The sequence below is a fragment of the Microcoleus sp. T2B6 genome (assembly GCF_036700475.1).
Classification (GTDB): Bacteria; Cyanobacteriota; Cyanobacteriia; order Cyanobacteriales; family Microcoleaceae; genus Microcoleus.
The window spans coordinates 13,108-70,778 of sequence record NZ_JAUBOZ010000030.1; the positions used below are offsets into that span (position 1 = coordinate 13,108).

The window sequence follows — 57,671 nt, forward strand, 5'->3', positions numbered from 1 at the left end:
TCAAATTAGCTGTCGATGTTCCGGTATTCAAATTAGCTGTCGATGTTCCGGTATTCAAATTAGCTGTCGATGTTCCGGTATTCAAATTAGCTGTCGATGTTCCGTTACCGCCACTGTTCGACGATGATCCGGTGTCACCACTGCGGGGGGTCAAAGTGACAGTATTGCCAGAAGAAGTGCTGACCTGTAAGCTGTAATCAGCAGAGGAAGCTAATGCAGTTTTACTGCTGACACGGATTCTGTATTCAGTATTTGCTTGGTACGGGACAGAAAGCAGCGCATTCTTACCACCGCCACCGTCATCATTGAAGTCAACAACTTCCCCAGTATTAGCGTTGACAACTTCCACATAAGGGTCAAAGCCATTTGTCGTGCTGCTGAGGGAAATTTTGATCGGTTCGCCCACCGAGGATATTTTTACTTGAAATTCATCCGCAAGTGTGTTGCCAATACTGGGAGCCTTGACCGGAAAAGTAAAGTCTTTGGCGCTCTCCAATTTACCAGCGAAGGTAATAGAGTTGCCCGTTAGAGGGCTGCTGCTGAAGTTGCTACCTCTCGCAACTAAACTAACATTACCATTAGGAACGCTGGCCCGCAAACTGTAGGGATAAGTAGACGACGAGCTGGTAAATGAATTCACGCTGGTGACGCGGACTTTGTACTTGGCGCTGCCGTCAATTGTCAAAGAATTAGGAATTGTCGGATCGTCAACTAAATCAATATTTCCTGCAGGCTGACCGGCTTCAATCAATGAGTTTAGACTCTCTGAAGATCCATCGTCTGAATCAGCAACCACCCGACCCGTATTGACATCTATAACTTGCAGAAACGGATCATATTTGCTGTTTGGATCTGTAGTTGTAAGAGCAAGCTTGAGTGCTTCCCCGATCGCATCTGTATTCAAGTCATATTCATCAGCCCGCGTGAAGCCACTAAGCTCAGGGGGAACTGGAAAAATAATGTCATTGTTATCCAATTGACCAGATTTTATATCAGAAGTAGCCATGGTAGTTTACCTCAAGAATTAAAATTTGTTGAAATGAATGATGTTGGAATTTCTGTAACTCAACATCAATATCGACTAAAGAAACCGGGTTTTTTACTGAATCTGTGGCCTTCAACGAAGTATTTTCGTAAAAAACCAAGTTTCTAGGACTTTATGCGTAAGTCAGATCGAAATTAGTGGGCTAATTTCTCTCAGAGAAGGCCAGAAATCCTTGCAGGGGAATAAATTTTCTGATCTTGACTCAATAGTGATCTTACAATTGACTCAAATAAGGAATTACCTCCCGCATAGAATCCAATAAGGAATGATGCGATGTCAGAGATTTAACAAGCTTACTCATATCCTCCTTGCATTCCTTAGTTTTAAGGAATTCTTCTGCTATCTCAACCAATAAATAGAGATTATCTGGATCGGCACTAAAAGCCTTAACATTCTCTGTCAGAAGCGGTTGAAAGCGGAAGTATTCGCTCTCTCCGTCAAGTAATTCTTTGGCAACATAATCATTGGCATCATTTGAACCATCAAACAATACATCTAGCATCGGGATACCTTTGACTATGCTTACCCAATTCAAGCTACCCCACTCTTTCGCTTCTTCAACTGTAATCCGATTCAAAGCCATACCAGAACCAAAAGAAGCGACTACAGAAGGAAAATCTTTAAATTGTTTGCGTCCTTCGGCGATTGCACAAAGTACAGGGTTATTGGCAACAACACCGCCATCAATTAAAGGGATACCTTCATCCGGGATTTTTATAGTTGTCTCTTTCCCTGCTTTTGTAGCTGTTTTTGCCTTTACTTTAAGAGATTTAAGAAATTCCTTATTCTGGGTAACGTGAGCTGGAAAAGCCATAGGTGCAGCGCACGATGCTCTACAAACCTCCCACACTGGCATTGTTTTATACTCTTCTCGATAGTTCTTGAAGATTACAGCATCGTGATTATAGACATCGTAGCTTGGGATGACTACTAATTTTGGCAATTGACCAAATTCCTGACAGCCAAATACACTTTTGATTACCTCCTCCAGACCTTGGCCATCGGAGAAAGGTTGAAGCATAAATTTCTTGTCATTCTTATCGTCTTGACAAAATAGATGTAAAGGATCTAATTTGCTGAAGTCAATATTTTCCTGAATCACCTCACCCAACCAAACTTTCAAAGTCTCTTTGAAATTAGGAAAAATTTTCATGCCATTTTCTAGGTAAAATCCCTTCAGTTGTTTGGCGGAAAGTCCACTAGCTATTCCGCAAGCAATCAGGCTACCTGTGGAAGTTCCGGCAATGATATCAAAGTAATCTTTTAATTCCTTTTCGGGATTCTTTTCCTGTAGATCTTCTTCTAGCTTTTCTAGCAAAACCGCCGTTAAAAGACCACGAATTACGCCACCGTCAAAAGAAAGAATATTGTATGGAGATTTTGGATGTTTATGGGTGAACATTTCAGTTCCTCTCTGAATGATAGGTTGTTAATTTAGTGACTCGATACTAATTTCCAAAGTTTTCGTGATAAGAGAAGGTGTTACATCGTTGGCAATTTACAGATTTTTTTCATACTTACCTTATGCTCACGAGTCCTTTAGTTCGTAGTTACACAATAACCTTCTCACCTCAGCCCTCACAGTGGGAAAAAGTCAGAAAAGGCCAGAATTTTATATGAAGATTTAATAACTAAAGTAAAAAAAAGTAACAAGAGTCAGAAAAAGTGATAGTCTATAAGAGTAATTACTTAGTCACTGTTTTACAGTCACAGCTAATGACTCTCGAAGAAGCCTTAGCAATTTTAGACACCCTACTCAAACCAGGCCACTTAAACGACGTTCAAGACCTAGTATTCCGCCAATCTTGGCAAGGACAGTCTTATCAAAACATGGCGGATACATCAGGATACGATGCCGACTACTTAAAAGATATCGGTTCCCAATTATGGCGAACAATTTCTCTGGCATTGGGAACTCAAGTCACAAAACGCAATATTCACTCAATCCTTGAATCATGTACACGCCCGTCTCCAGATAAAACACCGAAAACCACATCACCAAATTTGCCCGATTGTTGGGCTAATTGTCACCTTTGGGAAGCTTTGGGCTTAAAACGTTATCCAGAGGAACAAGCGATCGCCTTCCCAAATCCTTCCCTAATAACAAAAACCCACCACAATTTATCAGAGGCGATCGACGTTTCTATTTTCTACGGGCGTACTCAAGAATTAGCTACCCTTAAACATTGGATTTTACAAGATCGTTGCCGCTTAATTACCCTGATCGGTATGGGCGGAATTGGCAAAACTGCTTTATCGGTAAAGTTAGCAGAAGAAATTCAAGGTGAATTTGAATTTGTCATCTGGAAAAGCCTGCAAGATAGTTCACCTTTACCCGAAGAATTAGCTAAAATTATCCAATTTTTATCACAGGATCAAACTACCGATTTACCCCAGGTTGTAGGCGAACGCATCTCTCTTCTTATCAAGTATTTACAGCAGCATCGGTGTCTGATTATCCTTGATGATTTAGACTTCCTTTGCCAGAGTGGTAGCTATGCAGGCACTTACCGCGACGGATTCTCTAACTACAGCCAACTTCTGAGACAAATTGCTGAAACCAATCACCAAAGTTGCGTGCTAATTGTCAGCAGAGAAAAAGCGAGAGAAATTGCATCTTTAACCGGAGCAACTTTACCCGTCCGATTCTTGCAACTGCAAGGTTTAGCACCAGTCGCAGCCAAGGAAATCCTCAAACTTAAGTCTTTAATAGGAACCCCTGCTGAAGAAGCGGAACTAATAAAATGCTACCAAGGTAATCCTATAGCTTTAAAAATAGCAGCGAGTTCCATCCAAGATTTATTTGCGGGGAATATTCGAGATTTCTTAGAACAAGAAGAAACTATTTTTAATGGGATTCGCCTTTGGTTAGATGAACTATTTAATCGCTTATCTCCGATAGAAAAACAAATTTTTTACTGGTTAGCGATTAACCGAGAACCAGTTTTGCCGACAGAACTTCTAAATGATATCGTCCCGCCAGTTTTCCAGGCAGAATTATTAGAAAGCTTAGAATCTCTCCAGTGGCGCTCTCTCATTGAACAAGCCGCAATTCAAGTCCCGGAAAAAAGTATTTTTGGCTTCACTCAGCAGCCATTAATCAGAGATTATATCACAGAAAAAATAATTGAGCAACTCTACCAAGAAATTACTAGAGAAGAGTGCAATAGTTCTACATCCTCTTGTTCCTTGTTTCCTTTTCTTCAAAACTATGCTCTGATTAAAGCTACAGCCGAAGAGTCGGTCAGAAAAAATCAAATTAGCGCCATTGTTACGCCTTTAATTTCCCGACTCCTAGTTACGTACAACACCACCGAAAAGTTAGCGGAAAAACTAAATTACATTTTAATCAAATTAGCAGAGCAGGGTGTAGCACCCGGATATGGGGCTGGTAATATCTTCAATTTATTATGTCAACTTCAACTAGATTTAACGGGCGCTGATTTTTCTGATATCACTATTTGGCAAGCAGATATGAGGGGTATTAATCTGTACCAAGTCAACTTTTCTGGATCTAATTTAGCCAAATCGGTTTTTAGTAGACCAAGAGAAAATAGTCATAATTTAGTTAGAGATGGCCGCGAACAAACGATTGAATGTTCAACGGTTGAAATGCAGAAGTATGGAAAAAATCTCTCCCCTTCAAGAATTTATGAAGGCATGAATATCAAGGGCGTTACAGGTTTAACTCAAGGGCAAAAATCCTTGCTAAAAGCTTTAGGTGCTGTCGAGTAAGCTGTCAAATTATTTAATTTGGCAACTAAAAAGTCCCGATGTTCCGATGTTTATCGTTTAGTTGGTGGGTGATGCTGTGGGGCTAGGCCACCCTAAAGCGCTTGTGACAGTTCCTAAGTCTTGCGGGTTCCTAACAGTCTGTGATGAACCTAGTTAAATCTATAGGATTTAACCTAAAATGATTACAGGTAAAGCCACCGCCAACGCCAAATCGTAAAACGCCCAATCGTAAGCAGTTCTTTACCGAATATGACAGCCAAGACAACATTTTTGTTGAATCATTGAGGCGGATTTTGATTGACCGAGAAAATGGGATGCAAGCCCCGTCCTTTTAGGACGGCTTTATGCTATAGTTTAATTGGTTGAAATCCCCACCTAAGATTGCAGCGATATATACTCATCTTGAGTTGAAACCGGGACTGATCCAGTAATAGGGAAAGACCCAAGGGCAATGGTTAAAATCCAACCTGGAAGCAAAACAAAGTATTGTTAATGTTTTTTAAACAAAACGATACATATAGTCGGGATAGGGCATTGCCACGACTTAAAATGAACATGGAGGCGCTCGTAAGACTACTTCGGTAGGATTGGTCGATGAAGTGTTAAGAATCCTCTCGCCTTTAGGCAGGGGAGTATGTCAAAAAAGTAATTCCCCACTAGGTTGAGGGAATAGGGGGCTTGCCGTTTAGCCTCTGGGTGCTAAATTCACTCAAAATGTCGATCGCTAGCAATCTCTAGTTTTTAACCAGCGGTTTCTCAATCATTTTCATGCTCAGCAATTGCCCTGAGCTCCGAAACCCGGATTCTCTCATACTTGATTGAGAGAGAAACCCGGTTGCTCAATCATTTTCCGGCTTTGAGCAATTGCCCTGAACTCAGAAACCCGGATTCTCTCATACTTGATAGAGAGAGAAACCCGGTTGCTCAATCATTTTCCTGCTTTGAGCGATCGGCCGATCGCTCAGAAACCCGGATTCTCTCATACTTGATGGAGAGAGAAACCCGGTTGCTCAATCATTTTCCTGCTTTGAGCGATCGGCTGATCGCTCCGAAACCCAGTTTATCTATTGCCTTGCCCGTCAGAACTACCAACTTACTCAAAACTTAAAATTCGCTCTTGCTATTGTAAAGATTTCCCTTTATAATCATCATCAGCGGTAAAGAAACGTAAATTATACTCACAATCCACTCATTTTATGCTACAGCAGAGCTATGAGGTGGGAAGTTGTGACTAGAACAACGTCCGTTGTAATTATATCCATTTGGAGATTTCCGTAAATGACAATCGCAGTCGGACGCGCCCAGACCGAAAGAGGCATCTTTGATGTCCTCGACGACTGGCTCAAACGCGATCGCTTCGTCTTCGTAGGCTGGTCTGGCATCCTGCTATTCCCCTGCGCCTACCTAGCCATCGGTGGCTGGTTAACAGGCACCACCTTCGTCACATCTTGGTACACCCACGGTTTGGCAAGCTCCTACCTCGAAGGAGCCAACTTCCTCACCGTAGCAGTCTCCACCCCAGCCAACAGCCTCGGACACTCCCTGCTGTTCCTGTGGGGCCCCGAAGCACAGTGGGACTTCACCCGCTGGTTCCAACTCGGTGGGCTGTGGACATTTGTCGCCCTCCACGGCGCCTTCGCACTGATCGGCTTTTGCCTGCGTCAGATTGAAATCGCCCGTTTAGTCGGCATCCGTCCCTACAACGCCCTAGCATTCACCGGCCCCATCGCCGTGTTTGTTTCGGTGTTCCTGCTTTACCCCTTGGGTCAATCAGGCTGGTTCTTCGCCCCCAGTTTCGGCGTCGCAGCAATTTTCCGCTTTTTGCTATTCCTGCAAGGCTTCCACAACTGGACGCTCAACCCCTTCCACATGATGGGCGTTGCAGGCATCTTGGGCGGTGCGCTGTTGTGCGCTATCCACGGTGCAACCGTAGAAAACACCTTGTTTGAAGACGGCGAAGGCTCAAACACCTTCCGCGCCTTCAACCCAACTCAGTCAGAAGAAACCTACTCGATGGTTACAGCTAACCGCTTTTGGTCGCAAATCTTCGGAATTGCCTTCTCCAACAAGCGCTGGTTGCACTTCTTCATGCTGTTCGTACCTGTCACAGGCTTGTGGATGAGTTCCATTGGCATCGTCGGTTTAGCATTAAACCTGCGCGCCTATGACTTCGTATCACAAGAATTACGCGCTGCTGAAGATCCTGAGTTTGAAACGTTCTACACTAAGAACATTCTGCTTAACGAAGGCATTCGTGCTTGGATGGCTCCGACAGACCAACCTCACGAAAACTTCATCTTCCCTGAAGAAGTTCTGCCTCGCGGTAACGCCCTGTAATCAGCGCGAAATATCAAAAATTCCAACATTTTAAAAGGGTAAGATAAAGCAGTTTAGGCTTTACCCTTAATGCTTAAAAAGCTCCTGCCTGGTGGCGGGAGCTTTTTGTTTGCAGGATTCGATCGAATTAGCGCCCTAAAAAAAATGATTTTGTACAAAAACCAACTCTGCCTGCGGCTAGAACAACTCGTGTCTCTATATCTGGTGAAGTTTCCTAGGATCGTCAATTAAATAATTTCCCTTTTTTCTTGTGGGATGGGCGTCCCGCCCGTCCTTTCTGGGCGGGCGGGACGCCCATCCCACAACAGTCATGAAAAGTGGATTTTATTTAATTCTCATCCCCTATCTGGTAAGAAATCGATCAGCCTTTCCCCGCCGCCAGAGTTGCCATGCACCTGATAACCGCACAGCCCGGATTCTGAAGAACATATGGGCAAATGGCTGAAACTACGATCGCCCGCTTGCTGTAGAGATCGATCAAAGACCTTGCAGCATCACTAATTTCCGCCGATCTTGCAAAATTCTCAATTTGCCTCCCCCACTTCTAATTTCTTGTGTTATTCTGATAATTGTGACTACTGGAATGATACTCAGAACGCAAGTTCTTTCGGTAACGCTGGCAATGGCTAGCGCACAAATCATCACCTTAAATCTTGTATTTAGGTGATGTGCGTTCCAATATTAAGCCATTTAGCTAAACCTGGAGGTGATGCCCATGATAGAAAGTAGTAAACGCATGGGTCATCAGATTGGAAACTACCGGCTGTGCGCCGGGGCCGCTCACTAGCAGTCAGCCGTCGTCTCCAACGGGAAACGACTTCCACGGGGAACCAGGCTGAGCTAGGGATTCTCCCGGCAGTCAGGTTCTAATCTGAAGACCCGCTAGACCGCTCTCACCTCAAATAGTGTTAAATCTTGAGTAGGAAAACTTGAGACTAAACGCTATTGGTGAGAGCGGATAGTTTTTTGGTCCGGGTTTCTACAGGTGGGCAGTTAATCTGCCATTGCTAATCCCAAAGAAAAAAATTATGGCTGAGCTACTTAACAATACTGAAATTCAAGAGCGCGCCAGTCAATTGTCAGGCTGGACGGTTGAAGGCAAACAACTGCGCTCTACCCGTGTATTTAAAGATTTTATAGAAGCGATCGCCTTTGTAAATAAGTTGGTCGCCCCCTCAGAAGCCGCAGCACATCACCCCGATATAGAAATTTCCTATAATAAAGTTACACTTAACTTGACAACTCACGATGCCGGAGGCTTAACTGAGAAAGACTTTGCGCTAGCCCAAGAGATTTCTACGCTAGATTAAAAGAGTGTCCGTTGGCGCAACAACAGGCCCCGCTCGCGGAAAGCTGGCCAATAAAAAATCGACTGGGGGTGAGAATCGGGTGCTAAAAAGTCGAGAGGCCAAACGTTCAATGTATAAAAGGCTATTCCCCATCATCCGACCATGATCGTATTTGAAAAGCCAGAGTTCAAGAACGAGTCTGCTGCGGCAGAAAAAACCCATCTGATAGAAAAGCTTTTAGATATTGGCGCGGCTCTGTCGAGCGCCCAAGATTTGGGCGACTTGTTAAACTTAATTTTATCCAAAAGTAGAGAAATCACCTACAGCGATGCTGGCAGTGTTTACTTAGTAGATAACAGCGACGAAACACCTAAGCTGCTGTTCAAGGTAGCGCAAAACGGTTCTAAACCCAGCCTGTCGTTTAAAGAGTTTGCTCTGCCACTGACAGACAAAAGCTTGGCGGGATACGTGGCAATTACAGGTCAAAGTTTGAACCTGTCTGATGCCTACGACTTACCCCCCGGCGTACCCTACCGGCTAGATACCAGTTTTGACAGGGATATTAATTACCGCACTTGCTCGGTAATGGTACTGCCGATGCAAAACCGACAGGGGGAGACAATAGGTGTACTGCAACTGATCAACCGCAAAACAAAGGCAGATACGGTGCTGACAGCAGACAATGCCTGGGAAGCGACGCAGCAGTATTCGGAGTGGGAAGAAAGGATAGTTCGATCGCTCGCTTCTCAAGCAGCCATCTCGATCGAGCGCAATCAACTTCAAGACAGCATAGAACATTTGTTCGAGGGCTTCGTCAAAGCCTCGGTGCAAGTCATAGAAGCCAGAGACCCCTGTACCTACGGCCATTCAGAACGAGTAGCAGCCCTGACAGTACGCCTTTCAGAAGAAGTAAACACCGTCAGCAGCGGAGGACTGCGCTCTATTTACTTTAACAACCGCCAAATTCAAGAACTTCGCTACGCCGCCCTGCTGCACGATTTTGGCAAAATTGGAGTGCCCGAAGCAGTTTTGACCAAACAGAAAAAGCTCTACCCCGCACAGCTAGAAATCATTCGCCACCGCTTTGGCTTAGCTCAACGGACGATGGAAATGGAATGCGTCCAGTCTAAATATAAATACTTGCTGGAGCATTCAGCCTACCGAAAACACCCAAGCCAGGAGCCAGAGTGCGCTCAATGCCAGGAAATCGAACAGCTAGACACTAAGCTAGCAGAGGCGAAAACCCGATTAGCAGAATACTGGGAAGTGCTGCTAGAGGCAAACGAGCCTCACATTTTGGCAGCAGAACCCCTAGCTCAACTGCGAGAGATTGCTCGACAAACTTACAGAGATATAGATGGGGCAAGGAAACCCCTGCTGAACCCAGACGAGATATTGCAATTGATGGTGTCAAGGGGCAACCTGACGCCGGAAGAACGATCGTCAATAGAATTTCACGTAACTCACACTTACGAGTTTCTGAAACAAATTCCTTGGACAAAGGATTTAAAAAATATTCCAGACATTGCCTACGGACATCACGAAAAACTCGATGGCACAGGCTATCCGCGAGGTTTAAACAAGTCAGAAATTCCAATTCAAGCGCAATTGATGACGATCGCCGATATTTACGATGCCCTGACAGCAGGCGATCGCCCCTACAAGCGAGCTCTGCGAACAGAGGCAGCGATGAAAATTTTGCGGCAAGAAGCAGCTCACAATAAAATCAACGCCGATTTGTTGGAACTATTCGATCACCGCCAAGTCTTTAGCGTTCTAGGACACAGCTTGGATGTTAAAGTCGAATCAGCCTAGACGAGTCGGGCGTGCTGTGCTAAAAAGTAAAGAGGCGATCGGGCGCTATCTAGTGTCAGCAGTCAAATCAATCCACAGCCCAAGCCTGGTATGGTTTTGACGCCGTTGAGTACAGGTAAAAAAACAGGCTCTGTGCAGCCGTCAGTCACATCTATATACTCGGTCAGCCCGAAAGAATCAAAAGAAAAAGTGAATTTTAGGTCTCTTTTTAGAGTATGCTAGTTGAGCAACGACTGACCACATAGAAGACTAAAAAAGTTTCTCTGTAATCGGTGTGAGGATGAGAGTGAATATGTCGAAATTTTTGTGGAGTTACTTACTAATCAGCCCAGCAGTCTTAGGAGCTACCCTAGTAGTTTCTTCGAGCGCGATGGCAGCAGACGCTCAGCAGGCTGCTGATGCGCTCAATCCCGCTGCCGCCAAAGCTGAAACCGCTGAAACCTCCGAAGCGAAACTAAATGCTTTAGCTGCTGTTTCCGAAACAACTGCAGCCTCCGAGCCAGTAGAAGAAATTTCCCAAGTCGCTGGCAGCGAAACCCAGGCAGCGATGGCAGATGTGGCCACGCCTGCAACTGAAAGTGCGCTCGTCGGAGCCAACACAGCCCCTGCTGAGGAAGATCCCCAAGCGGCATCACAACCTACAAGTGAATCTTTAGCCGCAGTTGAGCCAGCAGTCGCTCAACCAGTAGAAAATTCGGCCCCGGCAGCCCAACTAGAAATTCCAGCCCCAGCAGCTACCGCTCTCCCAGAGCAAATCGGTGCAGTTCAATTAGAAACTCCAGCCCCGGCAGTGGCAGAGTCGGCAGAACCAAGTTTGCCAAAACCGGCTGAATCTTTAGCCCAAACTGCAGCACCACAAGAGCAAAACCCAGCCGCCACATTAGAACAGCTCAACCAGTACACCACCGAAGGTGCTGCCGGCAGCGAAACTGAAGGTCAAGTTACCTCAGTATCTCAACTTTCCGACGTGCGGCCCACAGACTGGGCTTTCCAAGCACTCCAATCCCTAGTCGAGCGCTACGGCTGTATTGCCGGTTATCCCGACGGCACATTCCGCGGCAACCGGGCAATGACCCGCTACGAATTCGCAGCCGGTTTAAATGCTTGCTTAGACAAGGTGAGCGAGCTCATTAGAGCAGGCAGTGGCAACTTCGCTACGAGAGATGACTTGGCAGCCCTCCAACGGCTCCAAGAAGAATTTGCAGCGGAACTGGCAACCCTGCGCGGCCGCGTCGATGCTTTGGAAGCTCGGACAGCCGAACTCGAAGCCAACCAATTCTCAACTACTACCAAGCTGACCGGGGAAGCAATTTTTGCCCTCACCGACGACTTTAGGGACTTTAGTGCCTTGACTGGCGGTGTTAACGTTCTGGGCTCAAAGCGCAGAAGAGGCAGCAACAACAACGAAGCTGTCTTCCAACAGCGGGTACGTCTGAATTTAAACACTAGCTTCACCGGCAGAGACTTGCTGCTGACGAGGCTTCAGGTAGGCAACGGTCAACCCTTGAACTTAGGGTTGACCAGCGAAGGCACTCAAACTTGGAATGTCGTCGGCAGAACCGACAACGTTGTTGCCCTCGACACCTTGCTATACAAGTTCCCCGTCGGTCAGCGACTGAACGTTAGCCTGATAGCCAACGCTGGCGTTTGGGACGACATTATGCCGACTGTCAACCCTTACTTTGAAGACTTTGACGGCGGTAACGGGTCATTGAGCGCCTTTGGACAGCGGAACCCGATTTATCGCTTGGGCGGTGGCTCAGGTATCGGCTTTGACTACGCCTTCGGCGGCAGGGGCTTGCTGGGTGGCGTGTTCGGCCCGACTTCTCTGTCCTTCGGTTATTTGGCGTCAAATGCAGCCAATCCTAGCAAGGGTGCAGGCTTGACGAATGGCGACTACGCGGCGATGGGTCAGTTGACTTTTACCCCCGGACGCAACTTGCAAGTTGCTTTCAACTACAACCACGGTTACTTTGGCAGGGGTAACTTTGGGTTTGACAACGGTTCCGGGGCCAGCGTCCCCGGCGGTTTCACCGGTACCAACGAGGCTAATTCTCTCGGCTTTTTGAGTGACGGCTTTACCTACGAGGATGGCACCTCCTTCCGCGCTCGCAAAGTGGTCAGCAACTCCTACGGTGCTCAGGCTTCGTTGCGGCTGAGCCCGAGGTTTATCATTGGCGGCTGGGCTGGTTTAACCCATGCTCGCATTCTCGGCATCGGCGATGCGAAAATTTGGAATTACGCTGTCACCTTGGCTTTGCCAGATTTCGGGAAAGAAGGCAACTTGCTAGGGTTCGTGGTAGGTCGCGAGCCTTACTTGGATAAACTTAAGGTTCCGAGCGATTTGCGGGGCTTCACAAATGACCAGTCGTGGCACTTTGAAGGGTTCTACAAATTCAAGCTCTCGGACAACATTTCTGTTACTCCGGGCGTGATTTGGGTGACGAATCCCGATCAAAATCGCCGTAATGATGACACCATCATTGGTACCCTGAGAACTACTTTCACGTTCTAAGAGCAGATTAGAAGAGGCAGGGCGGTCCAACCCTCTCTGCTGGCAACTTCCAAATTTAGCCCTGCCCCAGGCAGGGCTTTTTTGTGCGACTGACGAATTGGGTGCCGACAATCAATAAAAAAAATTAAAATTATCAGTCGTAGACGGAGAAACCCGGTTTATTGCCGTAAGACCTTATGAATTGAGCAAAGTCGATTAAGTTCAGTGGAAAACCGGGGTATAATAAAAAGTTAGAAGTTAAAATTGTTAACTCAATAGTGAGGAAAATTTTGACATCTGACTTGGGAGTTGAGAATTCTGGTATTTGAAGCAATTATGGTAGAACTCTCCTGTAAAAGCGAATACGCAATCTTAGCTTTGCTGGAGCTTGCCGATTGCTACGAAGAAGGCGAGCCTCTGCAAATTCGCCAGATAGCGGCTCAGCAAAATATTCCCGATCGATATTTGGAACAGTTGCTGGCTACAATGAGACGCAGCGGGCTGATTCGCAGCCAGCGAGGAGCTAAGGGAGGTTATATCTTGGCCAGAGAACCCTGGAAAATTACACTCCTAGAAATTATCAACTGCCTCGAAGGCTCAGAGTTCGATCGAGCTGAAAAAGACTCGCCTGCTCAAACTGTAGAAAGTGCGGTGATTTGGGAAGTTTGGCAAGAAGCTCGATCGATTGCCAACTCAGTGTTGCAAAAATACACGCTACAGGATCTGTGCGAAAAGCGCAATGGCAGACGGCAGCTCGATATCATGTATTACATCTAGTTAAAATATTGCCAACTAGGAATTAAGATTTACTTTCAACCACAAACTGACAAAGATTATGCGTATTGCTGGCGACATTACAGAATTGGTAGGGCGGACGCCCCTGGTGCAACTCAACCGCATTCCCCAAGCCGAAGGCTGCGTGGCTCGGATTGTGGTCAAACTCGAAGGCATGAATCCGGCAGCATCGGTGAAAGACCGCATCGGTGTCAATATGGTCAATCAAGCAGAGGCCGAAGGTCTGATTAGTCCTGGCAAAACGGTTTTAGTAGAACCGACTTCTGGGAATACCGGAATTGCTCTGGCAATGGTGGCTGCGGCTAAGGGCTACCAGTTGATTTTGACCATGCCGGATACGATGAGCACGGAACGCCGATCGATGCTGCGAGCTTACGGGGCCCAACTAGAACTGACTCCCGGAATTGAGGGCATGAGCGGCTGCATCCGCCGCGCTCAAGAGATTGTGGACAAAACTCCCAATGCGTATATGTTGCAGCAGTTTCGGAATCCCGCGAACCCGCAGGTTCACCGTTCGACAACGGCTGAGGAAATTTGGGAAGATACAGACGGCGAGGTGGATTTCCTGATTTCGGGAGTCGGCACGGGCGGTACGATTACGGGTGTCGCAGAGGTGATTAAGTCGCGGAAACCCGAATTTAAGGCGATCGCCGTTGAGCCGGCTAATAGTCAGATACTGTCGGGCGGAAAGCCAGGGCCTCACAAAATTCAAGGTATCGGCGCTGGTTTTGTGCCGCCGGTGCTGAATGTGGATTCGATCGACGAAATTATAGTTGTTACCGATGACGATGCGATCGCCTATGGCCGTCGCTTGGCCAGAGAAGAAGGACTTTTGTCCGGTATTTCCAGCGGCGCGGCACTATGTGCGGCGGTGAAAGTCGGCCAGCGTCCCGAAAATGCAGGGAAATTGATTGTAATGATTCAGCCTAGCTTCGGCGAACGCTATCTCAGCACTCCCTTGTTCCAAGATCCAGAACTCAATCTGGCGATGGCCCTCAACTAGGTCAGCCTCCGACCCAAGCTGCAGAAACTGACAGCAGGGCGTACAGTGTACGCCCTGCTTGGCTTTGCTTTTTAGCTTAAAGAATTGCGATAGATTGTAGCTGCCTCGATCGCGAGCGAGGCCGAATTTCTCAAGGGCTTTTTTTTTGAACGAACCGCTTTCGGCGCGTTAGCCAAGTGGTCGGTAAGCGCTCTTGTCGGGAAGGAAGCAGCTAACAATTGCTGGGAGGATGGCTATATGAGTCCCCAATGTCGATCGGCTTACCACTTCCAAAGCCTCAATCTTTTTCTAAAATAGATTTATGTTGACACTCCCCGGCCTTAAGGCACGGGGATTCTTAAGACATTTCAGTCTTAATATCCCGCGCAAGCGTGGGTTCCCAGGCTGACTACTCTGGGCACAAAAGAGTGCGTAGTCATATCTCCTCAAAAATGTTTTGGGCGTAGACTTTCCCCCAGTCCGGGGGTAGGTTTTTACATCTTGTCTGATTTGGTTATTCTACCATATTCATTTGTTAAGATGGATTTGTTATTTTACTTAACAATGGAAAAAAGCCCTCCTACCAGGACAGGGTTTTTAACCCAATTTTCTGATAAGTTGAAAACTGACGTTTTCAACTTACACTTTTTGGCATTTATATCAGATAAATACCTAATAAATTAGCAAATAATGATATTTTTGTCAAGCTTTTTTTCACAGATAATCCAGATTTCAAGGAAATAACAGCGTGTCTTCCGTTACCAATCACTACAAAACCCTAAAGATTAGCCCAACCGCAACCCAAGCCGAGATTAAACAAGCATACCGCCGTTTAGTCAAATTATTTCATCCAGACAGCCGCAGCGACACAGCGGGTCACGAAGAGATTGTCCGCCTCAATGCAGCCTATGAAATATTAGGAGACGCCCAGCACAGACAATCTTACGATCGCCAACTTTCCGAGCAAACCGAACAGCAATCACCAGTCGCACCAAACGTCAGCCGCCAGCAACAACAAACAGCACGGGACGCTGACGAACTAATGGAACAGTGGCTGATTAAAGTATACAAACCAGTCAATAGAATGCTCAACAGCATCTTGAAGCCACTTAAAAAAGAAATAGACGAATTGTCAGCAGATCCGTTTGATGACGAACTGATAGAAAAGTTTCAACTTTATATCGAAACCAGCCGCGAGTATCTCAAAAAAGCTCATAACTTTTTTACATCAATGCCCAATCCATCTAATGTAGCCGGAGTTGCGGCCCATCTCTACTACAGCATCAATCAAGTCGGAGACGGAATAGAAGAATTGCAGCTATTTACCCTCAATTATGACGATCGCCACTTGCACACCGGTCAAGAACTGTTTAGAATTGCCGCTAGACTGCGGCGGGAAGCACAGGATGAATTAAAATTTAAAAGTTAGTTAGTCAACGAGAGGGGGAGAGGGGAGAGTGAGAGAGTGGGAGAGTGGGAGAGTGGGAGAATTGCTCAATTCCCAATTCCCAATTCCCAATTCCCTCAGCATTCATCCGTTAAATGCGTTAAATCCCGTACACGGCGCGTTGCCGAACTTCCTTTCCGTATCAAATTCCAAAAAGAACTTGAATTCGCTTGCGAATTTTAATAAAAGGAGTTTGTCCCAGAGAGTCGCCATCTAACAATCCCAAATCTCTCAAAGCTTGCTGGCGTTCCGACAATTTTTGAGCAATCTGATCGGCTAAGTTCGGCTGTTCTATTAAAAGTTTTTGCAAGTCGTGGCGTTCCACCACAAACAAAATTGCATCTTCGCTAGTTTTAACAGTCGCAGTTCTCGGAGTTCCCAACAGCAAAGATATTTCCCCAAAAAACTCGCCCTCATGAAGCGTAGCAATATACTGATCGGCTTTTTGAGAAAGAACTTCTACAGTACCCGAAAGAATAATATAAAAAGAATCGCCAGGGTCATTTTCTTTACATACAACCTGTCCCGCTGGAAACAGTTGTCGGTAGCCGTATTCAATTAACTGTCGCAGTTCTAAATCCGTACACTGTTCAAAATAAGTTACTCGCCGCAACAAATCTCGCAGCGTCCAATTATTAGGGGATTTAGGCCCTGAGTTTTTATGATCGGAAACCGTGGAATTAGATTTGACTTCTGTAGAATGTGTGGCATTCTGCGGAAAAAGTTTGCCGTTGGAATTATCGTCTTTGTTATTGTGAAAAAGTTGAGTTAACTCTTGGGGGTTTCGCAGCCACAAATCCCGCTGTGGAAAGGGAATTTCGATATTTCGGTGGCGAAATTCGTAATCTATTAAAAAATAGACTGCACTTTTAATAGCATCGCTTTCCTGTGGCTGGTCAATCCAAACTAAAAGTTCAAAATTTAAAGCGTGATCTCCAAAACCGCAAAACCATACTTTAGGAGAAGGATGGGACAAGACATTCGATTCCATCCGTGCCGCAATTAATAGCGCTTCCGTAACTATTACTGGGTCAGAGCCGTAAGCAACGCCGACGGGGATGTGGATGCGGCATCTGGGGTCTTTGTAACTCCAGTTAATAATGTTAGTTTCGACAAACTTAATGTTGGGTATGATTACAAAGAGACCGTCAATTGTTTTTATAATCGTAGAGCGGATCGAAATGGTTTCTACCGTTCCTAATAACTTGTCTATTTCAATAAAGTCTCCGACTCTAATTTGGTGCTCGAATAGCAGGGTGAGACCGCTGATAAAGTTGCTGGCGAGATTTTGCAAGCCGAAGCCGAAACCAATGCCGACAACGCCAGCTAAGACGGTGAGAGAAGTGAGGTTGATGCCGGCACTTTGCAGGACGAATATACAGCCAAGCGTTGCTAAAATATAGCTAATGATGGTGGAAATTGCTTCTCGACTGCCACGATCCAATCCCATCCGAACTAGCAGGCTGCGCTTGATTCCTTCACTGATAATCTTAGCTAGAATGAAGGCAAATATAGCTAAAACTATCAGTTGGACGATCGCACTGATGGACAGATGAGCGTCCCCGATATAAAAGAGGGGGGTTGTCATCGCACCCGACCAATCTTCAAAAAAGCGATCGGCTCGTGAAGTAATCCAATTCATTAATATTTGGTAAGGGGTAATGGGTGATTAGTTTTGAGCGCAACTGAACCGCCAACTGCTAACTATTGCAGAGCTTAGGCGAAAAACTCGAACTGTGGAGTGCCCTGTGTTGCAAAAAAGGTCGATTCCTTACCGCAACGGGCCCGCTTCGCGAACGGGATAAATCCGCACGCGCGTACTTTCTCAAAGGCTCGTAACTGATGGGTTAGCAATTGATGGCGAGAAACTGTTTTGTAGCGGTATTTTCTGCCGGATATCTGTGTTGTGGCGTAAAATGGGCCCGGCGGCTCGATCGATCGGCGACTTGTTGCCAATATTTGGAAAATTGGTAGAAATTCATTTACAGCACCCTCAAATAATCGAAAAATTCCAGCAAAAATTAGTTTATCCTTAAGAAGCGAGTCCTTTACAGAACTTAACAAGCTTACCCTACTTGACTTTTATGCAGTGCATCATCAATCGTCGGGCACAGTTTTCGGCGAGTCACCGGTACTGGCTGCCGGAGTTAAGCGAAGCCGAGAACTTTGAGCGGTTTGGCCCAACTGCCCGCGCACCGGGACACGGACACAATTACGTCCTTTACGTTTCCATGATAGGAGAACTCGACGAGAACGGCATGGTGCTCAACCTGTCTGATGTCAAGCACGTCATCAAACGGGAAGTTATCAAGGATCTCGATTTTTCCTTTCTCAACGAAGCGTGGCCGGAATTTGAGCAGACTCTGCCAACTACCGAAAACATAGCACGGCAAATTTGGCTGCGCCTAGCCCCTCATTTACCTCTGAGCAAAATTCAATTGTTTGAACATCCCGAACTTTGGGCTGAATATTTAGGAAACGGAATGGAAGCTTATCTAACTTTGTCCACTCATTTTAGCGCGGCCCATCGGTTGGCTCGTCCCGATTTGAGCTTTGAAGAAAACTCGGAAATTTACGGCAAATGTGCTCGTCCCAACGGTCACGGTCACAATTATCATTTAGAGGTGACTGTTAAAGGGGAAATGGATGCGCGGACTGGCATGATTGCTGATTTGGGAGCTTTACAAAAAGCCGTTGACGATTATGTTGTTGAACCGTTCGATCACACTTTTTTAAATAAGGATATTGCTTATTTTGAGAACGTTGTGCCGACTGCGGAGAATATTGCTGTTCGGATCGGGCAATTATTGCGATCGCCCGTTCGGGAATTGGGCGCAGAGTTGCACAAAATTAAGCTGATTGAAAGTCCGAATAATAGCTGTGAAATTTTCGGCGCTGATTTAGAGGAAGTCGTGGCCCAAAGTCAGCAGCCGGAAGCGGTTTTAGCTAAGGTTTAGAGCTAAAAATCGGGTCTGGTTCACCCGGATCTTTGGCTAATTGTGCAGATTGGTGAACCCGGCCCTACCAGCCTAATGATGATTTCGAGGGTTATTCAACCGGATTAGGCGCGAGAATATATTTTTGGACAAAAGTTCCACAGCCAGAATTACTGGCACTTTTCCTGAAAAGTCAGACTCCGCCCGTATTTTGGAGATAGTAAGTCAGCATTCCTCATGTCAGCTATTCTAACTGCTGAGACTATGAGTTCGATCGCCCGATCGCTGACAACCAAGCACTAATTTCTCCTAAATGAGTTGACGTTTATGCGCGTCTCTAATCTAGCTCTCTTGACTCTGGCTGCCCTCGCATCCCACAATTTAACTGCTAATACTAGCGCCAATCCTGCTGCACCTCCTATTTCTCCTGAGACACCGCAAGCTAGCAACGTTGTTGATGCCGTAAATAATACTGAATCGCGTCCGGCTGAGTCAATTAGCGAGCCTGAGACGATCGCCCACGAACAATTTTCCCCAAATATTACCGTATCCCGTCGGGCTGAGCCAATTAGCGAGCCTGAGACGATCGCCCACGAACAATTTTCCCCGCGAATTGCTGTAAAATCGCCGACAGGTTTACTGGTAGCGGCCGCTCAACCCGATGTATCTGCTAGTGCCAAAACCAAGGCGAATACTCCTGCTGCATCCGGCGATGAACTAACAAAATCTTTACAAGAAACCTGGCTGGCTAAATTAATCGAAACCGGGGCTGAAAGCAATCCTCAAGTTCGCGAGGTTTTAGCTTTTATCTCCCCGTCTAGTGGCAGTGCGGAATCTGGATATGGTTTTAATAGTACCATAACTCTGCTCAATATTTTGCTAATTCTTGGTACTGTATTTCCACCTGTGACAATTGCATTTTTTTGGATGATGCGACGGCTGATAATCAAACAGTTGGTGGCTGATGCCAATAAACGATTGCAGGGCATTGGTGTATTGGAATCCGAACTCAGAAATTCTAGCCAACTGACTCAAAAGTTAAAGGATGAATTAGAAGCGCAAATGGGTGCAGCTAAACAATCCCTTGATTTTTTAACTAGAGAAACTGAAGTTTCCAAATCTTCTGTCGAGCAAATTGAGACTCTCAAATCTCAATTTATCATGCACCTGCAAGTTTTGCGGAAAGAAGTTGACGAGAAAAAATATCAAATTGTTCAAGAGATTTCCCAAGTTCCCGCAGTTGTTGCCAAAGAAGCTCTCAAAATCGCACCTCAACCGGCCTTAAACAATTCCCAAAAATCGCAAACTGCACCTGCTAACGACGAAAAATTGATTGCTGACGATTATATCAAGCAAGCCGAAGGGCTTTATTTTCAAGGCAATTATGATGAAGCATTAGTCTGTTTGGAAAAAGCTGTTTTAGCGAATAAATTTTTGAATGAGGCTTGGTATTGGCGCGGAAATGTGTTAGTAAAATTGCAGCGCATGGAAGAAGCACTGGCCTGTTACGACCAAGCAATATTAATTAAACCGGATAACTACGAAGCATGGTATAATAAAGCGAGTTTGCTGGCCAAATTGCAGAAGTACGAAGAGGCGATCGCCTGTTACGAGCGAGCAAGTTCGAGCGAATCCCGAAAATACGGGTGTTGGCACAGTATAGCGGCTTTGTTGGGTCAATTGCAGCATTACGAAGAAGCGATCGCCAGTTACGATCGCGCCCTGGCTATCAAAGCAACCGACAGCGAACTTTGGCACAACCGAGGTGCGATGCTGGCCAAAGTACAACAGTACGCAGCAGCAGTTGATTCTTACGATCGCGCTATTGAGATCAATCCCAACAGATACGAAACTTGGTACAATCGAGGCAATATGCTGTGGAGACGGCTCCGCTACAGCGATGCTATTGATTCTTACGATCGGGCGATCGGCATCCGGCCCGACAAATACGAAGTTTGGTACAATAGAGCTGCTGTGCTCGGAAAATTGCAGCGATATCAAGAATCGATCGAATCCTACGACAAAGCAATAGCGATTAAACCGCAGGATTTTGAAGTGTGGCACAACCGAGGCGTAGCTTTCGACAAACTGTCGCAGCACGAAGCAGCAATTGCATCTTACGAATCAGCAATTACCCTTAATTCCGAGTGTTACGAAGCTTGGTTTTGTAAAGGCGAATCTTTGGCAAAATTGCAGCGCCATGAAGAAGCGATCGCAGCTTATGAGAAAGCGATTGCTATTAAGCCTGACTCCTACGATGCTTGGCGTCATGTGGGGATAGCTTTGTCAGAATTAAAGCGGTATGAGGAAGCAATGGCAGCTTACGATCAAGCTATTGCCATCAAACCAGAAAATGCCGAAGCTTGGCGCGATCGAGGCGCACTTGTATCAGAATTAAAGCAGGATACAGAAGGATTTATTGCCGGGGAAAAAGATACTCAGAAACAGCCACAATCCGATCAATCTTCGGAGAGTTAGTTCGGTATTACCTACACCACTACGTGCACACCCGAAGTTTCTTGTTGGTAATTTTGCGCTGTGATGGGCAATCGCAGAAACCCCGCGATTGCCCATCACAGCGCACCATGATGGATGAAGATACCCGACATTATATCAAGCTGACAGCGACAAGACAGGAGACTCCTGCTGAAGCGGAATCTCAATAGTAAACTCTGTTCCCCCGCCTGGTGCAGAAATACACCCCAAGCTTCCCCGGTGTTTTTCCACTACAATTTGCCAGCTAATCGACAACCCAATCCCTGTGCCCTTACCGGGGGGTTTTGTCGTAAAAAATGGGTTAAATACGTGGCGACGAACCTCTTCCGAGATCCCTGGCCCATTGTCCACAATTCGGACAGCTACGCAATTGCTGCTTGTTACTTCTGTGCTAATCCGAATCACGCTAGGATTCGCTTTAATTTCTTCTAGCGATCTCTGCGTGTTCCACTCGTCAATAGCATCGATCGCATTGGCAAGTATATTCATAAATACCTGATTCATTTCTCCCCCATAACAGTCCACTTCGGGCAGGTTTGGGCAATAGTCCCGCACCACTTCAATCGAGGGGCGCTCTGAGTTAAATTTTAGTCGGCTCTGTAAAATCATCAGCGTGCTGTCCATGCCTTCGTGAATGTTGACCGCTCTCATTTCATATCCTTCTTGCCGTGCGAAGAGGCGCAAAGATAAAACGATTTCGCGGATGCGATCGGCTCCTAAGTACATCGATTTGAACAATTTAGGCAAGTCGTCTTTGAGATAATCTAGCTCGCTGGCTGCGATTTCTGCTTGTATATCTGGAGCCGGATTAGGATAGTGCTTTTCGTAGAGGTCAAGGATAGTGACCAAAGCTTTTGAATATTCCAGAGCATAGGAAAGATTTCCATAAATAAAATTAATTGGATTATTGATTTCATGAGCTACGCCAGCCACGAGTTGGCCTAGCCCGGACATTTTTTCGCTCTGAATGAGCTGGCTTTGCACGTGCTTGAGTTCGTGCAGGGAATTTTCGAGCTGTAGGGCTTTGTGCCGCTCTCGCGCTTCCGATGCTTGCAAAGCTGCTTCTGCAAGCTTGCGTTCAGCAGCCTCCTGCTTGAGGCGTTCATTCGTTTGGGAAAGTTCAGCGGTGCGCTGTTCTACTCGCGTCTCTAGCTCTTGTGCCAAAACTTGTAGGTCGGCTTGCGCTCGCTCGCGCTCGACAATTTGCGCCTGAAGCTTTTTAGTTAGATTTCGCAGATTCAGGTGCGTGATAGCGCGAGCTAAAACTTCTTCGTGTTGAAGGGGCTTAGTGATATAATCAACTCCCCCCACATTAAAGCCTTGGACTTTGCTTTCTGTATCGTCCAGCGCGGTCATAAAAATGACTGGGATATCTTTAGTTAAGTCATTCGCTTTCAGATTTTGACAGGTTTTAAATCCGTCCATTTCTGGCATCAGCACATCCAACAAAATTAAATCCGGCTGGCAATATTGCACTTTTTTGAGAGCGCTCGACCCACTGCGAGCTACCCAAACAGTAAAGCCAGATGCGGTCAAAAAATCCAATACTGAACCCAGATTAGTGGGCGTATCATCCACAATTAAAATGGTGCCTCTGTCTAAAGATTCCCTAGTCATTTTTATTCCTCATCTAAACTGTTGAACAAATTCTACTAATTTGTCTTCTTCAAAGTTTTTGCTTAATTCAAGCAACTGATTGGCAAAAGGTGCATAACGGATATCTATTGCCTTCAGCTTGCTGGCTCGCTGCTCAATACTGAGGAGTTCACCTTTCATGGCTAAATCGAACAGGACTGCAACTTCTTCCGAAGGGGGAGCAATCAGTGGTTGGTCTTGGATTTGGGAAGGGGGATCGGTGAAGATACCTTCTGAACTGAAAGTTGTTCGCTCCTCATAAATCCATTCTAAACCTAAATGGTTTCCCAAGCATTCTAATAACTTTTCTGCCCGAATAGGTTTGAGGAGAAAAGCGTTGCAACCAGCCTGGAAAATGCTTTGGGGATCGCCAGATAAAATGCTAGCAGAAGTTCCGATCGCGATTACATCCTTCAAGGCAGAGATTTTTCTGATCCGCCTCACCGCTTCAAAGCCGTCCATGACTGGCATTACTAAGTCAATTATAATACAGTGCGGTTGAAATAACAGCGCTTTATTCACGCAGTCTTGACCGTCCGTTGCCTCCATTAATTCAAACCCAATGGGAGCTAAAAGATTAACTAGGACAGAGCGATTTTGCCAGCGATCGTCCACGACTAAAATTTTCCGCCGATCGCCTGAGTAACCCCTGATAATTTTTTCAGGTTCTTTTTGATACCCTCCCCAGCTTTCGGTAATAGGCAACTCTAACTCAAACCAGAAAATACTGCCTTTGCCTAAAGAGCTTTGTACTTTCAGTTCGCCGCCCATCATCTCCACTAATTGGCGACTAATTGGCAGCCCTAATCCTGTTCCCTCTATCTGGCGATCTGAACCGCTGGCTTGCTCGAAGGGCAAAAATATTTTTGAGAGTTCGTCCGGCCCGATGCCAATGCCTGTATCTTCTACTTGGAAAATAAATTTCGCTGTTGGGGATTGGGGATTGGGGATTGGTGATGACAAAGATTGCTGAGTCTTCACTCTGTCTACTTTAAAACTAACGCCTCCTTTTTCGGTGAACTTTATGGCATTACCGAGTAAGTTGATGAGAATTTGCCGCAATCTTTTTTCATCGGCTTGGACGCAAGTGGGAAGTCGAGTTAGCGGTTCGTAAATCAAAGAGATTCCCTTCTGTTGGGCGCGAATCTGGCAGATTTCAGTAATGCCTTGGAGAAAGTCTGACAGGTGAAACTCGGTGAGGTAGAGTTCCATTTTTCCGGCTTCGATTTTGGAGAGGTCTAGAACGTCATTGATCAGAGTTAGGAGATGTTCGCCACACTGATGAATGATGTTAATACCAGAATTTTGTTGACTGGTTAAACCTGTGTCTCGTTTGAGGATTTGGGTATAACCTAAAATGCCATTGAGCGGTGTGCGAAGTTCGTGGCTCATGTTGGCGAGAAATTGGCTTTTGGCGCGGTTTGCGGCTTCGGCCGCTTGTTCGGCTCGCTGTCTCTCTTGAATTTCTACTTCTAGGCGCGTATTTTTGGCTTTTAATTCCTCGGTTCGCTCTTCTACTTTGACTTCTAAAGTGTGATAGAGGTTGGCATTTTCTAAGGCGATCGCAGCTTGTCCCGATAGCATCCGCAACACTTCTACCCGCTTCGGCGTGAAAGCGCCAGCAATCACGTTGTTTTCTAGGTACAGGATGGCACTTAACTTACCTTGAGATAGGATAGGCGCACACAAAATAGATTTTGGTTTGTGTTGGGCAATGTAGGGGTCGGCGTTAAAGATTTCCTCGCGGCCCGAATCATTTAAAACGACATCTTTCTGAGTTCTGGTGACGTAATTAAGTACCGAGATAGGCACTTGCCCAGAAGTTGATACTGGTAAAGATTCTAGCACTCGGACTTGATCGTTAGTCCCCGCCGCTTCTATAACAAGTTGACCCTCTTTTGAGAGAATAAGCGATCCAGTTTCAGCGCCTGCGTTTTCTATCAAAATTTTCATTAACTTGGTGAGCAAGTTAGGTAGAACAATTTCGCTAGAAATGGCACTAGATGCTTTCATTACAGTTGCCAAGTCTAGCAACTCTGTTTGACCGCCTGTAATGGTCAAAGGAGGAATTGTCATCGTAGGGTTGAAAGCGGTTTCGGTGACTGCAGGCGATCGCGCTATTAATTGCGGGTATTTTTCTTCGAGATGTTTAACTTTAGCTAAAGCTCCCCAGCGCATATAGGCATAATAAGCATCGGTCATGTAAGTTCTGGCAATCTTTTCTTTACCCCAGGAAAAATAGAATTTAGCAGCGAGTTCGTGAGCTAGTGCTTCTTCGTTGATGTACTCGTTTTCTTTAGCCAGAGCGATCGCTTTGTCGTACATCTCCATTGCTTCTACTTTTTCGCCTAAAACCCGATGCTTTTCTGCCTCGACCAAATAGAATTTATGCAGATGATTCATTGGGGCATAATCCGCCCAGTTTTGCATTTTTTCTTGATTACTTTGTACGCGATCGCAAATTTTATGTTGCCCAGGCGCGGAGCTAGGGGCATACACCGCTAACCGTACTAAAGAATCGTAAAAATGGAATAGAGGAAGATGAGGTGTTGCGACTACTGCGTCCAAATAGTTCTCTTCTCTCTCTGTATTTTCAATCGCTTCTGAGTAATTTTCAAATAAATAACAAAGTATAATTTTATTTAAATATATGTAGGCAACTGCCGCTTTGTCGTTTGCTTGCTGGTGCAGGGGCAATCTTATCTCCTCATCGCAGGCTTCACCCTGGAGACGGCAGGTGTTTTCACTTTTTTCTAGCAGATTTAAGGTAGCCTGCCAATAAATTTCGTGATAATAAAGCGCTGTTTTCTGCTTAATTTTATGAATAGCATTTCTGTTGATGGCCATTTCTCTTTCAAGGGAAGTCAGTTCTTGGCCGGTATAGTAAGAGAAATAAGAGTACACCAATAGACCAAAAGCACCAAATTCTAAATCTCCCATTTCCAATCCGCTAGAGTAAGCTGATAGCAAAGGCTCTAATGTTTGTCTCAGATGCTCTTTCCAAGGTCGGATAAATATATTTACTATGACGACTGTTTTGGCTTTGATTTCTTGAGCATTTAACTTTGACAGCAGACTTAAAGCTAATTGACCAAACTGATAACCCGAATCAATATCTCCCACAACCCCGCAAAGCAGAAGACCATAATTGGCATAAGCAATGGGAGAAACAGAAGCATTACCATATTGGACGGATAAATCTACTTGTTTGCACACAGTCAACGGCAACAGTGTAGGAGCAGCAATATATGCAGGAGCAAAGATACTTGATAAAAGTTTGATGGCTGCTAGTTTATAGCGATCGCTCATTCGAGGCAGGTCAATTAAATCCTCAATTCGCGTTCCACTCAACATTGCCGCAGTTTCGCCTAGTGCCTGCCCAATATCGGACGGTTTCGGCTCAGAGGGAAACTCGACCCCTAATAGCTTTAAAACTTGTAGCGCTGTATTAACCGCTTCTAGCAGCCTGTTCTGCCCTATGTAAGCCTGCATCTGGACTTCGTACACTTTCACTTTGTCCAGCAGCGTTTTGGCGCAGTTTTGTACTATCTCAACGAATCTCTGCATTCCGTCAAAATCACCACTCAAATATGCTGATTCTGCTGCTTCCTCATGCAGCCTTAATGTCAGTTCATACCGATTCTCCCAGCTATCTACCGCTAACAGAGATAAACCCACTTGCAAATATTTGACGGCGGAATCGTGGGCTGTAGCAGCTTTGGCTTTCTGACCTGCAATCAGATTCAATTGGGCTAGTTCATATTTTTGGGATTCAGTGGTAAGTAAGTCAGTACCATAATTGAGTTGGTTAACTAAAGCGAAAATATTTTCTTTTCGGTCTTCTGGTGTTGTACTTTGCAGCAGCAGTTGACCGATTTTTAAGTGAGTTTCTTTTTTCTGCTCATCTGGAATCAAAGAATAGGCTGCTTGCTGCACTCGGTCATGTAAAAACTTGTAGTCAACCTTCACATCAGTTAAGGTAAAACCGCCCGATTCTTCCTGACTAAATACGAGGGGAATTTTGTATTCATTGCTCAAAGGTAAAATCAAGCCAGCTTGAAGTGCTTCCCACAATTGCGCCGCCGTGACTAAGGATAATTCCTGATTGACAATCGCCAAAACTTCTAAGTTAAAAGTGTTGCCAATACAAGCAGCAAATTTTAATACTTTTTGTGTATACTCTGGTAATTTGCGTATGTTTCTAGCAATCAGTTCTACAACATTGTAATCGGTGATGCCGATCGCTTGAATTTGCTCGATATTCCATTGCCAACCCCCCTTTGTCCCCCCTTGGTAAGGGGGGGTTAGGGGGGTGAAGTTATAAGTCAACAAATCTTCTTGATAGAGAGTTTTGAGGAGTTGACTTAAGAAGAAAGGATTTCCCTGCGTTTTATTAAAAAGTAGAGAGGCGAAATTTCGCGTCTTTACAGACAGGGGTTCCGAACCGCCAGATTCATTTAAAGTATCCGCAATTAATTCTTCGACATGAACCAGGTGTAATGGTTGAAGGACAATATTATTCACCGTCGCACCAGTTTGGCGAATCTTGTCAATCGTTTGCATCGTCGGATGAGTTGGATAAACTTCGTTATCTCGATATGCCCCAATCACCAATAAATACTCGCTATCAGAATCAGTTATTAGCAATTCAATTAATTTCAACGATGCCGAATCCGCCCACTGCAAGTCATCGAGGAAGATAACTAACGGATGGTCAATAGTCGTAAATACGCCAATGAATTGTTTAAAGACGCGACTGAAACGGTTTTGAGCTTCAGTTGCCCCTAGCTCAGGTACGGGTGGCTGTTTGCCAATAATTAATTCGATTTGAGGGATAACATCAATGATGACTTGTCCGTTATCACCTAAAGCGGATAACAGTTTTTCTTTCCAAGTTTGGATTTCTACTTCGCCTTCGGTTAGCAGTTGCTGAGTTAAGGATTGGAATGCTTGAATCAGAGAAGTATAAGGAATATTGCGCTTGAACTGGTCAAATTTACCTGCAATAAAATAACCTCGTTGCCGCACAATGGGTTTGTGAACTTCATTGACCAAAACTGTTTTGCCTATCCCGGAATAACCGGAAACCAGCATTAATTCGGTGGAACCACTGGCAACGCGATCGAAAGTTTCTAGAATATTTTCAATTTCTTGCTCGCGACCGTAGAGCTTTTGCGGTATATTTAATTGCCCTGCTTTATCCGCACTTCCAACAACAAAGTTGGAAATATATCCGCTAGCCTGTAATTTTACCAAGCAAGTTTCTAAGTCAAATTTTAGTCCCTCAGTGCTTTGGTAGCGGTCTTCAGCATTTTTAGCTAATAACTTCATCGCAATCGCTGAAATTTGGGGTGGGATTTCAGGATTTAGCTGGTGAGGGGGAATGGGAGTTTTGGCAATATGGCTGTGTACCAATTCCAGCGGGTCTGTGGAATTAAAGGGCAACTCGCCTGTGAGCATTTCATAGAAGGTAACGCCTAGTGAATAAAAATCAGTGCGGTAGTCAATTGACCGGTTCATCCGACCAGTTTGTTCTGGCGACATATAGGCGAGTGTGCCTTCGAGCAAATCTGGATGGCTGAGGGTCGAATTTTCTCGCTCCAGGCGCGAAGCGATGCTGAAATCAATAATTTGAACTTTTTCCGTGGCTGGGTTGATGATAATATTTTGTGGCTTTACATCTTTATGAATAATGTTATGTTTATGGATTTCGGCTAAGGCAGAGACAAGCTGGAGACCCAAAGAAAGAAATTGAATGATTGTGAGTTTTTTACGCTTCATCCAATCGTTTAGAGACTCGGAGCCTGAATCTTCTAATATTAGTGCTAAACCGTTTTTATAGCTTTCTAAACTAATGGCTTTGATAATCTGCTCTACGTTCAAGCTGTGCAGGATTTGATATTCGTGCCGCAAGCGGGTGATGTCAGAAAGAGTGGGATACTCAGCCTTTAGCGTTTTGACGATCGCGCTGGAAAAGTCCGAATCCTTGCGAGCGCGATCGACTGAAGTTCTTATCCCGCTGTGGAGGGTTTCAACGAATTGATAGCCAGCTAAGTTGATAGTCATTGTTATTCTAGCGATCGCAAGGGAATTGAGCGTGAGGTTGAGGCCGGTTTTAAAACTTAATTATTGTTAGAGCTGATTGTAACATAGCAATTTACTCAACAAAAGTTAGCCCAGTTTTTGCCAGGACTTTTCTACAAAGCGTAGAGGAGCCAAGGGCAGCGAGTCAGAAAGGCTTTTTATACAGCCAAAAGTTTACTATCTTAGAAAGGCTATGCTTGCTTTTAGCGAACTATGCTGCTCTATCTAGGATGCCCTAAAAATCTTAAAACATATTAAAAGTTAATAAAGTGTAATTTATTAATTTATTTATTGGCTTTTACTCTCCTTGGCTCCATCGGATTGTGCTCAAACGGATATCATTTAATTATATTTTTGTATCAATCAGTAAAGAAAATTTAACAATTTTAATAAAAATAAAAAAATAAATTCACGAAGCTTCAAATGAGTTTCAGGAATTATACCAATTTTCTAAAAGAGTGCTACAGTTAGTAGATGTCTTTTGTGTGAGTTACTACCCAAATATAAAGAGCGAAAATGTCAGGAGTTGTCAAGATTCAAATGGGGGAAACAGAAGCAGAACTGAAAGCTCTTCTCGCTCAGAGTTAAAGATGCTCACCGACAAGAACAACAGCAATCTCTGTATTGGGAGCATCTCAATGAAAGCAGCCCTCCGCTAGAAATTGGAGCCAGGAGCCAGGAGTCAGGAGTCAGGAGGAAAGAAGAAGGAGGAAGAAGAAGGAAGGAGCCATAATAAGTGTTTTTACAAATATGAGATGCTCCCTCTGTATTTGCCCAAAACCCAAACTGTACAAACTGTATCGTCTTCTTCTGTGCGCGTCGGGAAACATCGTACCTAGCCTGCAATGAAAGATGATTGTTTAGCTATCGTCAAGGGAGAATGGAATAAGCTGTTACGCATTTAAACGACTAACGAACCAGGTAAGGTGCGTCAGAAGCGAACACTTACAGTTAAAAGGGAAACGCTTATGTACTGACGCACCCTACAATCGTCCTTTAAATGTCGAACAGCTTAATTATTATCCCAAAAACCCGGTTCGGGAAGACCAAGAATAATCAATCGTAAAACTGTAGAGAAATTAGAGAAGGAATTGCCAGAACCCGCAGGATTCAGTAGCTACAAGGAATTACCTCAATGGTTGACAAGCTGCTGTGAGGTAAATGTATCATATCGGACAGTACATCAGTAGGCAATATCTCAAGTCAAAATAAAATTAAAAATCCCGCCTCCTGTAGCCGTGAAAAACCGCAAAAAGGGGCAGTAGAAGAATAAAAAAAACTGTCAGACCGGATTTTTATGCAGTTGAGGTGTGATTGTTTTTAGATTGTTAAATGTGGTACAATCCCACTTTTTAAACAACAGAATATCAGAAGCCCCAAAAGGGATCTCGCTCCCCCGATCTATCTCTCAATATTAAGATTTCCTTAGTTGCCGCCGTGGCGCACAGAAATCGGTGATACAATCAACAGCTTAGCTAGGGGTGCCCGAATATCCGGGCTGAGAAAACACCCTTAGAACCTGAGTCTGGGTAATACCAGCGGAGGGAAGCTGTTTATCAAGGAAATTAAATATGCGTACCGAATGGATCGCTAAGCGTCAGGGCCAAAGCAATGTATCTCAAATGCACTACGCCCGTCAAGGTGTAATTACTGAGGAAATGCACTTTGTTGCTAGGCGAGAGAATCTCCCGCCAGAACTGATCCGCGCGGAAGTAGCGCGGGGACGGATGATTATTCCCGCTAATATCAATCACCCGAATTTGGAACCGATGGCGATCGGCATTGCGTCTAAATGCAAAGTCAATGCTAATATCGGTGCATCTCCCAACTCTTCCAATATGGAAGAAGAAGTTGACAAGCTTAAATTAGCAGTGAAATACGGCGCTGATACCGTGATGGACTTGTCCACCGGCGGCGGCAATTTGGATGAAATTCGCACTACGATTATCAAAGCTTCACCGGTGCCGATCGGTACTGTACCAATTTACCAAGCTTTAGAAAGCGTTCATGGTAATATGGAAAGTCTGACGCCCAATGACTTTCTTCACATCATTGACAAACACGCTCAACAAGGCGTTGATTACCAAACAATTCACGCCGGAATTTTGATCGAGCATTTGCCGTTGGTAAAAAATCGGTTGACTGGGATTGTCTCTCGCGGCGGCGGCATTTTGGCGCGGTGGATGCTGCATCACCACAAACAAAATCCCCTCTACACTCACTTTAACGACATCATTGAAATCTTCAAAAAATACGATGTTTCGTTTAGTTTGGGAGATTCTTTGCGCCCCGGTTGCACTCACGATGCGTCGGATGATGCTCAATTAGCTGAACTCAAAACTTTGGGACAATTAACTCGCAAAGCTTGGGAACATGATGTGCAGGTAATGGTGGAAGGCCCCGGCCACGTGCCGATGGATCAAATTGAGTTTAATGTCAAAAAACAAATGGAGGAGTGTTCGGAAGCACCCTTCTATGTTTTGGGGCCGTTGGTGACAGATATTGCGCCTGGATACGACCACATTACCTCAGCAATTGGGGCGGCGATGGCAGGTTGGTACGGTACTGCAATGCTGTGTTACGTGACGCCGAAGGAACACTTAGGATTGCCGAATGCTGAGGATGTCCGAAACGGGCTGATTGCTTACAAAATCGCGGCTCACGCTGCAGATATTGCGCGGGGCCGTCCGGGTGCGCGCGATCGCGATGATGAACTCTCGAAAGCGCGTTACAATTTCGATTGGAACCGTCAATTTGAGCTGTCATTAGATCCAGAACGGGCAAAGGAATATCACGACGAAACTTTGCCGGCGGATATCTACAAAACTGCTGAATTCTGTTCAATGTGCGGGCCTAAGTTCTGTCCGATGCAGACTAAGGTTGATGCCGATGCTTTGACGGAATTAGAGAAGTTTTTGGCTAAGGAACCTGTAGCCCAAAGCTAATTGGATTAATTCGTAGGGTGGGCATTGCTCACCTTACTTAATCCTAAAGCTGTTTCGTTTCTTGTGGGGCGGCCATCCTGCCCGCTCAAAAGTAGGGTGCTGATGGCGCACCTTACTTAAGGTTAGATTAAAAGCAGTTTCCGAAAAGGAGAATTGCGATGTTCCCTTGCAGGTACTTTTTTGTTACCCAGGAATCCAGAATTTTATCGAGATTGGGAAGAGCAAAAAAAGTAGCTATTTGCTCTTTAGTTAATAGTTTGCCATCTTAGTCATGCCCAAATTCTTTATTTCGCCTTGTCGATATAAAACTCTTCATCAACTCAATTTCGTCTAAACTGCACTAGCCTCGCAAACCCAGTTTGCAAGAATGAAGAGAATTGCTACCGCGATAGTCAATTAGCGGCCTACCCTGTACTGGTAAACTAACTGAGCGTCGGGATTGATTTCGCTGCTTAAGAGGCATTCCGTTTCCCGATTCAAGGAACTAGCGGCGGCTTCAAACGCTAATCTCATGCCGCCTCTTCCTGAGAATAAGTCAATAAAACGGATTTTTTTCATGGCTATTAAGCCGGTGGTGAAAACTCATATTTTGTGCTATTTTTTAATGGAGGCAGAGCCTCTAGATATTCATTACCAGGCAGAGCCTGGTAACGAGAAATATGGAGGCAGAGCCTCTAGATATTCATTACCAGGTAGAGCCTGGTAACGAGAAATTTTCAATTCGTAGGGTGCGTTAACGCCGTGTAACGCACCGCCAGCCTCATGCACCATTTGAGCTAGGTAAAAGATTTACCTGGATATGTTAGCTCGCGCTGTCTGTTGACACGTTGAAAGAATGCGGCGATCGTTTGCGCTAATTGTGCGAATAGAATGCAGATTTGTTAGCTGAGTATTGACTTCAACTGTTTGAATTTGTCCGCCTGACATGGTTTTCCCGTACAGTGTATTTCCCTCAATTTTACCAGTGAAGCACGCAAAGTCCGATCGCGGCGCGTAGATTGCACCAACGACGCGATCGTTCTGACGTTGAAACACGATATAGTTTTGAAGAACTTGGTTGGGCTGTGGCGAATCTCCGTACAGGTAAATACCATCTGGCAAAGCAGCAACATTAGTCTTAGATGGATTTTGTTGTGCTTGAAGCGGTTGTTGCTGAATCCCAACACCAATTAGTGTCAGAGGACAAATAAAGGCTGTTGCCAGTCGTTTCCATTTCTCTTTAACAGATGCAGGTAAAATCATTACTGCTTCTCCTTGCGCGTCATCTAACATATTAAAACAGTCTTCTCTAGTTAATATCTCGCTCAGGTTATAATTTCGCTGTGCTAAAATAGGCCTATTGGTAGAGACTCTCAACCTGAAAGCTTGCGCTTGTTTAGCACCGAAAACTTTATTTTCCCTTGTCCTCCAAGTACCTGAGCTGATTTTGATAAAATTAGAGCAGACATAGTTTCTAATCCCACCCAATCAATACTTCGGACAGTTTTTAAGCAGCGAGAGTACCATAGGATAGGACTGACGGAAGGTTAGGGTGATTTAAAATTAAATTCCGGTCTAAATCTAACTTATCAATAAAGGTGTAAAGTATATGCCTATTGAATTCACGGCGTTTATAAGAGGTCATGGAAAACACGAATGGCTTGGGAGATGAATGACGATTATAAGCTTCATATTTGGCTAAATTTAAAGCAATTAGACTGGCGTTAAAATGAAAATCAAGGCATTGACCACTACGAGATTGACAATTGGATAAGCCCGTAAATTGTTTGGCATCACGAAAAATAAACTCAATCTGAAAACGAGCCTGATAATACTCAAGTATTTGCTCACCTGTCAGCTCGATATCAGTGCTGAATAATAAAATATTTTTGATTTTACCATTGGGTTGGAGTTCTGAAAGACAAGCTAAACGTATTTTGCATTTTAAAGAAACACTCCATACTACTAATGAGTAAAGCTTAACTCCCGGTTTAACTTCTTTGATGAAGGTTAAGTTTTTTAACTTATTACATTCTACTTTTCCATCGTATTTACGAGGTGCACCTATTTTATTTTTTTCACCTGTATAGAGGTACTTTAAGTTGGCATCTGAGCGTAATTTACTAATCAAATTTAAATTTGAATTTCGTACAGCATCCCAGAACTTAGCGCGGCAATAATAACCATCAGCTACCAAATAGCGTACAGATTCTGGCAATAAAGAACGGGTTTTTTTTAAATGTTGAGCATAGTCGTCAACTCTTGTTATCTCAGGCGTTGAGCATAGTCGTGCTTTTTTTTTAGTTGGTTTTTTTGATTTTCTTTTCCTTTGAGCAGTGAGGGGATTTTTGGGTAGTTCTGTGGGAGGACGCCAGGGTGTTTGTTGTACACTCACACTATAAGACAAATGAGTTTCGACTTCGACCACAGAAATTACAGAAATTTCTAATCCCTCTTCTGGTCTGCCAGCTACACCATTATAAAAGCTAGCTTTCCCTTCAGTTTTTTTGCCACTATGAGTCAATAAATGAACAATCGATTACAGCAATAATAGTTTGCTCAGAATCCAAGGCTTTATTGATAAAGTATTGATTAAATTCTGCGAAATCAAAGTTTTTCAAAAAATGCCGACGATAAGTTTTTTCACTCAACGAACTGTAACGGCTCAGATTGGTAAAGTTTACCTTGCCATAAACAAGCAATATGGTGGAAAACAAGGTCACCATAAACTTTTTTTGGGATTGACTAATCCCTGACATTTGTTGTAAAATTGATTCTAGAATATTCATCAGGCATTTTTTTAAGTTCGTCTATTTTTTGAGCTTAATCTAAAAAGTGCCTTTTTTTGGGAGTTTCGGTTAAAATTCCAGGGATTTTTTGTCTCTGTTCGGGGAGCGTCCCTGTTCCAAAACTGTCCGAAGTATTGCCCAATAAAACACCGATCTAAGGTTGATGCCGATGCTTTCACGGAATTAGAGAAGTTTTTGGCTAAGGAACCTGTAGCGCCAAGCTAGTTCCTAGGGTGAGCGAAAATACTCGGCTCACCCTTCCCAATTCACCAGGAGCTAACTTTTTCTTGGGTAGAGTACAAAACATTCTGAATAACTTCTAGAGCAACAGCTTTAACTACATTAATACTTACACTATTACCCAGTTGATGATAAGCTTTATCATCATTAGGATGCAAAATAAAACTATCGGAAAAACCTTGTAACCGCGCCGCCTCGCGGGGAGTAATCCTGCGGACTCGGTTATGAGAGTAAACTCCTAATCTATTAGCATCACTGGCAACAATTGTTACAGAAATTTTATGCAGATCGAGAAATTTATAGACTTCAAAGGAAAAGTTACCGGATACAGGTTTGTATTGATTGTTGTTCCGTTGCAGGTACTTTTTTGTTACCAAGGAATCCAGCATTTCATCGAGATTGGGATGAGAAAAAAAAGTAGCTATTTGCTCTTTAGTTAATAGCTTGCCATCTTGGTCAGCTCCAAATTCTTTATTGCGCCTTTTCAATATAAAAAGATTCATTAATTCAATTTCGTCTAAACTGCACTCGCCTCGCAAACCCAGTTCCCAAGAATGAATCGAATTGCCACCGCGATAGTCAATTAGCCGCCTACCGTGCAAGCGACTGAAATCATTGTTAACTATTTGTTTCAAGGCATTAACAAATTCTGGCGAACAATCATATTTTGGATCTGGATTGTCTTCCAAAATATCTGCAACTGTAACAGGTTGACTTAACGGGGAAAATAACGATAGCTGTTGATGACTAGAGGAATGCGAATCTTTTGGGCCTAAGTCAGAAATTAAGCCAAATTGGGGCGAAGCATTTAAAATTCCTACTAGGTAAACTCGGACACGGTTCTGAGGTAAGCTAAAGTTAGAGCTGTTAAGCAAGAAATAATCGAAGCTGTAACCTCGGCTTTTGATTTCGCCCTTAATAGTTTCGAGGGTTCTGCCGCCGTCGTGGCTGACAAGCCCCCGCACGTTCTCGAAAATAAATGCTTGAGGTTTAAAGGTATCAATTAACCTTGCAATCTCAAAAAATAGGGTGCCTCTGGTATCTCCAAAGCCCTCTTTTTTGCCAGCATAGGAGAAAGACTGACAAGGAAATCCCGCTAGTAAAATTTCATGTTCAGGCAGTTTGTCAATTAATCGGATGTCGCCTAAAGGTGTGTCGGCAAAGTTTTTCTGGTAAACTAATTGAGCGTCGGAATTGATTTCGCTGCTTAATACGCATTCTGTTTCCAGATTCAAGGAACGAGCGGCGGATTCAAAGGCTAATCTCATGCCGCCTATTCCTGAGAATAAGTCAATAAAACGGATGGTTTTCATAGCCTTATTCTCGCTGGTTAAGATTGATATCTTGCACTATTGTTAACATGAGGCAGAGCGAAAATATCTGCGTTACCAAGTTCTACCTGGTAACGAAGGGAATCGCACAAACTGCTATTTCTTGCTACTAATCCATTCCTTAAGATCGTTAATCGTAAAAACTGTTTCAAAGTCCAATCCAACAGATTGATAAAACTGGGCACCACCTTGCTCCCTGTCAATCAGCGACAACACGCGATCGACTTTATAACCCGCACCGCGCAACCGTTCCACCGCCTGCATCGCCGACTTACCCGTCGTCACCACATCCTCCAAAACCGCCACATTCGTCCCCTCTGGCAACAGCGGCCCCTCAATGTACGCCATTGTCCCGTGTCCCTTCGTCTCCTTTCTGACAATTAGCGCCGGAATCGATCGACCTTCCAGAGCCGAAACCACACTCACAGCAGTTACAATCGGGTCAGCACCCAAAGTCAAACCGCCCACAGCTTGCACCTCCGACGACAACATCGACAACAGCAAACGTCCCGTTGCCAAAGCACCTTCAGCGTGCAGCGTCACCGGTTTGCAGTTAATGTAATAAGAACTTTTCTGCCCCGAAGACAGCACAAAATCGCCTTCGCGATAGGCAAACTCGCACAACAAATCTAGAAGTCGATCGCGCAACACCTTTAAATCCGCAGCATCCATAACTCACACCCTATAAAAAACACAAATAATCCGCCGATAATCAGTTTATCAAAAAATTGGGTTGAAAATCCCGTCTTTCGCTTGACCGAAGGCATCCAGGATAAAAGCCCCCGGATTCATTCCAACGCGCCAACTCAGGACCGGTGAAATAAAAAACCTGTCTCCGATGAAACTTGCCCCCGAATTTATCCGTGGGGTCAATGCTTCAATTCTAAAATCTAAAATCTAAAATCTAAAATCGCTTGACGGCTTTTTGATAGAATACACATGGTTGTAATTCCCAAGGTGGGCGGTTGTGAAGCGGCTTTTAGTCGGCACCCTCGAACCTGAAAGCTTTTTAAAAGCAAAAAGAAGGGTAGCGAAAACCTTGTAAAACAGAGCTGGGGAATCAACGCATTCTCACCCACCAGAAAATCAATAATTTGTTTCAATCAAGTAGGGTGGGGCACACCCGAACTCTAGGTTCGTACCCTAGTACGCTTTTGGAGATAGACCCTCTGGGGTGGTTGTGAGTTAAGCTGGTCAATTGGTGCAATTGCACGGTTGAAAAGTTTGAGTATTGCCGAAAGGACGCAACATTTTAAGGTCAGTCGCTGAATTAAGAATCCCTGTCCTTTAGGTCAGGGAGTGTCAAAGTGGAATCGGAATTAATTAAGGAGGCCCAAATATATGAGTCAAAAGTTAAAAAGCCTGAGCGGCGCGTTGATTCTCGCTGTCGCCTCTGCTGCAATGGCATCCGTCAAACCAGCTCAAGCACAAACAGAGCGATTTCATCCAATTGCCGACGACTTCAACCGACAATTTTTTCAAGCTTCAGGAGACTTTTACCACAACGTCAGCTTGCAAGGTTACTTGGGCGACTATTTAGGCATCGGTTCCCCCAGCGGCGTCGTTGCCTTTCCCGAAAAAGAAATTGAGCGGGATGCTAGTCGCGTCAACGGCTTCTACCGACGAGTAATGCAGCGGCAAGTTTCCAGCGATCCGATTCTGCGCGTCCCAGATGCCGTCAATCCCTTCGATGCCTCAATCATGGCACTGCCTCCAGCTTGCCAGCTAGCACCTCAACCGAGCGGCTGTTTCCCCACTCCCGCCGGACTCCAAGATCAGTTTACACTTCCAACACAGCAGGAAGGTTCACCGACTGATCAAGGGCCCGTTAGAGGACTTTATCAAGTATCGCCCCCTGGCAAAAATTAATCGATCGACAGTTGCGAGTTTTGAGCCGAGGCGGGTTTACTCTCATCTCGGATTTGTATTAGAGAGAAAGTCTGAACCCGCCCCAAAAATTCATGTTTTGGCAATCCTTTCGGTAAACGCGCCACTGGCTTTCTTTTAACTATCGCGGTTATTTTACAGGACTAAATATTATCCAATATTTATCGAACAATGCTGCCGTCAGGCATGATTGTTCCTTTCAAAATAGCTTCCCCCAAAATCGCTCCCGCCAAGTTCGCTCCCCTAAGATTGGCCCCGGTCAAATTCGCCCCTCTCAAATCAGCTTTGCCGAGGTTTGCCCACCGGAAATCTGCCGCGCTCAACTGTGCAAAACTGAGATTTGCCCGGAAAAGATATGCTCCAGTGAAGTGAGCTTCCCCGAGGTTAGCTTTAGAGAAATTAGCTGCATAGCAATGTGCTTCAATCAATTCGGCTTGAGTCAGATTGGCTTGACTGAGATTAGCAAAGTTGAGGTTCGCGCCCATTGCATTAACTCGAAACATCACCGCACCGATTAAATTCGCCTCTCCAAAATCGGTTTGTTGGAGATTTGCACCGCTAATATCCGCCCCAATTAAATTAGCACCGCTCAAATCAGATCCTCTGAAGTCAGCCGCTTGGAGGTTGGTTCCAGTTAAATTAGCTTTAATTAAATTAGTTTCGAGCAGTTGCGCTCCAGCAAGATTTGCTAAACTGATGTTGGATTCGGCGAGGTTTGCCGCAATTAATTTAGCCTTAAACAAATCGGTCTTAAAAAGGTTAGACCGCCAAAGATACGCACCTCTGAGATTTGCTTCGGCGAGGTTAGCTTCGCTGAGATCCGGTTCTATATTTGGGTTGAGACTTCTCCATTCAATCCAAGTAACTGCACCTTTTTTTAACAGCGCTAAATGCTGTGTATTTGCCATAATTGCATCTCCTTTAACGGCTATTCCTTGCGACCAACAATTGCTGGATTTTCTCGACCCGTCACGTTTTCCACCGCCGCAATTGCTGCCTGGGAACCTGCTATAATATCTCGTTCTGCGCCGCCGAGGTAAAGCCGTCCGAAACTTCCTACAGCCTGAACCTCTAAGATGTTAATAGATGCGCCTTTTTCTGCTTCATTGGCCGCCAGCGCTGCATAGGCCGCCGGTTCTACTTCTAAGACATAAAGCGTTTGTCCCGCCAGCAGCAACTGTCCGCGGCGGGTGCGGTTGATTAATTGTGTTTGGTGGGGGTCAATGTTGCGAATAATTTGACTGGAAATCACTCGCGGTTTGATACCTTCTTCTCTGCGGACTCCCATGAATTCTAGAATTGCTTTGCCTGCGGCCCGCGTTTCCCCCTGCAGGCCCGAGTGTACTTCTAGAAGGCCGTACAAGCGTTCGACTATCTGCACTCCTGGGCGCACGGAGGCAGATTTGAGGGCGACATCGGTAATTCGGTTAATTTCGATACCGGGGGAGATTTCTATCCACAGCGACGCATCCCCCGGCAGCGGCAAGAATCCGGCGGCGATGGTGCCGATGTATGCTGCGTGCTGCGGCTGCAAGTTGTCTAGAAATACGTAGCTGCGTAGCTCTATACCCAAAAGTTTTTATCTCCGTCGATCGAGTTCCAACACTTGTATGTGCAATATCTGAGTTTACCGTTTTTTGTCAACCACACCTTGTCTATTGTCGGGACTGCCGCACTGCCTCACAACTGGGTGAGGTGCCAGACCCGCTATTTCTAGTGTCGGAGTGCCTCCGCGAGCAATCTTTAATTTTGTGCGCCTGCTAAAAATTTGATATCAATCTGTAGTTATACGTGGAACATAACCATCTTTACTGCTAGAGGTGGATTTAACTTTAAAAGCCAGCCGATATAGTTTTGATAGTTAAAGATTTTAGCCAACAGAGAGCATTTGAATTATGAAACGTTCTGATTTATCCAAAGCAATCGGTGCAGGTATTATAGCTGCTGGTTTAGCCTTAGCACCAGCTCATCTCCCTGCTTCAGCTCAGACAGATACAACTGGCGGTACAACTGGCGGTACAACCGGCACTACAACCACCACCACAACTCCTGGTTCCGATGTCTACAATGCTGAAACCGATCGCGATTTTGATTGGGGATGGTTGGGATTGCTCGGCTTGTCTGGCTTGTTGGGTTTAATACCCAAAAAACGCGAAGAAAATGTCCGCTATACCACTACAACGAGCGATCGCGAACCCGCTGCGCGCACTGACTACCGCTAAGAATTGAGTCTTACTGCTGTCGGTCTTATGCAGGGACAGGATGTTTTAACGTGTCTGCAGATCGATATAGTTTTGATAGTTAAAGATTTTAGCCAACAAAGAGGAGCTGAATTATGAAACGTTCTGATTTATCCAAAGCAATCGGTGCAGGTATTATAGCTGCTGGTTTAGCCCTAGCACCTGCTCATCTCCCTGCTTCCGCTCAGACAGATACAACTGGCGGTACAACTTCCGGTACTAACAGCACAACAACCACCACAACTCCTCGCTCCGATGTCTACAATGCTGAAACCGATCGCGATTTTGATTGGGGATGGTTGGGATTGCTAGGCTTGTCTGGTTTGTTGGGTTTGATTCCCCGCAAACGCGAAGAAAATGTCCGCTATACAACTACAACGAGCGATCGCGAGCCTGCGGCGCGCAGTGACTACCGCTAAGAATTGAGTCTTAGTGTTGTGGGCATTATGCAGGGACAGGATGTTTTAACCTGTCCGACGATCGCCAATAATCATCAAAAAACCTCCATCCGTGAGGTTTTTTTGTTTGAGATGATGCGCGATCGAACCAGGATTAAATTGGTTACATCTGACCTATTGCACCATTCTCATGAACAGGCTTTCCGCCCGCTTCCACAAAGAGTGAATTTTCTTGCGCGCCGTTGCTCATAGCCACTCAATAAAATCATTATTGAGAAGGGTGCAATATTTCAGATATAACGGACTTGAAATTATTAACTTTTTCCTTTTTTCTTCCTTTATTGCTTCGCGTTCTTTGCGTCTTCGCGGTTCATTAAATAAAGACTTTTCAGACACAAAAAGACCTTAAAAAATGTTTTCGCCCGATCGATCGAGTACCTCCCCAATCGCCTGCACCAACTTGTCGGGGTCTAAAGGCTTACAAATGTGTCGCTGGAACCCCGCAGCCAGGGCCTGCTGATAGTCAATTTCTCCAGCATAAGCCGTGAGGGCGATCGCCGGAACCAGTCCCCCTTTGTCAGGCGCCAGAGCCCGAACCTGTCGCATCAACATATAACCGTCGGTATCGGGCATTCCAATATCGCTCAACAGCAAATCCGGCACAGACTGGGTTAAAAACGCCAAGGCATCGGCGGCGTTAGCAACTGCTGTCACACTTGCCCCACAATCCTCAAGCAGAAAAACCACTAAATCTCGCGCATCGGCATCATCATCCACCGCTAACACCTTGATACCGCTCAAATTGAAGGATTGGCCCGGCGACGCAGTTCCCACAGGACTTGTCGGAGATTGCACGGGCATCAGAGGTATCCTGACAGTCAAGGTTGCACCTTGTCCTTCGCCGGCACTGTCGGATTTCACCGTGCCGCCGTGGAGTTCGACGAGATGGCGGACGATCGCCAATCCTAAACCCAATCCGCCAAACTTGCGCGTCATCGTACTGTCAGCTTGCCGGAAGTAGTCGAATACATAGGGCAGAAAATCAGGTTCGATACCTTTTCCCGTATCAGTTACAGTAATTTGGGCCAAGGTGTCCACCCGATCGAGAACGACTTCAATTTTGCCTCCCGGCGGGGTGAACTTGACGGCATTTGACAGCAAATTCCAGACAACCTGCTGAAGTCTGCCCGCATCGCCCAACACCGGGCCGAGATTCGGTGCAAATTGAGTGCTGATTTGAATCGACTTGACTTCCGCCGCCAGACGCATCGTTTCAATAGCAGCGCTGATCACCCCGACTAAATCCACAGGTGCAATATTCAAGCTAACCTTGCCTTGCAGAATCCCCGACACGTCGAGCAAATCTTCGATAAGCTGGGTTTGCAGTTTGGCGTTGCGCTCGATCGTCTCTAAGGCGTAACGCTGCTTTTCCGGTGTCAAAATGTTCGATTGAAGCAGCTTCGTCCACCCCAAAATCGGGTTTAAGGGAGTCCGCAATTCGTGGGACAAAACAGCCAAAAATTCGTCTTTGACGCGGTTAGCCTGTTCTGCTTCTTCCCGCGCTGCCTTTTCCCGTGCTAGAAGGCGTTCCCGTTCTGCTTCTGCAACTTTTTGATCGGTAATATCGGTGTTGGTGCCACACCAGCGCAGCACGTTGCCTTGATCGTCGCGAATCGCCACAGCGCAGGAGAGAAACCAGCGGTACGATCCGTCTTTGCCGCGCAAGGGGAAAGTATCTTCCCAGAGTTCCCCTGTTTCAATGCAGCGCCTAAATTTTTCGACAACGCGATCGAGGTGTTCCGGGTGGTGTACCAGTTGCCAGCCCCAGCCTAGCATTTCTTCTAGCGCCCGGCCCGTGTACTCAAACCAGCGCTGGTTATACCATAAACTCCCGCCAGTGGGATCTGTGATCCAGGCCAACTGAGCGATGTTGTCAGCTAGAGCGCGGAACCGAGCCTCGCTTTCGTGCAGCTCATGCAGGGCTCGCGCGTGCAGGATCACCACCCAGAGGCGAGCCACCACTTCTTGCATCAGCCAAACTTCATCGGGCCGCCAGTGCCGAACCACCTTTGATGTCACCAGCAAAAGAGCCACCCAGCGCCCTTCCTGAAGGCAGGGAACATCGACCAAAGCACGAATCGACACGGCCCCGTAGTTATCGACCAAATGCGCTGTATGCGGGTGATTAGCGATATCTGAGATGACAAGTGTTTGACCTGCTATAGAGAGAGCTTTCAGTTCTGGGGTCTTAAAGTCTGAGATTTGATAGGTGCCGACGGTGCTGGCGAGGTCGGACTGGTGCCAGTCTTGCCGGACAATTGCCCGATCGGCTTCTACATCGATTTCGTGCCAGATGCAGCGATCGACTTTTAAATATTCTCCCAGACAGTTCATCGCTTCCGACAACATTTCTGCGGGGTTGAAGCGCTGCCGCAAGCGGACTTCGAGATCGGAGAGAAACTGCTCGTTGAGTTGGGCTTGTTTGCGATCGTGAATATCAGTATTCGTGCCGATCCACTCGACAATTTCGCCCCCTGCGTCGCGAATTGGCACGGCGCGGGACAAATGCCAGCGTTCCATCTGGTCTGCTGCCCGCCGCAGGCGCAGCTCAAGTTGATAAACTTCTCCGGTGATTTGACATTCTTCCCAGCGGGCCCAAGATTCTGCCAAATCCGAGGGCGGGACTAGGGATTCCCAATTGCTTTGAACGGCTTCCTCGTAAGACATTCCCAGATATTCCAACCATTGTTGTTGATTGGTAAAGCGAATTTCCCCGGCGGAGCTTACGTTCCAAATCAGGTGGGGCAGCGACTCAGCCAAGAAGCGGAAGCGGCGATCGCTTTCTGCTAAGCTTTCTTCGGCTCGTTTGCGATCGTCAATATCAATGCCAATCCCAGCCCATTGCACCACCTTTCCCTTCCTGTCTTTGACGGGCACAAGTCGCGCTAGATGCCAGCGATAATTACCATCAAACCTGCGTACCCGACACTCGAATTCGTAGGCTTCCCCTGCTTCCATCGCAGGAGTGCGCGTACCCACAACTGCTGGCAGATCATCAGGATGAAATAATTGCAGCACCGGTGCAGGCAGCGGCAATTCTGGCCTCATGCCGGTGTAGGTTGTCCAGTGTTTGTTGCAAAACTCTAACCTGCCGTCGGCGGTGTTGATCCACATTAATTCCGGGACGCCATCGGCGAGGGTGCGGTAGAGATTTTCGCTGTGCCGCAGTGCTTCTTCTATTTGCCGCCGCTCGGTTTTGTCCTGCATGATTTTCAGGAAACCTTGCACCTCGCCGGCTGCGTCGCGCAGGGGCATCACCAGCCCGCTGCCCCAAAAGCGGCTGCCATCTTTGCGGAGGTGCCAGCGCTCGTTTTCTGCCTTTCCCTGAGTCAGGGCGATGTGCATTTCTGCTTCCGGCATTCGGGCTGCTGAGTCTTCTGGGGTGAAGATGATTCGTCCGTGCTGCCCGACGATTTCAGCTTCGGAATAGCCCAGCACTCTCTCGGCCCCTGCGTTCCAAGTGGTAATGTGTCCGCCGATGTCGAGGGTGAAGATGGCATAGTCTTTGGCGCTGTCGAGAATTAACTGCAGGTGGGTTTCACGATCGCGCAATGCTGCTTCTGCTTGTTTGCGCTGGGTAATGTTGCTGGTGAAGCCGACTATTTTGGTCACTTCACCTTGCTGGTTGCGGATCAAACAGCCACGCTCCGAAACCTCGATCCAGCGCCCGTCTTCGTGCCGGACTCGGTACTCGATTTCATAGCGATCGGGAATATTCAAGATTGATTCCCCCCCGGCTTGGATGTGTGCCAAATCGACGGGATGGATGCGTTCTCTCCACCACTCTGGTGTTGCCGGTGCATCCTCTGGGCAGACACCGACGATCGAGCACAATCCCTCGGAACGGTAAACTGAGTTTGCTGCCAAATCCCACTCAAACACCATGCCGTCGATCGCCCTTGTAGCTAATTGGAAACGGTTGTAGCTTTCTTGCAAGGCGAGTTCGGCCATTTTGCGAGCGGTAATTTCCTGTACCACGATATGAATCCCGACAATCTCTCCGCCTCTGTCTCTGAGCGGCCACCAATTCTGCAGCCAAGTGCGAACAACAGTGGGTTGAGCCCTGGTTGCACCGGTGAGTTCAAAATTCCGGATCGGTTTTCCGGTGTCGAGAAGGTGGCGCAACAAAGGTTCGGCTGTGTCTGCCCAGTCGGGGACAATTTCGCGCAGAGTGTGGCCGATGTGCATTTCTATGGCCAAGCCGTTCATTTGGGCAAACCGCTGGTTGATCCGCACGAACCGCAAATCTGTGTCTAAAACGGCCAAACCCACGGGAGTTGTTTGGTAGAGCGACTCTATCTCTAGAAGTTGACGGCGCACGGTTTGCTCGCTCTCTTGCAGCGCGAGTTCGGCCTTTTTGCGATCGGTAGCATCAAATAATACTCCGATAAACCGCACTGCTTCCCCTGCGGCGTCGTAGAGATAGCGCCCGAACGCGCTCAACCAGCGGATTTCTCCGTTGTCGGCCCGGATGATGCGGTATTCGGGGGAGTAGAACGAGCTCGTTTGTCGAGCTGTTTCTATGGCCTGCAGGACTTGCTTTAAGTCGTCTGGATGCACGCTGTTTTCCCACACAGCCGCGCTTGCTTCGCCGCCCGGTACCGGTTCGCAGCCCAAAATGCTGAAATGGGTCGCCGACCAAATTAGTCGATTTGTTCGCACGTCTAAATCCCAGGTTGCCATGCCTGAGCCTTCGATGGCGACGCTCAAACGTTCTTCGCTTTGTTTCAAGGCAATTTCAGTTTGTTTGCGATCGCTGATATCTGTGAGGGAGCCCACGGCCCGCAGGGGATTGCCTGACTCATCCCAAATTGCTCGCCCTCTGGCTAAAACCCATTTGTAGCGCCCGTCGCGACAGCGAACTCGGTACTCGCAGCAGTAATGTGAGGTTTCTCGATGCAAGTGCTGCTGCCAATTGCTTTGCATTATCTCCACATCATCGGGATGAATGTAGCTCAAAAATTGGCTGAAGTCATTGATTTCTTCCGGCCCACGTTCCAAAATCTCTAAACAGCGATCGCTCAGGAAATGGCAATTTGTTTGCAGGTTGTAATCCCAAATGCCGTCGTTGTTGCCCTGTAAGGCTAGCTGCCAGCGTTCTTCGCTTTCTCGCAAAGCTTCTTTGGTTCGATCGGCGCGATCGATTTGTACGGCGGCAACGGCAAAGTCTGCTAGGGCGATCGCAATCCGCAAGTCTTCGGCATCGAACTGGCGATCGTCCTCGTGAGATACAATCCATATTGCCCCCAGCAATTGATTTTCTGCTGGCAGTGGCACGACTAACGCTTCGGCGATCGGCTTTTCTAGCTGCTGCAAGTCGGTAAAGTATTGTTCTGGAGCGAAGTAAAGCTGGGGAGTTTGGCGATCGAAACCTGCTCCCGACAAACGCAATGTGCGGGGTGTGTTTGTGTGTGCTGCAGCTTCCCACGCGCCCGCCAAGGCCTCCCAGCGAAAGATTTGTTCGGAACTGCCATTTTCTTCTAGCAAGCAGACTCCGACGCTTCCTGCACTGCACAAATCTTGAGCGATCGTAACCAGTGTTTTGAGCAGCGTGCGAGGGGAGGTTGCCAGTTGTCGGGCCAGCATTTGCAGCGCTCGGTTTTCTGCTTTGCAATCGTGCGATCGTGGGGTGCGGCGTGACAGTTCCTCGGCGATCGGAATGTCGGTTAAATTAGTTTCTGAGGTTTGCCAAGCTTCCATCAATTAGTCGTCTCTACGTCTTGCGGTCTGAGCTGGCGAGCGTATATTATCAGCGCCCTATTAAAGTATCTGCTATATTATATTATCTACCGACAGACAGAAGATGTGATCTATCTTGGGAATTACTTTTTAATTTTCAGGGTAGTTGATTGGGAGCAGTCCTATTTTGTAAAAAGCGTTTTTTAGGAGTGCGAGCATCCCGATCGCTTTATATATTTTTAGCGACCAAGATTGTCGCACTCCTGTCAAACCCACATTCCGCAGGTCTTTAAATAGAATTGATGGTTATAAAATTTAAAAATTAAAGCCGGAAGTGATTACGGGGCAATCACTTCCGGCTTTTTTGAGATACAATGAACGAATGAGGAGCCAAGAGGAAAAAACCATGAATGAGCATGAAGAAGCCATAAAAGTCCTAAATTTAGACCATTTAGGAATAGTAGCAGGGATAATAGACGAGATGGAATTAGTAGAAGAAGTCAATAAAATAGTAGGAATAACAACCCAAGAAATGCTCAGCCCAGGACAAGTCATGAAAGCAATGATTTTGAATGGACTAGGCTTTTTAAGCGCCCCATTATACATATTCGAGGAATTTTTCGTAGGCAAAGCAACATCACATCTAATAGGAAAGGGAATATTACCGGAACATCTAAACGACGATAGACTGGGAAGAGCCCTGGATAAATATTATCAAGTGGGAACCACAAAACTCTTCACAACAATCGCCATGAAAGCTGCCCATAAATTCCAAGTAAAAATGAACACAATCCACTTAGATGGAAGTTCAATGTACGTACAAGGAGAATATAAAACCCAAGTTGAAAACAGCGACCAAACAGAAAAAGAACCCGGATCAGAAACATCAGAAATGAAACCAATAGAAATAGTTCACGGATATTCACTCTTACCATCGACCAGACCTGAAACAATTTATCATAGACATGATTGTAACAGGAGACGGAGACATACCACTATATTTAAAAATCGATTCAGGAAACATCGACGACAAAAGCGTATTCGTATCAAGACTAAAAGAATTCAAAAAGCAGTGGACATTTGAAGGAATCTGCGTAGCAGACAGCGCCTTATACACCAGGGAAAATCTATCAGCAATGACAGGAATCAAATGGATAACAAGAGTCCCATTAAGCATAAAATCAGCCCAAGAACAAATCGTAGACATCCAAGAAAGCGAATGGCAATCAAGCTCAAAAAAAGGATATAAGATAGCCGAAAGAGCTAGCGAATATGGAAACATCAAACAAAGATGGTTAGTCATAGAAAGTGAACTCAGAAAACAAGCAAGCATCAAACAAATAGACAAACAAGTAAACAAACAACAATCAAGCGCCCAAGCCGCACTACGCAAGCTTTCCCGGCAAAAATTTGCCTGCGTTGCCGACGCAGAAACCGCCATAAAAAATCTATCAGACACATGGAAATATCACCAGATCACCGAAATTGAATGTCAAGAAAAAAGCCATAAAAAACAAAAAACACCAGCCAAAAAAGCTAGTGATATAGACACAATAGCCTATCAAATAATCGGTAAAATAGAAACCAGACCCAAAATAATATCCGCCGAAAAAATTAAAGCAGGGAGATTTATACTGGCAACAAACATTTTAGATAAAAACGAAATAACCAACCAGCAGATATTAGAAGAATACAAAGACCAACAAAGTAACGAAAGAGGATTTAGATTTTTAAAAGACCCATTATTTTTCACATCAAGCGTCTTCGTGAAAAAACCCGAGAGAGTAGAAGCAATTGCCATGATAATGGGAGTATGTTTATTAGTATATAATCTCGCGAATAAGAAAGTTGAGACAAGAATTAGAATCAGCCAATGCCAGCATCAGAAACCAGGTCAAGAAAATGACAAATAAACCGACAATGCGGTGGGTATTTCAGATGTTTCAAGCCGTACATTTAGTCAACCTCAATGGAGCCGAACAAATCAGCAACTTAACAAAGGAACGTCGGGAGATATTAAATTATTTAGGAAAGGTTTGCGGTCAATATTATTTAATAGTTGAAGATGGGTAACGCGGAAAATAAACCGGAGAATATGGTTGAATAAATTCAAATAATTGGCAACATAACAATCATGTTGCCGGAATTTTAGTGTCTAATTTAGGGAAAATCAGTTCAGATATTGCCGAAGGAATATATTTGGAAATATCTGTAAATTAAAATTTGTTATAGTTCGCCAAAATCGCAAAAAAATGATACTAAAATTATAAAAGGTAGGCACAGATATTTTTCCTACACTGAATGTATGATAATCCTTAGTCATTAAAGCCAGAACTGCGGAATGTGGGGTCAAAGCAAAACAGAGATGTACTCCGATGATGGGAGCATCTCAATGAAGGTAAAAAGCGTTGTTTAGGAGTGCTTGCGTGACCGCACAGCACAGTATATACATATAGCGAGCAATGTGTGAAACCCGCGCCAGAGCTTGGTCTAAAATCTCGCTTTTTCCACAACAGGAATCGCGGGTTCGTATCCGTTTTTGGGCGGGGTCAAGGAATCAATTCGCCCCCACAAAGAGATAAAATAGTATTCAGAAAAGCCTTTAATTCTGGACAGACTGCGGCAGCCTCCATGAGATTTTGTCCCTCTAATATTCTTTTGGCATCCCGTGCTTTATCATAACTGCGACGTTTTCCCTGTTCAAATATTTCTTTAATCCGATAAGAAGGTGGATTATTGTGATTGACCAGTTCAGGAGAACCGCTAGGCACGGCTCTATTGCCTCCTGATATTTGCTGAATTTTTGACCAAAAAGGTAACAGCCAAGCTTCAAAGTCATGGGAAGCTGCATGGGGATAAAATTTAGGATTTTCCCCCACCCATTTTTTCATTTGAGCCTTAGCGTCTCCTGCATCTTTAAAATCTTTAGTTCCTGTATAAACATCTGTTAATGCAATTACAGCATCATAACCATCTTTTCCTAAAAAATTTTCAACTACACGCTTTAGCTTGTCTTCTTTAGGAATGCGACCGTGTTGAGGTTTAGTATCGAGTTTTGGCATTTGCTGCAAACGCGATTCCAAAAATTTTCGCAATATAGGCATAAAAGCTGTTTCTGTTTTTCCTTCTACTATGATGGCAATCTTCACGGTCTGCCTCCAATGATATTCATTGCCCAAAGCTGATCCAAGCTATAATCTTCTAACCAGTGTTCTAAGTCTATAGAGTCAGCCCAAGTTAGAGTTGTTAATCCATCTTCAGTATTGCAGACAAGCACCTCTTTAGGCTCTAAAAATCCGATCAGTCTATCTGAATGAGTTGCTACAATTAGTTGAGTTCTTTGAGAAGCTTCTCTCATAGCATGAGCTAGTTGTTGTAACAACTCTGGATGTAAACTAACTTCCGGCTCATCAATCAGCGTGACAGCGGTCAAATCTCGACTTTGCAGTAAGGTGATTAACCAGAGAAATCGCAGCGTTCCCTCGGATAGTTGGTGCATATAAAAAGGATCAGAAAAATTTCGCTCCTTCCAAGTCATTGCTAAAGTTCCGGCTGCTACTGGCGGAAAGCTTAATCGTTCAAAATTAGGAAAGGCCGCAGCAAGCGTATCTTGGATAATTTCAAATCGATTGGGATCTGTTTCTCGCAGGTAATAGAGGCATGAAACTAAATCTTCTCCCTTGGTACCGGGCAAAGTTGCAGGCCGCATAGATTGAGGTAAACGTATAGGACTTTGAGGGGAAAGATTCAACTCCCAAGCCTTATAAAAGCTACATGAAGCTAAGTGCTGCCTCAATGTTTCAGGTTCCCGATACATCTTAGGAACCTGAGCGAGTGAGCTTTCAAAAGGATTGTACTGCCAGTTGGGACGTAGTAGCTTTTCATCCTCTGGACTGAAGTATCTGACATCTGAACCGCGAGATTCAATATACTTAAAAGGTTGAGAAGCATTGGGATCGCGCTGTTGGATTAGAGTTTCTGAACCAATTTCATAGAATTGACCTTTGGTTGCAAGTTTCAGAGAATAGTTAAGCGGTTCCTGATTTTCTATAGGCATTGATAAGGAGATTGACACGCTATCAGCCCGGTCTAATGTTACCATCTGAGTTAGACCGCCCAACTCTGAAATTTTGGACTGTAACTGACCGTTGGCTGATGCTGCTAAAAGTGAGAATATTTCTAAGAAAGAACTTTTCCCAACACCGTTAGCACCAATCATCACTGTCATATCTCGCATTTCCACCTCTGCCGAAAACAAACGGCGAAACCCCTCGATCTTTAGGCGCTCAAATGTGTTCATAACTTTTGCCCTTGAGCTTGTAGAATCGTAATATGCACAATTTTATTCCAGAATCGCGCTTTTTTCCATATCTAACTTGGACAGAAATCCAGTCTATGCTGGATAAGGAAAATATAGTTATAATTCAGCCGCTAGGTGCGATCGAACAGCACGGCCCCCATTTGCCTTTAATTGTGGATGCGGCAATTAGCGCGGCGGTGACAGGCAAAGCCCTGGCAAAGTTAGAGGCAAATATTCCCGCTTATGCTTTGCCGCCTTTGTACTACGGCAAGTCGAACGAGCACTGCCATTTTCCCGGTACAATTATGCTCAGTGCTCAGACACTTTTAGCAGTATTAGGTGAAATTGCTGACAGTATTTACCGCGCCGGATTTCGTAAATTAGTGTTAATGAATGCTCACGGCGGACAGCCGCAGGTGATGGAAATTGCGGCGCGGGATATTCATCAAAAATATCAAGATTTCTCTGTTTTTCCGCTGTTTGTTTGGCGGGTTCCTAATGTGGCTTCTGAATTATTAACTGCGAAGGAGTTGGAGTTGGGAATTCACGCGGGCGATGCAGAAACGAGTTTGATGTTGTCAATTTTGCCCGAACAGGTGAAAATGGAACTGGCTGTTTGCGAGTACCCGCAGGGTTTACCAACAGACAGTTTGCTGAGTATGGAAGGGAATTTGCCTTTTGCTTGGCTGACGCGAGAGTTGACTGAAAGTGGTGTGTTGGGCGATGCGACGGTGGCGACGAAAGAAAAGGGCTCTCGTATTCTCGAATCTCTCTCTGACGGCTGGGCACAAGTTATCAAAGATGTTTACAAATTTCGCCAGCCGCGTAGTAATTAAAAATTAAGAATTAAAAATCAAAAATTGTTCTAATTTGTGTCAAAATGAGTCTAAGAAATTTTTTGAGTTGGAAAACTAACGATGAGTGTAAATTCTAAATTGCAGCGCGCTTTTGAGCAAGGCCGCGCCCTGAAAATTATCAGCGGTTTAAATAATTTTGATGCCGCCAACGTTGCGGCTGTCGTCAAAGCAGCGGATCTCGGCGGTGCTTCCTTTGTCGATATTGCTGCCGATCGAGATTTGGTATTGATGGCAAAACAGTTGACAAATTTGCCAATTTGTGTATCGGCTGTGGAACCGGAAAAGTTTGTGCCTGCAGTAAAAGCTGGCGCTGATTTGATTGAAATTGGTAACTTTGATGCTTTCTACGCACTAGGCCGCCGCTTTGAAGCTGAGGAAGTTTTGCAGTTGACTCGCGAAACTCGATCGCTATTTCCAAACATCACTCTTTCTGTAACAGTTCCCCACATTTTGGCACTCGACAAACAAGTGCAGTTAGCAATTGAATTAGTCAAAGCTGGGGCTAATATCATCCAAACAGAAGGTGGCACCAGCGCTCAACCAATTCACGCCGGCACATTGGGATTAATTGAAAAAGCAGCGCCTACTTTGGCTGCAGCCTTTGAAATTTCCCGCGCCGTATCCGTCCCCGTACTCTGCGCTTCCGGTATCTCCAGCGTCACCGCACCCCTCGCTATTGGAGCCGGTGCTGCGGGTGTTGGTGTCGGTTCTGCTGTCAGCCAACTTAATAGCGAAGTGGCTATGATTGCGGCTGTTCGCAGTTTGGTTGAAGCTTTGGCTTTGGTTTCGCGATCGCACTTGCCGGCTTCTATTTAATTAAGAAGGAAGAAGGAAGAAGGAAGAAGGAAGAAGGAAGAAGGAAGAAGGAAGAAGGAAGAAGGAAGAAGGAAGAAGGGAGAAGGAAGAAGGAAGAAGGAAGAAGGAAGAAGGAAGAAGGAAGATTTTTTCCATCCCCCACTCTCCCCTTCTCCCCCTCTCCCAATCTCCCCTTCTCCCCCTCTCCCACTCTTCCCCTCCCCCACTTTTCCACTCTTCCTTAATAATTGATAAACCACACGGCATAATCATCTAATAACTGATTGTTGCGGGAGGTTACATCAACTGATTCTAACTCAGATAAAGGCAACATAAACTTTTGGCGATCGCTGACGCGCTGCACTTCCACAAATATGCCTTCTTCCTGAAGCACCAAATCCTCCAACCGATTAATTGTGAATCTATCAGTATAAGAAGGTTGAGTTTTTTTGAGCCGTGCATATTCTTTTTTGCTGCCCCCACCCATTGTATATTCTTCTTCCCATTCAAACTCTTCTATGCCGGTAACGTGGCAGGGGAGTTGAATATTTTGCTTGATGTAATCTAGATATTTGACGGAATTTTTTAGGCTGAAATCAATATTTTTTGACCCCAAAATCTTGCTGATTTTAGTTTCAAATTGCGTATTATTAAATGGGATATTTTTATCGAGATGCGCTAACATTTCTGGATCGAACCCCGCTCTCAATTCGGATAATTCCTCCAGCAGGCTCTGAAAGTCGTTGACCGGTTTGGGTCTTCTGCCTGCTACAATGGTTTCATCAAGCTGAACTGGAGGAAGTTCGGATTGTGAAGGAAGGGATTGGCTTTGATCGGGGCGATCGTCCACTTTAGGCTTGTTAACTTTAGACTTGTTAACTTTAGACTGGTTAAGTTTAGGCTTGTTAAATTTAGGCATCGCTCGGTCTCGCTGGCTCGGTTTATCAATAAAGTATATCTTGGCAGAAGTACATTCGTGTATGATAGGAGGAATCTGTAATGCAACTACTGAAATCACCTGATGAATCGCCAGTCTATCAAGGACAATTCGGCGAATTTACAATTACTCAAAACGATCGCACGGGAGTGGTGATTTACCGCGCCGGATTGGGGGTGGCGGCGCTGTGTTTTGCGATCGGCACTACTCTGGTGCTACAACAGGGCGACAACCCGATGGCAATCCAGGCTGTAACGCCTGTTTTTGCTTGTTTCTGGATAGCTTTAGGCGTCAGCTTGGCAACTATTCACATCTACATGATTGCGCTGCACCGCACACTACAGGCGTTTTGGGCGATCGGCGGCGCGGCAGCATTGTTTGTCGCCCTACAAAGCAGCCAACCTCTAGCTTTAGCAGTGTACGAACATCCCACCACGTTGTGGGGAATTGGCTTTACTTTTGCCGCGTTAAATGGCATTTATTTTAAGGAAGCATTCTGCTTTAATCGCCTCGAAACTAAGTTTTTGACTCCGGGAGTTCCTCTCTTAATTTTAGGACATATTTTCGGTTTTTTGTCAGCCGAAAATGAACAATTTTTGCTGGCTATTTGGGCGGCTTTGTTTATCATCTTTGCTGTACGCAAGTTTTTTCAACCAATGCCGCAGGATATCGGGGATAAAAGCGTTTTTGAGTATCTGAAACACCAATAATTTGGGAAGGGGGCATTGGGAATGGGGCATGGGGCATTGGGAAATTCTATCACTTTCCCACTATTTCCCTCTTCCCCAGTCTCGCCGAATCTGCCTCCATACCCGAAAACATCTAGATCGAGTTAAAATGAGAATTCGTCTAATCCGCCGCCGAGAAATGTGGGCAGTTACCAGGGAAGGTTGGGTAATTGCTCTGATGGGGTTAATAATTGCAATGCTCTTAATTCTCACAAATATCCATCCATTTTTGGCGGTAAATGCGCCGATTAAAGCAGATATATTGGTTGTGGAAGGCTGGTTGCCGGATTATGCGATCGAAAGTGCGATCGCCGAATTCAAAAAAGGTGAATACAGCCAATTAATTACCACAGGAATTCCTTTAAATAAAGGTTACTATCTCGCTGAATATAAAAATTATGCCGAACTGACTGCCGCGACTTGTATTGCGCTAGGATTTGATAAAAATAAATTAGTAGCAGTACCAGCCGCGAATGTTTTGAAACACCGTACTGCTGCTTCTGCGATCGCCCTTCGAGATTGGTTTTCTACTTCAGGTTTAAAAGTTAACTCAATTAATCTTTATTCCTTTGGCCCTCACGCCCGCAGAAGTTGGATTGTTTTCAAAGAAGTGCTGAATCCTGAGATTAAAGTCGGGATTATAGCTGCGGAACCGCAAGATTATAACGCACAAGAATGGTGGAAATCTAGTGAAGGTTTTCGCACTGTGATCGGAGAAGTTATTGCTTATATTTACGCCCGTTTTGTAGATTGGAAAACCTAGCCAGTAATTTTCAACCTTTCTCTTAATTCCCTTCGCGTTATTCGCGCCTTCGCGGTTCGGAAAAAAATATTTATATAACAATCCTTGCAGGAGTCGTAAATTTTTTACCCCACCCCAACCCTCCCCTTGCTAAGGGGAGGGAGTAAGAAATTCACAAATGATTTAGGATTGCTATATAACAGTTTGACATCGGTGGAAATACAGGACACGGCAGTGCCATTTCCCTACCAGATTATCGGTGGAAATACAGGACACGGCAGTGCCATTTCTGTACCAGGCTATCTGTGAAAATACAGGCCACGGCAGTGCCGTTTCCCCACCCAAGAAATAGACGACACGGCAGTGCCGTTTCCCTACTATATTCAACCGAAGATGATAAAATTATTCTCAGATAAGTTGAGGGTAACTCGTTGCTAGAAGAACGCGCTTACTGGTTAGCATGGTCGCAAATTAACGGCATCGGGCCGATTTTGTTGCAAAGATTGCACCAAAATTTCAATAGTTTGGCAGAAGCTTGGACGGCACAATCAGTAGATTTAATGCGAATCCAAGGGTTCAGCAAGCAGATAATTGAAACTATTTTGCAAGAACGAACTCAACTTAATCCTGAAGAATTTATCGAAAAACATCTTATAAAAAATCCCTGTTTTTGGACGCCTGCCGATCCAGATTATCCCCGCTTATTATTGGAAATTCCCAATCCGCCACCAGTGTTGTATTATCGCGGTTTAGTTGATGTAAAAGAGAATCAAGGAATTACGCCGACAGTGGCAATAGTTGGTACTCGCAGCCCTTCGGAATACGGCAGAAGGTGGACTCGCAAATTTAGTACGGCTTTGGCTAGAAGCGGTTTTACTGTGGTTTCGGGATTGGCTGCGGGCATTGATACAGAGGCTCATATAGGCTGTTTGGAGGCGGGAGGAAGGACTTTCGCAGTGGTGGGGACGGGAGTAGATATTGTATATCCTAAACAAAATGAGAGGTTGTGCGATCGCATTTTGCAGCAGGGATTGGTAATTAGTGAATATCCGGCGGGGACTCAACCGAATAAAACTAATTTTCCCCGCAGAAATCGCATAATTGCTGGCTTAAGTCGCGCTACAATCGTGATAGAAGCTCCGCATAAATCGGGTGCTTTAATTACTGCTTATCAAGCTAATGATTTTTGCCGGGATGTGTATGTTTTGACGGCAAGATTGGATGATGAGCGTTCGTTTGGGTGTTTGGAGTTGCTGAGTAAAGGTGCTCATCCGATTCTGCCTGGTCGCGATCGACTGTTAAGCGAAGACAGGTTGTTGGAAATGCTCGGAGCTATGCCAAAATTGGATAGAGCCGAGCAGTTGTCGCTATTTCCTCCAAATCCGACGGTTGAGAAGCAAGGGCCGCCGTTGGAGCCGGAATTGGCTAAGGTGTTAGGTGCGATCGTATCTGGGCCGAGTTCTTTTGATACAATTGTGGAAGCGTCTGGATTAGAAGCGGGAATGGTTTCTAGTATACTTTTGCAGTTGGAATTGTTGGGATTAGTTTCGCAGTTACCGGGAATGCGATATCAGCGATGCTGATGTGAAAAACTGGGCGGTTGAAACCGCGTCTACACAGACAAAATCCGCCTGCGCGGATTGAAGGCAACGGAGGACACGGCATTGCCGTTTCCCTACCCCAAAATAATCAATTTTCGTCGCTCGGATGTAAGCATCACGCGATCGATTGTAGGGACACGGCACTGCCGTATCCTGATTTCGGGTAACGGGTAAAATCAACCGGATTGGATGATGAAATTGCCCGATTGGGCGATCGGATATAACGATCGAGAACACGGCAATTGAGGACACGGCAACAGCGCAACTGGTGTCAACTTAAGGTAAAACCGATAGTCCGACAGGGAATGAATTCCCTGTCTCAAAGCTAAAGTCCTCGCTATGAGGACTGAAGAACTCATTAGTCCTCTTCAGAGGACTTTAGCTATTAGACAGGGGTTTCAACCCCTGGCGGACTGACGGATGAGCGAGAAGACTAACGGACTAAAAGCTTAAGTTGACACTAATGGGCCATGCCGTTTCCCTACCCAATCTCAAATCAATCCGAAATTAACAGCACTAATACTGCTAGCCGAAACTCCGGCCAGAGAAGCTAAAATCTCCCCGGTTTGTGCCAACCGGATTAAAGTTGCACCGCTATCTTGAGCAATTGCCAATTGCGAGAAACTCAACCCGTTACCCAATACTAACAAGTCTTGACCGACTTCAAAATCATTAATCGTATCAGTACCGGAATTGGTAGAGAGTAGGAACTTATCTACTCCCATTCCTCCTATCAAACTATCAATTCCCAAACCGCCATTGAGTAAATCATCTCCCTTACCTCCGTAAAGAATATCATTACCATCATCGCCATTCAAAAGGTCAGCACCACGGTTGCCAAATAAGACATCATCACCGCTACTTCCGAGGATTGTATCGCTACCTTTGCCACCAAAAATAGTGTCATTCCCCAGAACTCCATCGAGGGAATCATTACCCCTCATGCCCATCAACACATTATTCGCACTGTCGCCCGTCAGGATATCGTCGCCATTTGTACCGAGAATTGCATCCGGGGAATTGCTGCCCAAATCAGCATCGCCGCTGACAACAGGAGTTGCAATGCCAACAGG

General features: G+C 45.5%; 40 protein-coding genes, 2 pseudogenes and 1 riboswitch (1 of these 43 running past the window's edge). Of the genes and pseudogenes, 21 read left to right on the top strand and 21 right to left on the bottom strand.

The window, feature by feature from the left end:
- Positions 1 to 1,006, bottom strand: a pseudogene (locus QUA00_RS15350) (hypothetical protein); the annotation flags it as partial.
- A 253-nt stretch (positions 1,007 to 1,259) separates the two neighbouring features.
- Complete coding sequence (locus QUA00_RS15355; RefSeq protein ID WP_333139022.1) at positions 1,260 to 2,447, bottom strand: patatin-like phospholipase family protein; 1,188 nt, start codon at positions 2,445 to 2,447, stop codon at positions 1,260 to 1,262.
- 314 nt (positions 2,448 to 2,761) lie between these two features.
- Between QUA00_RS15355 and QUA00_RS15360 the strand changes: the two genes are divergently transcribed.
- From QUA00_RS15360 to QUA00_RS15400, 9 genes are all read left to right on the top strand, one after another.
- The gene (locus QUA00_RS15360) at positions 2,762 to 4,780 is read left to right on the top strand and encodes an NB-ARC domain-containing protein (RefSeq protein WP_333139024.1); all 2,019 of its coding nucleotides are present in this window, start codon (positions 2,762 to 2,764) and stop codon (positions 4,778 to 4,780) included.
- 835 nt (positions 4,781 to 5,615) lie between these two features.
- The gene (locus tag QUA00_RS15365) at positions 5,616 to 5,888 is read left to right on the top strand and encodes a hypothetical protein (protein WP_333410139.1); all 273 of its coding nucleotides are present in this window, start codon (positions 5,616 to 5,618) and stop codon (positions 5,886 to 5,888) included.
- Positions 5,889 to 6,058: 170 nt separating this feature from the next.
- The gene (gene psbD, locus QUA00_RS15370; protein ID WP_333055206.1) at positions 6,059 to 7,117 is read left to right on the top strand and encodes a photosystem II D2 protein (photosystem q(a) protein); all 1,059 of its coding nucleotides are present in this window, start codon (positions 6,059 to 6,061) and stop codon (positions 7,115 to 7,117) included.
- A gap of 1,028 nt (positions 7,118 to 8,145) precedes the next feature.
- A complete protein-coding gene (locus QUA00_RS15375; protein WP_333139028.1) occupies positions 8,146 to 8,427 on the top strand; it encodes a 4a-hydroxytetrahydrobiopterin dehydratase in 282 nt (93 codons plus the stop codon).
- Positions 8,428 to 8,568: 141 nt separating this feature from the next.
- The gene (locus tag QUA00_RS15380; protein ID WP_333410140.1) at positions 8,569 to 10,221 is read left to right on the top strand and encodes an HD domain-containing phosphohydrolase; all 1,653 of its coding nucleotides are present in this window, start codon (positions 8,569 to 8,571) and stop codon (positions 10,219 to 10,221) included.
- A gap of 292 nt (positions 10,222 to 10,513) precedes the next feature.
- A complete protein-coding gene (locus QUA00_RS15385) occupies positions 10,514 to 12,736 on the top strand; it encodes an iron uptake porin (RefSeq protein ID WP_333410141.1) in 2,223 nt (740 codons plus the stop codon).
- 315 nt (positions 12,737 to 13,051) lie between these two features.
- Complete coding sequence (locus QUA00_RS15390; RefSeq protein WP_333410142.1) at positions 13,052 to 13,492, top strand: Rrf2 family transcriptional regulator; 441 nt, start codon at positions 13,052 to 13,054, stop codon at positions 13,490 to 13,492.
- Positions 13,493 to 13,550: 58 nt separating this feature from the next.
- Positions 13,551 to 14,513, top strand: coding sequence for a cysteine synthase A (cysK, locus tag QUA00_RS15395; protein WP_333102231.1), 963 nt, complete (start codon positions 13,551 to 13,553; stop codon positions 14,511 to 14,513).
- A 727-nt stretch (positions 14,514 to 15,240) separates the two neighbouring features.
- Positions 15,241 to 15,921 (top strand): J domain-containing protein, encoded by a 681-nt coding sequence (locus QUA00_RS15400; RefSeq protein ID WP_333410143.1) that lies wholly within the window; start codon positions 15,241 to 15,243, stop codon positions 15,919 to 15,921.
- Positions 15,922 to 16,081: 160 nt separating this feature from the next.
- On the opposite strand, the gene QUA00_RS15405 is transcribed toward QUA00_RS15400, so the two are convergent.
- Positions 16,082 to 17,581: a cyclic nucleotide-binding domain-containing protein gene (locus QUA00_RS15405; RefSeq protein WP_333309198.1), complete on the bottom strand. Its 1,500-nt coding sequence runs from the start codon at positions 17,579 to 17,581 to the stop codon at positions 16,082 to 16,084.
- Between the two features lie 205 nt (positions 17,582 to 17,786).
- Positions 17,787 to 17,921 (bottom strand): hypothetical protein, encoded by a 135-nt coding sequence (locus tag QUA00_RS15410; protein WP_333309196.1) that lies wholly within the window; start codon positions 17,919 to 17,921, stop codon positions 17,787 to 17,789.
- A gap of 102 nt (positions 17,922 to 18,023) precedes the next feature.
- Between QUA00_RS15410 and QUA00_RS15415 the strand changes: the two genes are divergently transcribed.
- A complete protein-coding gene (locus tag QUA00_RS15415) occupies positions 18,024 to 18,896 on the top strand; it encodes a 6-carboxytetrahydropterin synthase (RefSeq protein ID WP_333410144.1) in 873 nt (290 codons plus the stop codon).
- 149 nt (positions 18,897 to 19,045) lie between these two features.
- On the opposite strand, the gene QUA00_RS15420 is transcribed toward QUA00_RS15415, so the two are convergent.
- Positions 19,046 to 19,171 (bottom strand): hypothetical protein, encoded by a 126-nt coding sequence (locus QUA00_RS15420; RefSeq protein WP_333309192.1) that lies wholly within the window; start codon positions 19,169 to 19,171, stop codon positions 19,046 to 19,048.
- A 31-nt stretch (positions 19,172 to 19,202) separates the two neighbouring features.
- On the opposite strand from QUA00_RS15420, the gene QUA00_RS15425 reads away from it, so the two are divergent.
- Positions 19,203 to 21,353: a tetratricopeptide repeat protein gene (locus QUA00_RS15425; protein ID WP_333410145.1), complete on the top strand. Its 2,151-nt coding sequence runs from the start codon at positions 19,203 to 19,205 to the stop codon at positions 21,351 to 21,353.
- A 135-nt stretch (positions 21,354 to 21,488) separates the two neighbouring features.
- On the opposite strand, the gene QUA00_RS15430 is transcribed toward QUA00_RS15425, so the two are convergent.
- Positions 21,489 to 22,988, bottom strand: a complete 1,500-nt coding sequence (locus QUA00_RS15430) for a response regulator (RefSeq protein ID WP_333410146.1) — start codon at positions 22,986 to 22,988, stop codon at positions 21,489 to 21,491.
- Between the two features lie 9 nt (positions 22,989 to 22,997).
- The gene (locus QUA00_RS15435; protein WP_333410147.1) at positions 22,998 to 29,072 is read right to left on the bottom strand and encodes an AAA family ATPase; all 6,075 of its coding nucleotides are present in this window, start codon (positions 29,070 to 29,072) and stop codon (positions 22,998 to 23,000) included.
- A 1,485-nt stretch (positions 29,073 to 30,557) separates the two neighbouring features.
- Positions 30,558 to 30,654, top strand: a riboswitch (TPP riboswitch).
- A 7-nt stretch (positions 30,655 to 30,661) separates the two neighbouring features.
- Here QUA00_RS15435 and thiC point away from each other — a divergent pair.
- Entirely contained in the window at positions 30,662 to 32,035 is a 1,374-nt protein-coding gene (thiC, locus tag QUA00_RS15440; protein WP_333410148.1) for a phosphomethylpyrimidine synthase ThiC, read from the top strand.
- A 396-nt stretch (positions 32,036 to 32,431) separates the two neighbouring features.
- Here thiC and QUA00_RS15445 read toward each other — a convergent pair whose 3' ends face one another.
- The 6 genes from QUA00_RS15445 to pyrE form a co-directional block, all read right to left on the bottom strand.
- Positions 32,432 to 32,548, bottom strand: coding sequence for a hypothetical protein (locus QUA00_RS15445; protein ID WP_333410149.1), 117 nt, complete (start codon positions 32,546 to 32,548; stop codon positions 32,432 to 32,434).
- A gap of 276 nt (positions 32,549 to 32,824) precedes the next feature.
- Positions 32,825 to 33,307 carry a hypothetical protein gene (locus QUA00_RS15450; RefSeq protein ID WP_333139073.1) on the bottom strand — a complete coding sequence of 161 codons (483 nt, stop codon included), beginning with the start codon at positions 33,305 to 33,307 and terminating at the stop codon, positions 32,825 to 32,827.
- Between the two features lie 214 nt (positions 33,308 to 33,521).
- Positions 33,522 to 34,538, bottom strand: a complete 1,017-nt coding sequence (locus tag QUA00_RS15455; RefSeq protein WP_333301342.1) for a transposase — start codon at positions 34,536 to 34,538, stop codon at positions 33,522 to 33,524.
- A complete protein-coding gene (locus QUA00_RS15460) occupies positions 34,528 to 34,803 on the bottom strand; it encodes a hypothetical protein (protein ID WP_333106363.1) in 276 nt (91 codons plus the stop codon). The genes QUA00_RS15455 and QUA00_RS15460 overlap by 11 nt, the downstream gene beginning before the upstream one ends.
- A 266-nt stretch (positions 34,804 to 35,069) precedes the next feature.
- A complete protein-coding gene (dcm, locus tag QUA00_RS15465) occupies positions 35,070 to 36,356 on the bottom strand; it encodes a DNA (cytosine-5-)-methyltransferase (protein ID WP_333410150.1) in 1,287 nt (428 codons plus the stop codon).
- A gap of 114 nt (positions 36,357 to 36,470) precedes the next feature.
- A complete protein-coding gene (pyrE, locus tag QUA00_RS15470; protein WP_333139077.1) occupies positions 36,471 to 37,046 on the bottom strand; it encodes an orotate phosphoribosyltransferase in 576 nt (191 codons plus the stop codon).
- Between the two features lie 669 nt (positions 37,047 to 37,715).
- Here pyrE and QUA00_RS15475 point away from each other — a divergent pair.
- A complete protein-coding gene (locus QUA00_RS15475; RefSeq protein ID WP_333139079.1) occupies positions 37,716 to 38,243 on the top strand; it encodes a hypothetical protein in 528 nt (175 codons plus the stop codon).
- Positions 38,244 to 38,422: 179 nt separating this feature from the next.
- Here the strand turns inward: QUA00_RS15475 and QUA00_RS15480 are convergent, their stop codons facing one another.
- Positions 38,423 to 39,169, bottom strand: coding sequence for a pentapeptide repeat-containing protein (locus QUA00_RS15480; RefSeq protein WP_333410151.1), 747 nt, complete (start codon positions 39,167 to 39,169; stop codon positions 38,423 to 38,425).
- A gap of 20 nt (positions 39,170 to 39,189) precedes the next feature.
- Positions 39,190 to 39,834 (bottom strand): hypothetical protein, encoded by a 645-nt coding sequence (locus tag QUA00_RS15485; protein ID WP_333160944.1) that lies wholly within the window; start codon positions 39,832 to 39,834, stop codon positions 39,190 to 39,192.
- Between the two features lie 322 nt (positions 39,835 to 40,156).
- On the opposite strand from QUA00_RS15485, the gene QUA00_RS15490 reads away from it, so the two are divergent.
- Positions 40,157 to 40,483: a WGxxGxxG family protein gene (locus QUA00_RS15490; RefSeq protein ID WP_333410152.1), complete on the top strand. Its 327-nt coding sequence runs from the start codon at positions 40,157 to 40,159 to the stop codon at positions 40,481 to 40,483.
- Between the two features lie 113 nt (positions 40,484 to 40,596).
- Complete coding sequence (locus tag QUA00_RS15495) at positions 40,597 to 40,920, top strand: WGxxGxxG family protein (RefSeq protein ID WP_333288789.1); 324 nt, start codon at positions 40,597 to 40,599, stop codon at positions 40,918 to 40,920.
- A 384-nt stretch (positions 40,921 to 41,304) separates the two neighbouring features.
- Here the strand turns inward: QUA00_RS15495 and QUA00_RS15500 are convergent, their stop codons facing one another.
- Positions 41,305 to 46,659, bottom strand: a complete 5,355-nt coding sequence (locus tag QUA00_RS15500) for a PAS domain S-box protein (protein ID WP_333410153.1) — start codon at positions 46,657 to 46,659, stop codon at positions 41,305 to 41,307.
- 385 nt (positions 46,660 to 47,044) lie between these two features.
- Here QUA00_RS15500 and QUA00_RS15505 point away from each other — a divergent pair.
- Positions 47,045 to 48,711: pseudogene (locus QUA00_RS15505) on the top strand (IS1634 family transposase).
- Positions 48,712 to 49,187: 476 nt separating this feature from the next.
- Here the strand turns inward: QUA00_RS15505 and QUA00_RS15510 are convergent.
- Positions 49,188 to 49,817 (bottom strand): DUF4276 family protein, encoded by a 630-nt coding sequence (locus tag QUA00_RS15510; protein ID WP_333315735.1) that lies wholly within the window; start codon positions 49,815 to 49,817, stop codon positions 49,188 to 49,190.
- On the bottom strand, positions 49,784 to 50,938 hold the full coding sequence (locus QUA00_RS15515) for an AAA family ATPase (RefSeq protein ID WP_333410154.1): 1,155 nt from the start codon (positions 50,936 to 50,938) through the stop codon (positions 49,784 to 49,786). The genes QUA00_RS15510 and QUA00_RS15515 overlap by 34 nt, the downstream gene beginning before the upstream one ends.
- Before the next feature lie 32 nt (positions 50,939 to 50,970).
- On the opposite strand from QUA00_RS15515, the gene QUA00_RS15520 reads away from it, so the two are divergent.
- Positions 50,971 to 51,774: a creatininase family protein gene (locus QUA00_RS15520; protein ID WP_333410155.1), complete on the top strand. Its 804-nt coding sequence runs from the start codon at positions 50,971 to 50,973 to the stop codon at positions 51,772 to 51,774.
- A gap of 81 nt (positions 51,775 to 51,855) precedes the next feature.
- A complete protein-coding gene (locus QUA00_RS15525) occupies positions 51,856 to 52,611 on the top strand; it encodes a DUF561 domain-containing protein (RefSeq protein ID WP_333410156.1) in 756 nt (251 codons plus the stop codon).
- 220 nt (positions 52,612 to 52,831) lie between these two features.
- Here QUA00_RS15525 and QUA00_RS15530 read toward each other — a convergent pair whose 3' ends face one another.
- The gene (locus QUA00_RS15530; RefSeq protein WP_333410157.1) at positions 52,832 to 53,509 is read right to left on the bottom strand and encodes a calcium-binding protein; all 678 of its coding nucleotides are present in this window, start codon (positions 53,507 to 53,509) and stop codon (positions 52,832 to 52,834) included.
- Between the two features lie 80 nt (positions 53,510 to 53,589).
- On the opposite strand from QUA00_RS15530, the gene QUA00_RS15535 reads away from it, so the two are divergent.
- The 3 genes from QUA00_RS15535 (at position 53,590) to dprA (ending at position 56,580) form a co-directional block, all read left to right on the top strand.
- Positions 53,590 to 54,237, top strand: coding sequence for a DUF2301 domain-containing membrane protein (locus tag QUA00_RS15535; RefSeq protein WP_333410158.1), 648 nt, complete (start codon positions 53,590 to 53,592; stop codon positions 54,235 to 54,237).
- Between the two features lie 127 nt (positions 54,238 to 54,364).
- Positions 54,365 to 55,018, top strand: coding sequence for a YdcF family protein (locus QUA00_RS15540; RefSeq protein ID WP_333410159.1), 654 nt, complete (start codon positions 54,365 to 54,367; stop codon positions 55,016 to 55,018).
- A gap of 410 nt (positions 55,019 to 55,428) precedes the next feature.
- Entirely contained in the window at positions 55,429 to 56,580 is a 1,152-nt protein-coding gene (gene dprA / locus QUA00_RS15545; protein ID WP_333410160.1) for a DNA-processing protein DprA, read from the top strand.
- Between the two features lie 194 nt (positions 56,581 to 56,774).
- Here the strand turns inward: dprA and QUA00_RS15550 are convergent, their stop codons facing one another.
- Positions 56,775 to 56,957 (bottom strand): hypothetical protein, encoded by a 183-nt coding sequence (locus tag QUA00_RS15550; RefSeq protein ID WP_333410161.1) that lies wholly within the window; start codon positions 56,955 to 56,957, stop codon positions 56,775 to 56,777.
- 132 nt (positions 56,958 to 57,089) lie between these two features.
- The coding region annotated (locus QUA00_RS15555) for an FG-GAP-like repeat-containing protein (RefSeq protein WP_333410162.1) crosses the window boundary (this coding region is incomplete at its 5' end): on the bottom strand, positions 57,090 to 57,671 show 582 of its 4,122 nt. The annotated region continues 3,540 nt past the right edge of the window.

Excerpts from the sequence above, each read along its gene's own strand:
- QUA00_RS15360 (WP_333139024.1), top strand. The coding sequence starts at position 2,762 with ATGACTCTCGAAGAAGCCTTAGCAATTTTAGACACCCTACTCAAACCA.
- QUA00_RS15355 (WP_333139022.1), bottom strand. The coding sequence starts at position 2,447 with ATGTTCACCCATAAACATCCAAAATCTCCATACAATATTCTTTCTTTT.
- QUA00_RS15435 (WP_333410147.1), bottom strand. The coding sequence starts at position 29,072 with ATGACTATCAACTTAGCTGGCTATCAATTCGTTGAAACCCTCCACAGC.
- QUA00_RS15550 (WP_333410161.1), bottom strand. The coding sequence starts at position 56,957 with ATGAGTTCTTCAGTCCTCATAGCGAGGACTTTAGCTTTGAGACAGGGA.
- pyrE (WP_333139077.1), bottom strand. The coding sequence starts at position 37,046 with ATGGATGCTGCGGATTTAAAGGTGTTGCGCGATCGACTTCTAGATTTG.
- QUA00_RS15425 (WP_333410145.1), top strand. The coding sequence starts at position 19,203 with ATGCGCGTCTCTAATCTAGCTCTCTTGACTCTGGCTGCCCTCGCATCC.
- QUA00_RS15495 (WP_333288789.1), top strand. The coding sequence starts at position 40,597 with ATGAAACGTTCTGATTTATCCAAAGCAATCGGTGCAGGTATTATAGCT.
- cysK (WP_333102231.1), top strand. The coding sequence starts at position 13,551 with ATGCGTATTGCTGGCGACATTACAGAATTGGTAGGGCGGACGCCCCTG.
- QUA00_RS15530 (WP_333410157.1), bottom strand. The coding sequence starts at position 53,509 with ATGCCTAAATTTAACAAGCCTAAACTTAACCAGTCTAAAGTTAACAAG.
- QUA00_RS15405 (WP_333309198.1), bottom strand. The coding sequence starts at position 17,581 with ATGAATTGGATTACTTCACGAGCCGATCGCTTTTTTGAAGATTGGTCG.
- QUA00_RS15380 (WP_333410140.1), top strand. The coding sequence starts at position 8,569 with ATGATCGTATTTGAAAAGCCAGAGTTCAAGAACGAGTCTGCTGCGGCA.
- QUA00_RS15535 (WP_333410158.1), top strand. The coding sequence starts at position 53,590 with ATGCAACTACTGAAATCACCTGATGAATCGCCAGTCTATCAAGGACAA.
- QUA00_RS15540 (WP_333410159.1), top strand. The coding sequence starts at position 54,365 with ATGAGAATTCGTCTAATCCGCCGCCGAGAAATGTGGGCAGTTACCAGG.
- QUA00_RS15515 (WP_333410154.1), bottom strand. The coding sequence starts at position 50,938 with ATGAACACATTTGAGCGCCTAAAGATCGAGGGGTTTCGCCGTTTGTTT.
- QUA00_RS15375 (WP_333139028.1), top strand. The coding sequence starts at position 8,146 with ATGGCTGAGCTACTTAACAATACTGAAATTCAAGAGCGCGCCAGTCAA.
- QUA00_RS15410 (WP_333309196.1), bottom strand. The coding sequence starts at position 17,921 with ATGAATTTCTACCAATTTTCCAAATATTGGCAACAAGTCGCCGATCGA.
- QUA00_RS15500 (WP_333410153.1), bottom strand. The coding sequence starts at position 46,659 with ATGGAAGCTTGGCAAACCTCAGAAACTAATTTAACCGACATTCCGATC.
- QUA00_RS15415 (WP_333410144.1), top strand. The coding sequence starts at position 18,024 with ATGCAGTGCATCATCAATCGTCGGGCACAGTTTTCGGCGAGTCACCGG.
- QUA00_RS15520 (WP_333410155.1), top strand. The coding sequence starts at position 50,971 with ATGCACAATTTTATTCCAGAATCGCGCTTTTTTCCATATCTAACTTGG.
- QUA00_RS15445 (WP_333410149.1), bottom strand. The coding sequence starts at position 32,548 with ATGAGATTAGCGTTTGAAGCCGCCGCTAGTTCCTTGAATCGGGAAACG.
- QUA00_RS15430 (WP_333410146.1), bottom strand. The coding sequence starts at position 22,988 with ATGACTAGGGAATCTTTAGACAGAGGCACCATTTTAATTGTGGATGAT.
- QUA00_RS15385 (WP_333410141.1), top strand. The coding sequence starts at position 10,514 with ATGTCGAAATTTTTGTGGAGTTACTTACTAATCAGCCCAGCAGTCTTA.
- QUA00_RS15450 (WP_333139073.1), bottom strand. The coding sequence starts at position 33,307 with ATGTTAGATGACGCGCAAGGAGAAGCAGTAATGATTTTACCTGCATCT.
- psbD (WP_333055206.1), top strand. The coding sequence starts at position 6,059 with ATGACAATCGCAGTCGGACGCGCCCAGACCGAAAGAGGCATCTTTGAT.
- QUA00_RS15460 (WP_333106363.1), bottom strand. The coding sequence starts at position 34,803 with ATGAATATTCTAGAATCAATTTTACAACAAATGTCAGGGATTAGTCAA.
- QUA00_RS15480 (WP_333410151.1), bottom strand. The coding sequence starts at position 39,169 with ATGGCAAATACACAGCATTTAGCGCTGTTAAAAAAAGGTGCAGTTACT.
- QUA00_RS15390 (WP_333410142.1), top strand. The coding sequence starts at position 13,052 with ATGGTAGAACTCTCCTGTAAAAGCGAATACGCAATCTTAGCTTTGCTG.
- QUA00_RS15525 (WP_333410156.1), top strand. The coding sequence starts at position 51,856 with ATGAGTGTAAATTCTAAATTGCAGCGCGCTTTTGAGCAAGGCCGCGCC.
- dcm (WP_333410150.1), bottom strand. The coding sequence starts at position 36,356 with ATGAAAACCATCCGTTTTATTGACTTATTCTCAGGAATAGGCGGCATG.
- thiC (WP_333410148.1), top strand. The coding sequence starts at position 30,662 with ATGCGTACCGAATGGATCGCTAAGCGTCAGGGCCAAAGCAATGTATCT.
- QUA00_RS15475 (WP_333139079.1), top strand. The coding sequence starts at position 37,716 with ATGAGTCAAAAGTTAAAAAGCCTGAGCGGCGCGTTGATTCTCGCTGTC.
- QUA00_RS15490 (WP_333410152.1), top strand. The coding sequence starts at position 40,157 with ATGAAACGTTCTGATTTATCCAAAGCAATCGGTGCAGGTATTATAGCT.